Annotated in this window: 55 protein-coding genes (2 of these 55 cut by a window edge); 36 read left to right on the top strand and 19 right to left on the bottom strand. The window is 43.5% G+C overall.

Features of this window, described 5'->3' with window-relative positions:
* Positions 1–438: the 3' portion of a DUF2243 domain-containing protein gene (locus IR135_RS08220; protein WP_135098453.1), read on the top strand. 24 nt of this gene lie to the left of the window's left edge; only the last 438 of its 462 coding nucleotides appear in the window; the start codon falls outside the window, past its left edge; the stop codon is at positions 436–438.
* A gap of 11 nt (positions 439–449) precedes the next feature.
* Positions 450–1,226 (top strand): cytochrome c oxidase assembly protein, encoded by a 777-nt coding sequence (locus IR135_RS08215; protein WP_318272326.1) that lies wholly within the window; start codon positions 450–452, stop codon positions 1,224–1,226.
* Between the two features lie 42 nt (positions 1,227–1,268).
* Here the strand turns inward: IR135_RS08215 and ybaK are convergent, their stop codons facing one another.
* The gene (ybaK, locus tag IR135_RS08210; protein WP_135098449.1) at positions 1,269–1,742 is read right to left on the bottom strand and encodes a Cys-tRNA(Pro) deacylase; all 474 of its coding nucleotides are present in this window, start codon (positions 1,740–1,742) and stop codon (positions 1,269–1,271) included.
* 100 nt (positions 1,743–1,842) lie between these two features.
* On the opposite strand from ybaK, the gene IR135_RS08205 reads away from it, so the two are divergent.
* The 8 genes from IR135_RS08205 to IR135_RS08170 all read left to right on the top strand — a co-directional run bounded on the left by IR135_RS08205 (position 1,843) and on the right by IR135_RS08170 (position 10,488).
* Positions 1,843–2,481, top strand: coding sequence for an NAD(P)-dependent oxidoreductase (locus IR135_RS08205; RefSeq protein WP_135098447.1), 639 nt, complete (start codon positions 1,843–1,845; stop codon positions 2,479–2,481).
* Positions 2,482–2,553: 72 nt separating this feature from the next.
* Complete coding sequence (aldA, locus tag IR135_RS08200; RefSeq protein WP_135098445.1) at positions 2,554–3,999, top strand: aldehyde dehydrogenase; 1,446 nt, start codon at positions 2,554–2,556, stop codon at positions 3,997–3,999.
* A gap of 112 nt (positions 4,000–4,111) precedes the next feature.
* Entirely contained in the window at positions 4,112–4,513 is a 402-nt protein-coding gene (locus IR135_RS08195) for a hypothetical protein (RefSeq protein ID WP_135098443.1), read from the top strand.
* 172 nt (positions 4,514–4,685) lie between these two features.
* Complete coding sequence (locus tag IR135_RS08190) at positions 4,686–5,435, top strand: DeoR/GlpR family DNA-binding transcription regulator (protein ID WP_167753397.1); 750 nt, start codon at positions 4,686–4,688, stop codon at positions 5,433–5,435.
* A gap of 12 nt (positions 5,436–5,447) precedes the next feature.
* A complete protein-coding gene (locus IR135_RS11670) occupies positions 5,448–6,731 on the top strand; it encodes a four-carbon acid sugar kinase family protein (RefSeq protein WP_135098439.1) in 1,284 nt (427 codons plus the stop codon).
* A 12-nt stretch (positions 6,732–6,743) separates the two neighbouring features.
* Positions 6,744–7,742 (top strand): 4-hydroxythreonine-4-phosphate dehydrogenase PdxA, encoded by a 999-nt coding sequence (gene pdxA, locus IR135_RS08180; protein WP_115885903.1) that lies wholly within the window; start codon positions 6,744–6,746, stop codon positions 7,740–7,742.
* Positions 7,743–7,812: 70 nt separating this feature from the next.
* Entirely contained in the window at positions 7,813–9,210 is a 1,398-nt protein-coding gene (locus IR135_RS08175) for a GntP family permease (protein WP_135098437.1), read from the top strand.
* 279 nt (positions 9,211–9,489) lie between these two features.
* Complete coding sequence (locus IR135_RS08170; RefSeq protein WP_167753396.1) at positions 9,490–10,488, top strand: CHAP domain-containing protein; 999 nt, start codon at positions 9,490–9,492, stop codon at positions 10,486–10,488.
* Positions 10,489–10,566: 78 nt separating this feature from the next.
* Here IR135_RS08170 and IR135_RS08165 read toward each other — a convergent pair whose 3' ends face one another.
* The 4 genes from IR135_RS08165 to IR135_RS08150 all read right to left on the bottom strand — a co-directional run bounded on the left by IR135_RS08165 (position 10,567) and on the right by IR135_RS08150 (position 15,844).
* On the bottom strand, positions 10,567–12,006 hold the full coding sequence (locus IR135_RS08165; RefSeq protein ID WP_135098433.1) for a carbon starvation protein A: 1,440 nt from the start codon (positions 12,004–12,006) through the stop codon (positions 10,567–10,569).
* 207 nt (positions 12,007–12,213) lie between these two features.
* Positions 12,214–13,524: an LLM class flavin-dependent oxidoreductase gene (locus IR135_RS08160; RefSeq protein ID WP_135098432.1), complete on the bottom strand. Its 1,311-nt coding sequence runs from the start codon at positions 13,522–13,524 to the stop codon at positions 12,214–12,216.
* On the bottom strand, positions 13,521–14,522 hold the full coding sequence (locus IR135_RS08155; RefSeq protein WP_135098430.1) for an MsnO8 family LLM class oxidoreductase: 1,002 nt from the start codon (positions 14,520–14,522) through the stop codon (positions 13,521–13,523). Before IR135_RS08155 ends, IR135_RS08160 begins: the two co-directional genes overlap by 4 nt.
* Positions 14,523–14,860: 338 nt before the next feature.
* A complete protein-coding gene (locus IR135_RS08150) occupies positions 14,861–15,844 on the bottom strand; it encodes a rhodanese-related sulfurtransferase (protein ID WP_135098428.1) in 984 nt (327 codons plus the stop codon).
* 170 nt (positions 15,845–16,014) lie between these two features.
* On the opposite strand from IR135_RS08150, the gene IR135_RS08145 reads away from it, so the two are divergent.
* Complete coding sequence (locus tag IR135_RS08145) at positions 16,015–16,653, top strand: DsbA family oxidoreductase (RefSeq protein ID WP_135098426.1); 639 nt, start codon at positions 16,015–16,017, stop codon at positions 16,651–16,653.
* A gap of 58 nt (positions 16,654–16,711) precedes the next feature.
* Here IR135_RS08145 and IR135_RS08140 read toward each other — a convergent pair whose 3' ends face one another.
* Positions 16,712–16,993: a hypothetical protein gene (locus tag IR135_RS08140; RefSeq protein ID WP_135098424.1), complete on the bottom strand. Its 282-nt coding sequence runs from the start codon at positions 16,991–16,993 to the stop codon at positions 16,712–16,714.
* 112 nt (positions 16,994–17,105) lie between these two features.
* On the opposite strand from IR135_RS08140, the gene IR135_RS08135 reads away from it, so the two are divergent.
* The 6 genes from IR135_RS08135 to IR135_RS08110 all read left to right on the top strand — a co-directional run bounded on the left by IR135_RS08135 (position 17,106) and on the right by IR135_RS08110 (position 22,624).
* Positions 17,106–17,609, top strand: coding sequence for a GNAT family N-acetyltransferase (locus tag IR135_RS08135; RefSeq protein WP_135098422.1), 504 nt, complete (start codon positions 17,106–17,108; stop codon positions 17,607–17,609).
* A gap of 68 nt (positions 17,610–17,677) precedes the next feature.
* A complete protein-coding gene (locus tag IR135_RS08130) occupies positions 17,678–18,868 on the top strand; it encodes a dicarboxylate/amino acid:cation symporter (RefSeq protein WP_135098420.1) in 1,191 nt (396 codons plus the stop codon).
* A 106-nt stretch (positions 18,869–18,974) separates the two neighbouring features.
* Positions 18,975–20,126 (top strand): MFS transporter, encoded by a 1,152-nt coding sequence (locus IR135_RS08125; RefSeq protein WP_318272325.1) that lies wholly within the window; start codon positions 18,975–18,977, stop codon positions 20,124–20,126.
* A 10-nt stretch (positions 20,127–20,136) separates the two neighbouring features.
* On the top strand, positions 20,137–21,051 hold the full coding sequence (locus tag IR135_RS08120) for a hypothetical protein (protein ID WP_135098418.1): 915 nt from the start codon (positions 20,137–20,139) through the stop codon (positions 21,049–21,051).
* Positions 21,052–21,098: 47 nt separating this feature from the next.
* Positions 21,099–21,818, top strand: a complete 720-nt coding sequence (locus IR135_RS08115; protein WP_135098416.1) for a YebC/PmpR family DNA-binding transcriptional regulator — start codon at positions 21,099–21,101, stop codon at positions 21,816–21,818.
* A gap of 32 nt (positions 21,819–21,850) precedes the next feature.
* Positions 21,851–22,624, top strand: a complete 774-nt coding sequence (locus tag IR135_RS08110; protein ID WP_135098510.1) for an SDR family NAD(P)-dependent oxidoreductase — start codon at positions 21,851–21,853, stop codon at positions 22,622–22,624.
* Positions 22,625–22,807: 183 nt separating this feature from the next.
* On the opposite strand, the gene IR135_RS08105 is transcribed toward IR135_RS08110, so the two are convergent.
* From IR135_RS08105 to argF, 5 genes are read right to left on the bottom strand one after another with little or no spacing between them, the layout of a single operon-like run.
* On the bottom strand, positions 22,808–24,016 hold the full coding sequence (locus tag IR135_RS08105; RefSeq protein WP_135098414.1) for an aspartate aminotransferase family protein: 1,209 nt from the start codon (positions 24,014–24,016) through the stop codon (positions 22,808–22,810).
* Positions 24,013–24,918: an acetylglutamate kinase gene (gene argB / locus IR135_RS08100; protein WP_209307408.1), complete on the bottom strand. Its 906-nt coding sequence runs from the start codon at positions 24,916–24,918 to the stop codon at positions 24,013–24,015. The genes IR135_RS08105 and argB overlap by 4 nt, the downstream gene beginning before the upstream one ends.
* 10 nt (positions 24,919–24,928) lie before the next feature.
* The gene (gene argJ, locus IR135_RS08095; RefSeq protein WP_135098410.1) at positions 24,929–26,149 is read right to left on the bottom strand and encodes a bifunctional glutamate N-acetyltransferase/amino-acid acetyltransferase ArgJ; all 1,221 of its coding nucleotides are present in this window, start codon (positions 26,147–26,149) and stop codon (positions 24,929–24,931) included.
* Between the two features lie 14 nt (positions 26,150–26,163).
* The gene (gene argC, locus IR135_RS08090) at positions 26,164–27,204 is read right to left on the bottom strand and encodes an N-acetyl-gamma-glutamyl-phosphate reductase (RefSeq protein ID WP_135098408.1); all 1,041 of its coding nucleotides are present in this window, start codon (positions 27,202–27,204) and stop codon (positions 26,164–26,166) included.
* A gap of 22 nt (positions 27,205–27,226) precedes the next feature.
* Positions 27,227–28,234, bottom strand: a complete 1,008-nt coding sequence (argF, locus tag IR135_RS08085) for an ornithine carbamoyltransferase (protein ID WP_135098406.1) — start codon at positions 28,232–28,234, stop codon at positions 27,227–27,229.
* Between the two features lie 244 nt (positions 28,235–28,478).
* On the opposite strand from argF, the gene IR135_RS08080 reads away from it, so the two are divergent.
* The 7 genes from IR135_RS08080 to IR135_RS08050 all read left to right on the top strand — a co-directional run bounded on the left by IR135_RS08080 (position 28,479) and on the right by IR135_RS08050 (position 34,930).
* Complete coding sequence (locus IR135_RS08080; RefSeq protein ID WP_135098404.1) at positions 28,479–28,859, top strand: GntR family transcriptional regulator; 381 nt, start codon at positions 28,479–28,481, stop codon at positions 28,857–28,859.
* Entirely contained in the window at positions 28,856–29,761 is a 906-nt protein-coding gene (locus IR135_RS08075) for an ABC transporter ATP-binding protein (protein ID WP_135098402.1), read from the top strand. The genes IR135_RS08080 and IR135_RS08075 overlap by 4 nt, the downstream gene beginning before the upstream one ends.
* Positions 29,733–31,688, top strand: a complete 1,956-nt coding sequence (locus IR135_RS08070) for an ABC transporter permease (protein ID WP_135098401.1) — start codon at positions 29,733–29,735, stop codon at positions 31,686–31,688. Before IR135_RS08075 ends, IR135_RS08070 begins: the two co-directional genes overlap by 29 nt.
* Before the next feature lie 97 nt (positions 31,689–31,785).
* Positions 31,786–32,322, top strand: coding sequence for a DUF402 domain-containing protein (locus tag IR135_RS08065; protein ID WP_135098399.1), 537 nt, complete (start codon positions 31,786–31,788; stop codon positions 32,320–32,322).
* A gap of 44 nt (positions 32,323–32,366) precedes the next feature.
* Complete coding sequence (locus IR135_RS08060) at positions 32,367–33,227, top strand: LysR family transcriptional regulator (RefSeq protein ID WP_135098397.1); 861 nt, start codon at positions 32,367–32,369, stop codon at positions 33,225–33,227.
* A 15-nt stretch (positions 33,228–33,242) separates the two neighbouring features.
* A complete protein-coding gene (locus IR135_RS08055) occupies positions 33,243–34,448 on the top strand; it encodes an MFS transporter (protein ID WP_135098395.1) in 1,206 nt (401 codons plus the stop codon).
* Positions 34,448–34,930: a DUF456 domain-containing protein gene (locus IR135_RS08050; protein WP_135098393.1), complete on the top strand. Its 483-nt coding sequence runs from the start codon at positions 34,448–34,450 to the stop codon at positions 34,928–34,930. The genes IR135_RS08055 and IR135_RS08050 overlap by 1 nt, the downstream gene beginning before the upstream one ends.
* A 169-nt stretch (positions 34,931–35,099) precedes the next feature.
* On the opposite strand, the gene IR135_RS08045 is transcribed toward IR135_RS08050, so the two are convergent.
* The 5 genes from IR135_RS08045 to IR135_RS08025 form a co-directional block, all read right to left on the bottom strand.
* Positions 35,100–35,450: a hypothetical protein gene (locus tag IR135_RS08045; RefSeq protein ID WP_135098391.1), complete on the bottom strand. Its 351-nt coding sequence runs from the start codon at positions 35,448–35,450 to the stop codon at positions 35,100–35,102.
* Between the two features lie 177 nt (positions 35,451–35,627).
* Positions 35,628–36,734 carry an ABC transporter ATP-binding protein gene (locus tag IR135_RS08040; RefSeq protein ID WP_135098389.1) on the bottom strand — a complete coding sequence of 369 codons (1,107 nt, stop codon included), beginning with the start codon at positions 36,732–36,734 and terminating at the stop codon, positions 35,628–35,630.
* On the bottom strand, positions 36,724–37,731 hold the full coding sequence (locus tag IR135_RS08035; protein WP_135098387.1) for an ABC transporter ATP-binding protein: 1,008 nt from the start codon (positions 37,729–37,731) through the stop codon (positions 36,724–36,726). Before IR135_RS08035 ends, IR135_RS08040 begins: the two co-directional genes overlap by 11 nt.
* Before the next feature lie 15 nt (positions 37,732–37,746).
* Positions 37,747–38,667 (bottom strand): ABC transporter permease, encoded by a 921-nt coding sequence (locus IR135_RS08030; protein WP_135098385.1) that lies wholly within the window; start codon positions 38,665–38,667, stop codon positions 37,747–37,749.
* A 12-nt stretch (positions 38,668–38,679) separates the two neighbouring features.
* Positions 38,680–39,588 carry an ABC transporter permease gene (locus tag IR135_RS08025; RefSeq protein WP_135098382.1) on the bottom strand — a complete coding sequence of 303 codons (909 nt, stop codon included), beginning with the start codon at positions 39,586–39,588 and terminating at the stop codon, positions 38,680–38,682.
* A 304-nt stretch (positions 39,589–39,892) separates the two neighbouring features.
* Here IR135_RS08025 and IR135_RS08020 point away from each other — a divergent pair, with 304 nt between their 5' ends.
* From IR135_RS08020 to IR135_RS07970, 11 genes are all read left to right on the top strand, one after another.
* Positions 39,893–41,575, top strand: coding sequence for a glutathione ABC transporter substrate-binding protein (locus tag IR135_RS08020; RefSeq protein ID WP_228063463.1), 1,683 nt, complete (start codon positions 39,893–39,895; stop codon positions 41,573–41,575).
* A gap of 45 nt (positions 41,576–41,620) precedes the next feature.
* Positions 41,621–43,300 (top strand): ABC transporter substrate-binding protein, encoded by a 1,680-nt coding sequence (locus tag IR135_RS08015; protein ID WP_135098380.1) that lies wholly within the window; start codon positions 41,621–41,623, stop codon positions 43,298–43,300.
* A gap of 173 nt (positions 43,301–43,473) precedes the next feature.
* Positions 43,474–44,748: an alcohol acetyltransferase gene (locus IR135_RS08010; RefSeq protein WP_135098378.1), complete on the top strand. Its 1,275-nt coding sequence runs from the start codon at positions 43,474–43,476 to the stop codon at positions 44,746–44,748.
* Positions 44,749–44,750: 2 nt separating this feature from the next.
* Positions 44,751–45,416, top strand: coding sequence for a DUF6320 domain-containing protein (locus tag IR135_RS08005; protein ID WP_135098376.1), 666 nt, complete (start codon positions 44,751–44,753; stop codon positions 45,414–45,416).
* Between the two features lie 28 nt (positions 45,417–45,444).
* A complete protein-coding gene (locus IR135_RS08000) occupies positions 45,445–46,416 on the top strand; it encodes an alpha/beta hydrolase (protein WP_135098374.1) in 972 nt (323 codons plus the stop codon).
* 277 nt (positions 46,417–46,693) lie between these two features.
* Positions 46,694–48,367 carry a glutathione ABC transporter substrate-binding protein gene (locus IR135_RS07995; protein WP_135098372.1) on the top strand — a complete coding sequence of 558 codons (1,674 nt, stop codon included), beginning with the start codon at positions 46,694–46,696 and terminating at the stop codon, positions 48,365–48,367.
* Between the two features lie 177 nt (positions 48,368–48,544).
* A complete protein-coding gene (locus IR135_RS07990; protein ID WP_135098370.1) occupies positions 48,545–50,224 on the top strand; it encodes a glutathione ABC transporter substrate-binding protein in 1,680 nt (559 codons plus the stop codon).
* A gap of 294 nt (positions 50,225–50,518) precedes the next feature.
* On the top strand, positions 50,519–52,201 hold the full coding sequence (locus tag IR135_RS07985) for a glutathione ABC transporter substrate-binding protein (protein ID WP_135098368.1): 1,683 nt from the start codon (positions 50,519–50,521) through the stop codon (positions 52,199–52,201).
* Between the two features lie 104 nt (positions 52,202–52,305).
* On the top strand, positions 52,306–52,566 hold the full coding sequence (locus IR135_RS07980; RefSeq protein WP_115885866.1) for a hypothetical protein: 261 nt from the start codon (positions 52,306–52,308) through the stop codon (positions 52,564–52,566).
* A gap of 12 nt (positions 52,567–52,578) precedes the next feature.
* Entirely contained in the window at positions 52,579–52,914 is a 336-nt protein-coding gene (locus tag IR135_RS07975) for a hypothetical protein (protein WP_135098366.1), read from the top strand.
* Between the two features lie 19 nt (positions 52,915–52,933).
* A complete protein-coding gene (locus IR135_RS07970; protein ID WP_115885864.1) occupies positions 52,934–53,497 on the top strand; it encodes a GNAT family N-acetyltransferase in 564 nt (187 codons plus the stop codon).
* A gap of 28 nt (positions 53,498–53,525) precedes the next feature.
* Here the strand turns inward: IR135_RS07970 and IR135_RS07965 are convergent, their stop codons facing one another.
* The gene (locus IR135_RS07965; RefSeq protein ID WP_135098364.1) at positions 53,526–54,107 is read right to left on the bottom strand and encodes a TIGR00730 family Rossman fold protein; all 582 of its coding nucleotides are present in this window, start codon (positions 54,105–54,107) and stop codon (positions 53,526–53,528) included.
* A gap of 25 nt (positions 54,108–54,132) precedes the next feature.
* Positions 54,133–55,092 carry a hypothetical protein gene (locus IR135_RS07960; RefSeq protein ID WP_135098362.1) on the bottom strand — a complete coding sequence of 320 codons (960 nt, stop codon included), beginning with the start codon at positions 55,090–55,092 and terminating at the stop codon, positions 54,133–54,135.
* A 137-nt stretch (positions 55,093–55,229) separates the two neighbouring features.
* Here IR135_RS07960 and IR135_RS07955 point away from each other — a divergent pair, with 137 nt between their 5' ends.
* A complete protein-coding gene (locus IR135_RS07955) occupies positions 55,230–55,913 on the top strand; it encodes a hemerythrin domain-containing protein (RefSeq protein WP_167753394.1) in 684 nt (227 codons plus the stop codon).
* Positions 55,914–56,135: 222 nt separating this feature from the next.
* Here IR135_RS07955 and pnpS read toward each other — a convergent pair whose 3' ends face one another.
* Positions 56,136–57,671 carry the 3' portion of a two-component system histidine kinase PnpS gene (gene pnpS, locus IR135_RS07950; RefSeq protein ID WP_135098358.1) on the bottom strand. Its footprint extends 240 nt past the window's final position, so only the last 1,536 of its 1,776 coding nucleotides appear in the window; its start codon lies off the right edge, out of view; the stop codon is at positions 56,136–56,138.

Raw genomic sequence — 57,671 nt, 5'->3', positions numbered from 1 at the left:
CATCGGAGTAAAAACATATGGTCAGGTATTTTTTTAGGAATCGGCTTAATGGCGCTCGTCGATGAAATTATTTTTCACCAGCTTCTTCAGTGGCATCACTTTTACGATCATTCGACGACATTTATCGGTATTTTGTCTGACGGCCTGCTCAATTCATTCGCCTTATTTGCCCTCGTGATCGGCTTCTTTATGTTTGCGGATTCACGCCGGAAAAAAGAAATGCACAAACGGCGGTGGATAGGAGGAATATTTACCGGACTCGGTATTTTCCAGCTGTTCGACGGCATTATAAACCACAAACTGCTCCGTATTCACCAGGTACGCTATGACGTTAATATACTGCCGTATGATTTAGCCTGGAATATCGCAGGTGCAATTTTCTTAATTACAGGGATTGTAATAATTTACAAGTCAAAACGCGAAAGCGCAGGTAATTAAGGATGCATCACATGAATATGACGCATTTTTTAATTCTTGAAATTATCGTCGCCGCGCTCGCGGTGGCTGCCTTAGTACTTTACCCTGCAGCCATGTATGCTTCCGGAAAAGAACATCAAAAATGGAAATGGAGCAGGTATATCCTGTTTGCAGCAGGTGTGATTCTTTCAGCTGCTGCGCTGACAGGTCCGCTGGCGCGTTTGTCCCATATGGATTTCACTGTCCATATGCTGGGGCATCTGCTGCTCGGTATGCTTGGACCGCTTCTTATACTGCATGGTAAACCGATGACTCTCTTGATGAGAACTCTGAAAGTAGCCAATGCAAGAAAACTGAGTAAAATTCTGAATTTGAAGTATGTTCAATTTATCAGCAATCCAATTGTCGCTTCTATATTAAATATCGGCGGCTTATTTCTTATTTATAAAACAGGATTATTTGAAATTATGCACTCATCTGTACTCTTGTTTGCGCTTATTCATCTTCATGTTTTTCTCGCGGGCTATCTTTTTACGATGTCGATAATTTATATCGATATTGTTACTCACCGTTACACATTTTTATACCGTGCTGCAGTCCTGATTGCGGCCCTTGGTTTTCATAAAATACTATCCAAGATGATATACGCTTCACCTCCGGCTGGCATAGCACGAGAGGATGGTGAAGCAGGTGCAATGCTGATGTACTACGGCGGCGACATCGTTGACCTCGCACTGATAATTATCTTATGCTGGCAGTGGTATAAGGCTGCAGGAAGAGAGCATACTCGTTCATTAAAATTTTCTTAGATAACAAAGAGCTCTGACCTTCTTTTTGGTCAGAGCTCAATTTTATTCTGTAATATCAGCAAAATTACCTGCGGTGACTTGCAGTAAATCATCAGGAGCAAGTTCCATCTGCATGCCGCGCTTTCCAGCAGAGACGACAACTGTCTCCATCATTTCTGCTTGTGCTCCGATATAAGTCGGAAACAGTTTTTTCATGCCGACAGGCGAACAGCCGCCGCGGATATAGCCTGTCGTTCTCTCAAGATCTTTCATATGAAGCATATCGACTTTTTTGTTGCCGCTCGCTTTGGCAAATTTCTTTAAATCGAGCTCGGTTGAAGAAGGAATACAGCCGACAAGCACTCCTGTATTATTGCCGACAGCAACAAGGGTTTTATAAATTTTGTCGAACGGCACCCCCGCGTTCTCCTCATCTGTATGATCTTCATTCCAGGGATATTCATGCACTTCGTAGCTGATTTTGTTATTCTCAAGTACGCGCATGGCATTTGTTTTTTGGATTTTCTTTTTCTTCATATAGCTGCTCTCCTAATCAGTAAAAAGTATAGTTTCAAAAAGTAAGTGCAGGGTATACATAGATAGTATTTAAAATCATAACATAACCGGAGGGTTTTTAATGAAAATAGGAATCGTAGGCGCAACGGGTAAGGCCGGCAGTTTAATATTAGATGAAGCGGTCAGAAGAGGACATGAGGTCACTGCGATTGTCAGAAATGCTTCGAAGTTAAATAATGATAATGTGAAAGTAATAGAGAAAGATGTACATGATACATGGACAGAAGATTTTAAAGGACTGGATGTCGTCGTAAACGCCTTCGGTGCTCCGCTTGGTGAGAAAGATGCACACGTTGAAGCGGGCCGGGTGCTGATTAATGCGCTTTCCGGCACTGGCATCCGTCTGATTGTTGTCGGCGGTGCCGGCAGTTTGTATGTCGATGACAGCAGAACGATGAAAGTTATCGATACACCGAACTTCCCGGATATCTTTAAACCGACTGCGGGCGGACAGAGTGAAAACCTGGAAGAACTAGAGCAGACAACAAACCTAAAATGGACCTTTATCAGTCCGTCAGCAGAATTTGATGCCGAAGGAAAACGGACGGGAGCATATGAAACAGGTGCAGACGTGCTGCTTGTGAACAAGTCGGAAGAGAGCTACATCAGCTACGCTGACTTTGCAATCGCAGTCATCGATGAAGCTGAAAATGCGGAACATGTAAATGAACGTTTTACAGTCGTTGCCGAGAAAGAATAACTAGAGATCAGTAAAGTTTTACCGGAAATATAAAGGGAAGATTATGAGTAACATAATTTAGGAGGAGATTTTTTGATTCAGCATCAGTTATATATCGATGGCGCCTATACGGACTCGACAGGAAAAGACTGGATTGACGTGATTAATCCGGCGACTGAAGCGGTAATTTCACGAACTCCGAAAGCGACGAATGCAGATGTAGACAAGGCGGTGCAGGCTGCAGCAAAAGCTCAGAAAGCGTGGGAACTCACGCCTAATATAGAACGCGGGAAAATCGTCCGTAAACTCGGGGATGTCCTCGCAGCAAGACGTGAGACTTTTATCGATCTGCTCCAGGAAGAACAGGGGAAAGATTACGAGCTTGCTGGCGGTGAAGTCGATCTTGCGATTGATTATTTCCACTATATGTCGGAATGGGCGAGACGCATTGAAGGTGATGTGGTGCCGAGCGACCGAGCCAATGAGAATATTTTAATTTACAAAAAGCCAATCGGTGTTGTGGCAGGGATTAATCCCTGGAACTTCCCGGTATTTATACTGGCAAGAAAAGTGGCGACTGCCCTCGTTACCGGCAATACAATCGTGCTTAAGCCGAGTCAGCATACACCAAACACGACGATGGAATTCACAAAAATTGTCGATGAGATGAAAGAAATCCCGGCAGGCGTCTATAACGTGGTAACCGGTGCGGGTTCTGAAATCGGCAACGCGCTCGCAAAACATAAAAATGTAGATATGATTACGATGACCGGCAGTATTACTGCGGGAACTAAAGTGATGGAAGCGGCAGCCCAGAATATTACAAAAGTGAACCTGGAGCTCGGCGGCAAAGCACCAGTTATCGTGTCGCAGCATGCAGACATTGATCTTACAGTGAATGCTCTCGTGACCTCGAGACTCGCTAATAACGGCCAGGCTTGTACAAACGCTGAACGTGTTTATGTACATTCCAGTGTCGCAGAAGAATTAACTGATAAGCTTGCTGCAGCTTTTAAAGAGAAAAAACTCGGCAATCCCCGGGAAGATAAAGACGTTGAAGTCGGGCCGCTGATTAATGAAGACCGTTTGAACACAGTCGCTGACATGGTGGATGAAGCAGTGGCTGACGGTGCGAAAGCAGTTACCGGCGGGAAGAAAGCGGATATGGAGAAAGGTTTCTTCTATGAACCAACCATTTTAACGAATGTAACGCATGATTCTAAAATTATGCGCGATGAAATATTCGGGCCCGTTTTGCCGATTGCGACTTTTGAAACAATCGATGAAGCAATCGACATGGCAAACGACACAATTTACGGACTGTCATCATCACTTTACACTGATGATATGAACGAAACGATGAAAGTCATCAACGAGATGAAGTTCGGTGAAACGTATGTGAACAGGGAAAACTTTGAAGCAGTCCAGGGTTACCATGCAGGCATGAGACAGTCAGGGCTCGGCGGCACCGACGGTAAACACGGTGTTGAAGATTTCTTAGTTACACAGGTTGTGTACATGCAGTATAAAAATGAATAGATAGAATGAGGAAGATGCCATTATTTTTTTAGAAATAATGGCATTTTTTTGGCGTAATCCGGCAGCTTGTTTAGTATAATGCTAAGCAGGAAGATATATGAGGAGCTTTAGTATGTTTTTAAAATCAGAAGAAGATAACAGGCGGCCGGACAGAAAGAAATATCACTTTGATCCGGTAAGAGTACTCATGGGAATGGCAGTTGGATTTATTATTCCGGAAATCGCGCAGTTTTTATCAGAAAAAGTAATTAGTAACGATACACTTGAAAATATCGCTGGAGTATCGAGCATCGGACTTGCAGTAATATTCGGGATTATAATGCTGTTTGTAACGTTCCGGGTGGAAATGATATATGACGATGATAAAGCTCAAAGCGGTAAGATTCACGGTGAGCAGAATGAAGTGACCGACTTGCTGAGTGAATATCATGAAGCGAAAGAAGCGGGTGACACCGAGCGCATGAAAAGTACTGCAGCACGGCTGAAAGAACACGGAGTGCTTATCAAGAAATAGAATATTATGAAGCGAAAAGTAAAATCCGGAGAGACGGGTTTTACTTTTTTGTTGTGCCAATTACTGTTTAATGTTAAAAAGTAACAAAATAAAATTAAAGGTGTTAAATTATCACATTATTTTCTTTACAATGTGAAAAACAAACAATATAATGAATCTCAAGGTGATGGATATGAAGAGTAAAAGACAGCAGTATATTGTCAACCGGGTAGCTGAGGACAGCAATGTAACGATAGAGCTGCTCGCAGCCGAGCTTAATGTTTCCGAGATGACTGTACGCCGTGATTTAAAGGAACTTGAATCAAATGAACAAATTATCAGAACGTCCACTTCGATCTTGCTGAGGGATTCCTTCTTAAATGAAGTGCCGTTCGTAAAGAAGCAGCTTGTGAATATAGAAGAGAAACGGCTGATCGCGAAAAAGGCAATGCAGTTCATTAAACCGGATGAAACAATACTGCTCGATGCCGGTACAACGACTCTTGAAATTTGCAAACTGTTAAAAAATGCAGATTTTACAGTACGTATCGTTACGAATGATATTAAAGCGGCAGCTGAGTTAATCGACAGTCAGCATGAAGTGATTATATTGGGCGGAACTGTCCAGCAGAATGTCGGTTCAATGTACGGTGCCCAGACGATTGATATGCTGAACAACATTAAAGTGAATGTTTCTTTTGTCGGCACCCAGGCCATGATGGTGGATGAAGGTATTTTTGCACCGACGATTGAAAAGGCAAAGGTAAAACGTTTAATGATGAAGTGCGGCCAGACAGCTTATCTTGTCGTGGATTCCAGTAAGCTCAGCCATACTGCATTTTCAAAGATTTGCGACTTAAAGGATTTTACAGGAATTATTACAGATGATCATATCGGACCAAATGAACTTGACCGGATTGCTGAACATACAGCTGTAATATAAGGAGGGTGAATCGTGAAAGTAGGAATTATTGCGGACGATTTAACCGGTGCAAATGCCACCGGTGTCCGGCTCAGTAAAAATGGTTTTCATCCGGCAACGTATTTTCATTACAACGATTTAATGCAAGATGATGAAACCGATGCAATCATAGTAGATACAGACAGCCGTTACGCTTCAAAAAAAGTGCTCGACTACAGAGTCGGCGGCTCTCTTCGTAAGCTGAAAGACTGGGGCGCAGACATACTGTGCAAACGCATTGACTCTACGCTCCGCGGCAACGTCGGTATTGAAATAGATATGATTCTCGATACAGTCGGACCGGATTCAGTCGGAGTAGTTGTGCCGTCGTTTCCGGATTCGGGAAGGGTGACAGTCGGTGGCTATCTTTTGGTCGATAACCTGCCGCTCCATAAAACAGATGCAGCAAACGACCCGATTACTCCAATTACAACATCATATGTCCCAGAAATTATTTCTTCTCAGACCAGTAGTAAAGTCGGGGTCCTGACCATTAATGATATGACGGATGACCGCGATATATTTATCCGCAGCTTTAAAAAACTGGTAGATGACGGCAATAAGATCATCGTTCTCGATGCAGTGACGAATAACGATATTGAGTTTATTGCAGAAACACTTTGCGGTTATACGGATAAAAAAATTGTACCGATTGATCCGGGACCGTTTACGTCGCTCTATGCTAAATACCGGGCGGATCAGGTCGGAGACGACCGCAAAATTATCGTTACAGTCGGCAGTGCAACGAAAGTGTCGGAAAGACAGCTCGTGTATTTAATCGACAGACTGAAATTAACACCGGTTATTCCCGATATTAACAAACTTGCAACCTTTGATAAAAACTGGCATGACGAAGTCGAGAAAAGCGTGAAGCTGGCCAAGGAACGCATGGAGGAAAACGAAGTCGTTGTTATTACTACCAATGAAGAAAACCTCGTTATTATCGACATTAAAAAAATTGCGGCATCACACGGTGTTACGCCAGATCGTGTGGCTAAACGCATTACCGACGGTCTGGCGACAATTACGAAACGGCTGCTCGACGAAGCGGACCACGAAATTAAAGGCTGTTACGTCAGCGGCGGTGATGTAACAGCATCACTTGCGAGTATTACGCTTGCGAGCGGAATTAAATTGATCGATGAAGTTGGTCCGCTGATTGCATACGGCCATCTGCTCGGCGGAAAATATGAAGGTCTGCCTCTGGTAACTAAAGGCGGCATGATCGGCAGCAGGCACACACTCTATGAAGCGGTGCAGTATTTAAAATCAAAATAGGAGGAATTATATATGACAAAAGCAATTATTGCAGTACCAATGGGAGATCCGGCAGGGATTGGTCCGGAAATTACAGTGAAATCATTTTTAAACAGCGAGGTGCTTGAAGCGGCAAATTCAATCGTTGTCGGCGATAAAAAAATTATCGATAAGGCACTGGAAATTACAGGCACTGATTTGCCGGTAAACGTAATTAAAGAAGTCGAAGAAGCGGACTTTTCAGGCAAGGCAATCAATCTAATCGATTTAAATAATGTCGATACAGAAACTTTCCAATTTGGAGAAGTTCAAAAACAATGCGGTAAAGCTGCCTTTGAATACATCGAATATGCAATTAAACTCGCTATGGACGGAAAAGTTGATGCACTGGCAACAACACCGATTAACAAAGAATCGCTGAAAGCGGCTGAAGTGCCGTTTATCGGACACACTGAAATGCTTGAAGAGCTGACGAATTCGCACGATCCATTAACGATGTTCCAGGTGAAAAGCCTGCGCATATTCTTCCTGACGCGCCACTTGTCCGTAAAAGATGCGATTGACCAGATGACAGCTGAACGTGTGCACGATTACATTAAACGTTCGTATGACGCTTTAATTAAACTTGGTGTTGAAGCACCAAAACTTGCAGTGGCAGGATTAAACCCTCACAGCGGAGAAGGCGGACTATTCGGCAACGAAGAAATCGATGAAATTACTCCGGGAATCAAACGTGCACAGGCAGACGGCTACGAAGTCGCAGGACCGGTTCCTGCAGACTCTGTATTCTTCCAAGCACTTAACGGACGTTATGATGCAGTCATTTCTCTCTACCACGATCAGGGGCACATCGCAGCGAAAATGACGGATTTCCACAAAACAATTTCGATTACAAACGGCTTGCCTTTCCTGAGAAGCTCAGTAGATCACGGTACAGCATTCGATATCGCAGGACAAAATATTGCATCCAGCGAAAGCATGGAAGAATGTATTAAACTCGCAGGAGAATATGCATTAACTTTCAGAAAATAATTCCAGGGCGGTTTATCCGCCCCTTTAATTTACATAAAATGAAAACGCTTTTTGATGGAGGGGAAATTATATGACAGATGTTTCATCGACACAAATGATAGTCGGTCTGGTTATCGGCATCGCACTGCTTATCTTTTTAGTGCTTAAGACTCGCATACATGTATTCCTTGCTTTACTTATCGCGGCAGTAATGACCGGTATTATCGGGGGGATGTCACCTGAAGATACTATCGGAACAATTTCTTCCGGCTTTGGTTCAACTCTGGCTTCAATCGGTATTATTATTGGACTTGGAATTATGATGGGTAAAATTATGGAAATTTCAGGTGCTGCAGAAAAACTGGCATATACGATGATTAAGTTTATTGGACGGAAAAAAGAAGAATGGGCAATTGCGGTCAGCGGTTACATCGTTGCAATTCCAATCTTTGTAGATTCAGCCTTCGTAATTCTGCATCCGCTGGTTAAAGCCTTGTCACGTCAAACAGGTAAATCTGTTATTACACTTGGTGTGGCACTGGCAGTCGGTCTTGCTGCGACACATCATGCAGTGCCGCCGACACCAGGACCTCTAGGTGTAGCAGGAATATTCGGTGCTGACGTCGGTAAGATGGTTATAATCGGTCTAATTGTTTCTGTGCCTGTTGTTATTTCAGGTGTTTTATATGCACAGTGGATTGGCCGGAAAATTTACCAGCTGCCAGAAGCAGAAGGCGAAGGTTATTACCGTCCTTCTGCTAAAGAAGCATTCGCAGAATTTGAAGATGCAGTATCAGTACGTGAAAAGGAACTGCCTTCCTTTATCTTATCTGCTCTGCCAATCGCTATTCCGCTCATTTTAATTTTTAGTAATACAGGAATTAATGCTTTGCAGGACGGCGGGATAATTAATATTTCTGAAACATTACTATCATACATTACATTTTTCGGAAATCCGATTGTCGCTGTGGCTCTCGGTCTGATTTATTCTCTCTTATTCCTGACCAAAGGATATTCGAAGGGTGCTACCCTCGATGAATTGGAAACAGGAATTAAAACATCAGGTATTATACTGCTCGTTACCGGTGCAGGGGGAGCGCTCGGAGAAGTGCTGCGCGTGAGCGGTACGGGTGAAGTTATTGCGGAATATGTCGCGACGTGGAGTGTGCCGGCGATACTGATTCCGTTCTTTATCGCAACCTTTGTGCGTCTGGTGCAGGGAAGCGGCACTGTAGCAATGATTACAGCGGCTTCAATCGCTGCACCAATCGTTTCCAACATGGGGCTTGATCCTGTGCTCGCAGCCCAGGCAGCAGCATTCGGAGCAATGTGTTTCTCATACTTTAACGACAGCCTGTTCTGGGTAGTCAACAGAATGCTCGGTATAACTAAAGTTAAAGAACAGATTATGGTCTGGTCAATTCCGACGACCATCGGCTGGTTTGTCGCCGGTGTGACACTGGTTTTACTTGATTTAGTGTTCTTTTAAAACATTACAGTTATATTACGAAAGTTTGATAACTTTGAATTTAAAATATACGATAAAACACCCGCAGCCTTTGCATATCAAGGCTTGCGGGTGTTTTACGTAAAATTAACAATTATGAAGCCGCTTACTTTATATAACTCTAATCTCATAAATTTTTCTATTAGATTACAAGTCAATTACAAACGCCAAATCCCTTGAGCCATATGCTATAGTAATACTCGTGGAATGACTCGGGACAGAGTTCAATAACATTATTCCCAAACTATGGAGGATTTAAACATGAAAAAAACAATTATCTCTGCAGCATCGCTTACAGCTTTATCAGCAGTAGCTGCAGCTAATATATCAGCATCAGAAATTACAGTAGAATCAGGGGACACTCTTTGGAGCATCTCTTCAGGTACAGCACAATCAGTTAATGAAATTAAATCATTAAACAACTTAACTTCAGACCTTATTTTCCCTGGAGATGTTCTTAAAGTAGACGCTGAAGCACCAAGTGCAGCACCTGCAGAAGAAGTTGAAGTTGAAGCGGAAGAAACTGCTACTACATATACAATTGAAGCTGGCGACACTTTATTCGCAATTGCTAATCAGTTCAATGTAACAGTCGACAACCTTAAAGCTTGGAACAACTTATCTTCAGATTTAATTATTGCAGGCAAAACTATTTCAGTTGCTGAATCAGCAGCACCTGCAGCAATGACAGTAGAAGAAGCACCTGCAGAGGAAACTGCAGCTCCGGCTGAAGAAGTTTCAGCACCAGCAGTAGAGGAAGTTGAAGCAGCAGAAGCGGCTCCAGCTGAATCAGCACCAGCTCCAGCAGCAGAAGAAGTGCAAACAGAAGAAGTTTCAGCGCCAGCAGTAGAGGAAGTTGAACAGCCGCAGGCAGCAACTCCAGCAGCATCAGCACCTGTAACAAGTGCAAGCAACGGTGCAAACTACTATGACTGGGGTACATGTGCATGGTATGTATTTGAACAGCGCTCACAGCGCGGTCTTAGCGTGGGCAACATGTGGGGCGACGCTAAAAACTGGGCAGCCGGCGCTCAAGCTGCAGGTTACTCAGTAAGCAATTCACCTTCTGTAGGTGCAATTATGCAGGCACCAGCTTATACTAATGGTGCGTACGGACTTGGTCACGTTGCAATCGTTGAAAGCGTCAACTCTGACGGATCAATCGTTGTTTCTGAAATGCAGTTTAATGGCGGACTTGGAAGTGTGAGCACGAGAACACTAAGTGCTTCTCAAGCAGCAAGCCACAACTTCATTAACTAATTTAGAATAAATACAAGAGCGGGACCAGAATCTTAAAGAATTCTGGTCCCGCTATTTTTATGCAGTGGATGAGAAGGATCAATGCTCATATAGAGCATCTTTAACTTCTGCAGTACGCTGCTTCATAATTGCTTTGATATAAAGGAAACCTGTGACAGCTACGGGGATTAAACCGCCGATAACAGAGATTCCGTAATCGAGATTTAAAGTCTCCGGTGCATAAAGGAAGTAAGTTCCGACAACACCGGTCATAAACAAGGCTGGGATACCTGCAATATAATGTAACTTTCCTTCTTTTAAGAGATAAACAGTGGCAACCCACAACATTGTCGCTGCGACTGTCTGGTTTGTAAAACCGAGATATCTCCAAAGGAAGGTATAATCGATTGTTGATAGCAGGAAGGCCGGAATACCAACACAAATTGTCATCCAGATCATTTTTGGTGCTTTACGGCTCTTTCTTAGACCTGCTACGGCTTCAGTCAGCATCATGCGCGATGAACGAAGTGCAGTATCTCCTGTTGTAATCGGTAAGATAATCGCACCTAAAAATGCAAGAATCGCACCGGCAGAACCGAGCATCTCAATAGAGATTGTATCAATTACACCGGCAGGTCCGCCTGCAGCAAGTGCATCAGCCAGTCCGCCTGTGCCGTGGAAGAAAGTCATACCCGCAGTCGCCCAGATTAATGCAATAACACCTTCAGCAATCATGGCGCCGAAAAATACTTTTCTGCCATCTGATTCTTTCTTAACTGTACGCGCAATAATCGGACTTTGAGTTGAATGGAAACCGCTGATTGCGCCGCATGAAATTGTTACCATGATTAATGGCCAAACAGGCAGTCCTGCAGGGTGCTGGTTTTCAAAAGTCAGGTTTGGAATTGGGGTGCTTGAAAACATTAGACCAATCATTACTGAAACTGCCATAATAATCAACACAGCACCGAAAAATGGATAAATACGGCCGATGATTTTATTAATCGGCAATACTGCGGCCATAACAAAGTATGCAAAAATAATAACTAAAGCAGCAAAGAATGGAATGGCACCATTGGTTTTTAAGGAAATCAATTCTGCGGGACCTGCTGTAAACGCTGCAGTCACAAGAATCATTAAGGCTAGTGACACGATGTAGATAAAAGCTTTAACACCTTTTCCTAAGTATCTTTCTACCAGCGCGGGAAACTGCGAACCGTTATGTCTCAGACTGAGCATACCGGCAAAATAATCGTGAACAGCACCGGCAAAAATACAGCCGACAACTATCCAGATTAAGGCGGGCGGTCCGTAAACGGCACCTGCAACCGCACCGAATACAGGACCGAGTCCTGCGATATTTAATAACTGAATCAGCCAGCCTTTAATCGGGTGCATCGGCATGTAGTCGACACCGTCGTTAGTTTCATAGGCCGGAGTGGGATTTTTATCATTGATTACAAATATCTTTTCAACAATTTTCCCGTAAATCATATATCCTGCAATTAATAAAAATAAAGCTGTAAAAAAAGTAAGCATGGCAGTCCTCCTGCAACTGTATTTATAAAAATTTAATGCTAAGTGTAGCAAGACTGGTAACATTCGTCAATGAAATTTCAGATAATTTAGACTTAATAGAAAATTAAAGCGTTTACATCCTGATTCATTAAGATTTGAACATCTATAAACCGCAATCAAAAAGCAAAAAGCATCTGTTCCGAATGGAAGCAGATGCTTGCACATAATTTATTTTGAATATCTGTTTTCTTTAAACGGCAGGCCGAGTTCATCCCGCAAAGTTTTGCCGCTGTATGATGTATCGTAATATCCTTTAGCAGTTAAAATCGGAATCACTTTTTCGATAAAATCGTGGAAGAAGTCTCCGAGTACATGCGGAGTCAGAACAAATCCGTCAGCGCCTTTGTTATCAACCCATTCAATAATCTGGTCAGCGACCTCTTCATATGTCCCCATAAATGGACTTTCACGTGTTGTTTCTTCCATGGCCACCTGACGCAGAGTTAGTTTGTTTTCCTTAGCGCGTTTTTTAATTTCGTCAGTTGTCGACTGGAAACTGTTCTTACCGATATCTCCAAGTTCAGGAAACGGTGCATCGACGTCGTACTGGCTGAAATCGTGATGATCGAAGTAACGGCCGAGATAAGCGAGAGCTTCTTCAATCGTTACCAGATTCTTAATGTATTCGTAACGTTCGCGGACCTCATCCTGGTCTTTGCCGACAATCGGCTGCAGGGTCGGGAATACTTTAATTTCGTCAGGGCTGCGGCCGTTATCCGCTGCCTGCTGGCGCAGGTCTGCATAACTTTTTTGCGCTTTTTCCAGAGTGCTCGCATTGGTGAAGACAGCATCGGCATTTCGTGCTGCGAATGCTGATCCTTTTTTAGAAGCACCTGCCTGAAAAATTATCGGCTGGCCCTGAGGAGAGCGTTCGATATTGAGCGGTCCCTGGATCTTAAAGAATTCACCTTCGTAATTCAGCTGATGCATTTTCTCTTTATCGAAGTACTGCCCGCTCTTTTTGTCGCGCACAAAAGCATCATCTTCAAAGGAATCCCACAAGCCTTGAACGACTGCGAGGTGTTCATCTGCGATATCGTAGCGGAGACTGTGCTCCGGATGTTTGTCTTTGCTGAAGTTTTTCGCACTGCCTTCAAGCGGAGATGTAACGACGTTCCAGCCCGCGCGGCCGCCGCTCATTATATCAACTGATGCGAGCTGGCGTGCAATTGTAAACGGTTCGCTGTAGGACGTCGATACCGTTGCAACCAGACCGATATGAGATGTAATCGGAGCAAGAGCTCCGAGCAGCGTTAACGGTTCGAAGCGGCTTAAAAAGTGCGGAATTGATTTATCGTTTATATACAGGCCGTCAGCTACAAAGATGAAAGAAAAACCTGCATCTTCAGCCTTTAAAGTAATATTTTTGTAATGCTCGAAATTGACGCTCGCATCACTTGGAACATCTTCGCTTCTCCATGCATTCATGTGCCCGCCGGGGCCGTGCAGCATAACTCCGAATTGTACTTTCTTACTCATAATATCCCAGCCTTTTCTTTGTGTATGGTATGAATCGGTGCAAGTGTTTCAATTGTAAGGTTGCGGAGGGCAGCATCTGCTGTCGGCAGATGGAACATGAACTCATCGATTGGACAGCTGTTGCTGAGTTCATTTAATTTCGATAAAATCTCGTCCTTTGTGCCGAGTATCATATCCAGCTGACTCTTCTCTACTTCAATTTTTTCATCGGTATTTTTAATATAGTCATTGACCTGTTTTTCTGTAGTGACACGCAGTGTTCTGCCATCTTTGAATTTAAGAGAGTAGACTGAATTTTCTTCTTTCGCAGCTTTCTTTTCTTTTTCAGTTTCAGTTAAGAGCACTGATAAGGCAGCAATGAATTTCCCACCAGGATACAATTCTTTGTAAGCTGAGGCGACTTCTTTCAGCAAGTTTTCATCATTTTTAATAAAATGAGCAAAGATATAATTCACTTCATTGTCAGCAGCAAATTTTGCAGATGATAAACTGCCGCCGAGCAAAAATAAATCAGGTTTCGAAGATTCAGTGTCTACGGATATTTTAAGTACTTTGTGATTATCATGGGTACCGTCCACGAAAGATTTCAAACTCAGGAATCGGTCATTAAAGGAGTCAATGTCGGACCGAAGCTCGTGCTGCAGCGCAGCAGTTGCGAGCGGTGTTCCGCCGGGAGCCTTGCCGACACCGAGATTGACGCGTCCGGGAGCGAGATGGCTGATCAGCTGGAACTGCTCGGCTACGTGAAAAGGATTGTGATGGGACAGCATGACACCGCCTGCTCCGACATTTATATTTTTTGTCTGGTTAAGAAGATGTGTTACTAAAACTTCAGGTGATGTACCGATGACATTTTCCATATTGTGATGTTCCGATACGAAGTAACGTTTGTAGCCAAGGCGATCAGCCAGCTTCGCAAGCTCTGTCGTATGGCCGAGAGACTGTTCGACAGAATGTCCGTTAAGTACAGGGCTTTGATTTAAAATATTAAACTCCATGAAATTCTCCTTCCAATAAATAAATTCCTAATATGTAATATGGTTTTCCTAGTCAATAACTATGAATTGAAATTAATGATATCACGTATTTAGAATAATTCAATAATTTAAACAGCATTTATCAAATAAAACTTACTTTTCTACTAGGAATTAAGGAAGGAGGGTGGTTCATTGACCGAGTAAGCTGTTTATCCGGCAGAAGAAGCAGGCTCATTGGCCGGCTAAAGTGTCTGCCCGGCAGAAGAGGCAAGCTCATTGACCGGCAAGCGGCCGGACTTGTCAAAAACATCACAAAAAAGCCAGCCGCGGACTTCCACGGCTGGCTGGATAAATATATATTAACCTTTATGACTCAAAACAGGTTCTGTTTTAGCAAAATCTGTCTGTTTTAATTCTTCTATACGCTCTTTAACGAAGTCGCTGGTCATGTTGTGTTCAACGATATATCTGTTGCGCGGGTGTTCTGCACATTCGATGGAACATCCGCCGAGGTGATAGTGCTGGTTTTCTTCAGACGCTAAAATTTGAGCATTGCAGACAGGGTTCGCACAGTTGATATAACGTTCGCACGGTTCGCCGTCAAAGTGATCGCGGCCGACAACTACGTGTTCAACCTGATTAATCGGGACTGTCAGTCTTTCATCAAAGACGTACATCTGTCCGTCCCACAGCTGACCTTTAGCGACAGGGTCTTTCGAATATGTTGCAACGCCGCCGTGCAGCTGTGCTACATTATCAAAGCCTTCATTTTTCAGCCATCCTGAGAATTTCTCACAGCGGATTCCGCCTGTGCAGTACGTGAGAATCTTCTTGCCTTCAAACAGATGCTTGTTGTCGCGCACCCATTGCGGTGTATCTCTGAATGTTTCAACTTCCGGCTTGATTGCGCCGCGGAAGTGGCCGACGTCGTATTCATAAATGTTGCGAACGTCGAGAACTACGGTATCATCGCGCTGCATCTGTTCGTAGAATTCTTGAGGCGATAAGTATTCACCTGTCTGTTCACGCGGGTCGATGTCAGTATCAAGGCTCAGGTTAACAAGCTCAGGACGCGGACGCACGAACATTTTCTTAAATGCATGTTCATCGGCTTCATCAATTTTAAAGACAATATCTTTAAATAAAGGGTGTGCTTTCATATATTCCATATAGCGTTCAGTCTGTTCGTAATCGCCTGAAACCGTTCCGTTGATACCTTCTTCGGCAACAAGAATACGGCCTTTCAGCCCGAGGTCCTTACAGAATCTTAAATGTTCTGCCGCAAATGTTTCCGGATCTTCTACATCCGTGTAGTAATAGTAAAGTAAAACTCGATATTTCATTATATTTTCCACCTATCAAATTTATTTGCAGGATAAATCCTGATAGTTTTACAGACATTATTGTATCAGATTTTGACACTATTTAGTACGAAAAAATACACAACATAGTGACAGTTTTCTAATTCTGCCTGTAAGTGTGTTAAAATTTAATAAAGATAAGGAGTGGTCTGATGGACGTTAAAATTTATACTGATATCGCATGTCCGTTTTGCTATATCGGCAAGAAGAACTTTGAAAAAGCACTGGCTGAATACAAAACAGATGCAAAAATTAATATAGAGTACGCAAGCTATGAACTGGATAACCAGGCGCCGAAAGTACCTGAGAAAAATATGTATGAAGTCCTTGCGGAAAAGCATGAGAAACCGCTGGATGAAGTTAAAGAAATGGTGAATCTTATCGTCGAACAGGGCAAAATTGCCGGTATCGAATTCAATATGGATAAAGTTATCCCGGCGAATACGAGAGATGCGCACAGATTATTAAAACTGGCGTATGAATTCGGACTCGGAGAAGCGGTGCTTGAATCGCTGCACCGAGCATACTTTACAGAAGGTAAGAACGTCAGCGATAAAGATGTTCTCTTAGAAATTGCCAAAATGAACGGCATACCAGAAGTACCCGCACTCGAAGTGATTAACGACCCGAGCTTATTTTTGGAAAATGTTATCGGCGACTTTAATATGGCGAAAGTAAACAAAGTCCGCACGCTGCCGTATTACATATTCGATGAGAAATTTGCAATCAGCGGCGCCCGTGAACCTCGTCATTATACTATTGCTTTAAACAAAACGCTGCAGCCTGAATAACTTTATAGAAAAACTCCGCAGCCTTCTGATTGCGGAGTTTTTTCCATCCCCATGGAAATCAATTTTCTGCGGGTACGTTTCTTCCCGGTTTAATCAGTTTAATTAAATGATACACAGCGCCAGCGATAAGAAGTAGCGGAACGATAATTAAAATCAGGAAGAACAGCGATCCGATAAACTCGCCAAAACCGAATGATGCGAAAAATTCAGATGTTGTAACTTCCAGAAGCGGCGGTAAAAATGCGAAATAATAAATCAGGCCGACAACAGCTAATGTGACTAAGTAAAATATCATATTCGAAATATGATACGGAACAGTGTTTTTATCAAACTTGAACATTATAAAACCCCTTACATTTTTAGTCTTTAAAATAGTATACAACAATGTATAATTATATGCATAGCTTATTGACGGTATTTTAAGAAAATTAATATTAAATGGAGGAAAACGAATGGCTTTACGTTTAGCAGAAAGCGATGATGTACCTTACATAATGGAAATTATCAGAAAAGTAATACCGAGAATGCACGCAGCGGGGAATTATCAGTGGGATGAATACTACCCGACTGATGTGACCTTCAAAAAAGATATAAAAAACGGCACACTCTACGTTTTTGAAGAGGAAGCAGTTCTTAAGGGATGCATCGTTGCCGATGACAATCATGCGTTTGCTTATGACGATATTCCTTGGGAGCTTGCACGCATGGACTGTCTTGCCCTTCACAGGCTCGCTGTTGATCCGCAGTATCAGGGGCAGGGACTTGCACAAAAAATATTAAAAGGCATTGTGGAAATCGGACGGGAAAAAGAATATCTCGGCATACATACCGATACTTCGCAGGAAAATAAACCGATGCAGCAGCTGTTTCAAAAGCTCGGCTTCGATTACAAGGGGCATCTGAATCTCGATGATAATCTGGATAACTGGTATGCGGCCTACGAAAAAATTTTTTAGAAAACGATTGCAATCCGGAGTGTAAAAAGCTATGTTAGTTGAGATGAAAAAATCAAGGGGGATTTAGTGTGAAATTATTAGCAAAATTAATTGCGGGTATCGTTGCCGGTATTCTGGTGGGAGGAATATACTACCTCGTAGGTGACGGAGGCACTGCAGGTTCTATTATGGAAGCTGTTGTCAGGTTATTCGTAACGATGCAATCAGTGCTTGGAGCGTTTATCTTCTTTACAATTCCATTTATTATTCTATTTTTTATTGCATCGGGGATTTCAAAAATCGGTACAGGGTCGGGTAAGGTCGTCGGCGCGACTTTAGGAGTAGCATACATATCAACGCTCGGCGCGGGTCTTTTGGCTTTTGCCGTAGCAAGTTTTATCATGCCGCGTATTACAGGGGATAGTTCAGTGCCGGAAGAGGGTGCTGAAATTGCTCCGTTCTTAGAATTTGATATTCCGCCTGTCATGGATATTTTACCGGCGCTTGTACTGGCTTTTGCCGTCGGTATCGTTATGAACATTCTAAAACTGGACTTAATGATTAAGTTCTTTGATCAGGGGAAAGATATCACAGAATTTATTATTGAAAAAGTGATTATCAGAATTTTACCATTCTACATTGCGGGAGTATTCGCAGGCATGGCAGCGACAGGAACTGTATTTGACACGCTGCTCGTGTTTGGTGTCGTACTGCTTGTAGCAGTTATTCTGCATTGGGTATGGCTGATGCTTCAGTATACAATTGCGGGTTCATTATTAAAGCAGAATCCGTTTAAGATGCTGAAAAATATGCTTCCGGCGTATTTTACAGCACTCGGTACCATGTCGAGTGCTGCAACAATTCCGGTAACACTGGCCAGAACTAAAGAAAATGGTGTTCGCGGGCGTATAGCGGACTTCGTAGTGCCACTTTGTGCGACTATTCATCTGTCCGGCAGTACGATTACAATCGTCAGCTGCTCCATTGCGGTAATGACGATTCTCCCGGCCTATGATATGCCGGGGCTGTGGGAAATGCTTGGTGTAATACTCCTCTTAGGTGTTGTAATGATTGCAGCTCCGGGTGTGCCGGGTGGTGCGATTATGGCAGCGAGCGGTGTGCTGATGTCTAATCTTGGATTTAATGAAGCGGCAGTTGCCTTTATGATTGCCTTATACGTTGCCCAGGACAGCTTTGGTACAGCAACTAACGTTACAGGTGACGGTGCTGTTGCGGCAATCATCGATGCGTATGAACAAAAATTGAACAAAAAAGCTTAAATTTTATACGAAGAAAAGAAAGACAGCCGGGCATGCGTGCCTTGCTGTCTTTTTTTCGTTATAATTGAAAGGATAGAAAATGTGAATTTTAGATAGAGGGAATAATGTGAAGTCAAAAGTTATTTTATATTTGGTTATCGTCATCTGCTTTTTGGATTTATTTATCCAGCTGCCGATTATTACGCCGTTCGCTTTAGAGCTCGGTGCTTCAGAATTTACAGCAGGTATTGTCGTTGCGATGTATTCGCTGTTCAATATGGCAGGAAACATCGCCGGCGGCTTTCTCTCAGATAAGTTCGGACGCAGAAATACGCTGTTATTCGGCATGATTATGCAAGTATTTTTCGTGCTGATTTATACGATGACGCCGTCGATCGCAATACTGCTTGGTGTCAGAGCCATACACGGTTTTTCAAGCGGTCTGCTCACTCCGGCGTCCTTCAGTTTAATCGCTGATATTTCCCGGAAGTCGGCCATTGGCAAATCGATGGCCTTGACCGGTGTTGCCATCGGAACAGCGGCAATAGTCGGACCGGCTGCAGGCGGTATTATTTCAAGTGCTGTCAGCTACGAAATGGTGTACTTCATCTTATCCGGGGTATACGTATTTGGAACGCTTTTAACCTTCTTTGGTATTAAGGAAAGTTCGACAGACGAAAGCAGAACGCGTCACGCGGCAACACCTTTTAAAGAACTGCTGCTCCGGCCGTCCTTAAATGTGGCATACCTCTCATCATTTACCTTGATGATTGCCCAGGGGACACTGGCTTTCGGACTGCCGATAAAAACCGGCATTCTCGGCCTTGAAGCATCGATGACAGGCATGATGCTGAGCGTGTTTGGTGTGACGGCAATTATTGTTTTTGCGACACCGATTAATAAAATATATTCGCGCTATAAAAGTGAAAGTCTCGTTGCCGCCGGCATCCTGATTTTAAGTGCCAGCATGATACTGCTGCACTTCGCTCCGTCGTCAGGTTTTGTCTTTTTAGTCATGGTGATTTACGGATTCGGATTCGGTTTTATCTTCCCGTCGATGAATAAGATTATCGCGGAACATTCTGAAATGAATGAGCGGGGCAAGGCAAACGGAATCTTTTACTCTTATTTTTCACTCGGCTCTGTAGCGGGCTCTGTGCTTGCAGGCTATTTTGCAACGGTGTTTAATCTGCCGTTTCTCGGTATCGGTCTGCTGACGCTTGTCATGCTTGTAATTTTAATGTTTATTCGTTACAGACTGGAAATAAGCCGTCAATAGGAGGATTGTTATGACAAAGAAAAATGTACTGCTTATGGGTGTACATGGCAGAATCGGCGAGCATCTGTATTTAGAGCTCAACGAAGCGGCTAACCTGTTCGCTTTTTCAAGTCCGAAACAGGCGCCGGATTACGAAAATATTACATTTATTAAAAAAGATTTATTTATTTTACCTGAAGTTGAAGAAGCGCTCAGGAATATTGATGTGGTAATTTTTTACGAAGACCCGATTATGCGGCTCAACAGGCTGACGCAGGGGAAATTTTACGATTTATATTTGCTGATTGCGGATAATATCGCACGGGCGGCAAGCACTAATAACGTGGAACAGATAATATATATCGCCGATGAACTGTCAGACGGCAGTATTTTATCGATATTAGGTGCTTACGGTACCAGGGTTCAGAAAACAGAAACGCCTATCCGCCGCTACGGCAAAAACCTGACTTATAAAACGAAGGATTATAACAATGTACGGAGCGTGCAGCGAGCTCCGCTGCCTCCGGGATGGACACTAGAGAATGTGGCATGGTATTACTTCGCCTGGCTCGATGAAATCATTTACGATTTCGTTAATACCCGCATCGAAAATAATACGGTGTATATAAATGTGCTCGATAAGCCGAAACCGGTGCTTGTCTTAAAATTTAATGAGGCCCGTTCTGAAGAGGATATTGTGCTGTTTGAAATTACAGGCGGGAGCCTGAAGAAACGCTCGACAAATAAAGAACAGCGCTTTGAATTCAGAAAGCTGCCAGAGAGAGAAGAGTTCATTATGGCACTGCACGACTTTGAACCATCACTGCCGTGGCCGGTGTTTAAAATGACACAGGCTCCAATCCACTCGCTTGTCAGCAGAATTTATCAGGTTGAAATGATTATTAATAAAGATGTGCCTGAACAGCGGCCGCGCAGAAATAAATAAAGTGATAAAATATAAAAGAAATTATACTGGAATAAGGAAGATGACCGATGGGAAGAAAATGGAATAATATTAAAGAAAAGAAAGCACAGAAAGATCAGAACACAAGCCGGATATATGCAAAGTTCGGGAGAGAAATATATGTAGCAGCGAAAAAAGGAGATCCGGATCCGGAAACCAACCAGGCGCTGAAAGTCGTACTGGAACGTGCTAAAACTTATTCTGTGCCGAAGCATATTATCGATAAAGCGATTGAAAAAGCGAAAGGCGGCGACGACGAAACATTTGACGAACTCCGCTATGAAGGTTTCGGACCCGGTGGTTCGATGATTATTGCCGATGCACTGACTAATAATGTGAACCGCACAGTATCTGATGTCCGTGCAGCCTTCGGTAAAAACGGCGGGAATATGGGTGTCAGCGGGGCAGTCAGCTATATGTTCGACAGCGTTTCTGTCTTTGTTTTTAGCGGATTTGACGATGAGACTGTGCTTATGCATTTAATGGAAGCAGAAGTCGATGTGAAAGATGTTGCGGAAGAAAACGGGATGACCGTCGTCTACGGTGAACCGCAGGCATATAATGATATTAAAGAAGCGCTTGATAAGCTTGGAGTCGAAGACTTCGAAGTGGCGGAACATGCGATGATTGCGCAGAACGAAGTGACTTTAGAAGAAGAAGATCTCGAACAGTTTGAGAAACTGATTGATGCTTTAGAAGACCTGGAAGATGTATCGAACGTGTTTCATAATGTAAACTTAGGTGAGTAAACTTATGAAGGAGTGATACTGTGTCAGAGTTAATGGATTTCGGTTATCAGGGAAAAGCAGCGGTCATTACGGGCTCGAGTAAAGGTATCGGACGTGAAACAGCAGAACAGATGGTAAAGCTCGGGGCTAAAGTGATGCTGGTTGCACGCGGTGAAGAAGCTTTAAAAGAAGCGGCTGAGGAACTTCGTGAATTTGGTGACGTTGACTATATTGCGCAGGATATAACTGAAAGCGGCGCAGGTGAGAAAATTGTTGAAGCAGTCATTGAGAAATACGGACGGCTGGACGTGCTTGTGAATAATGCAGGCAGTTCGTTTGCCAAAAACTTTGAAGATGTTGAACTTGCAGACTGGGAAGAGGATATTGATCTGAAAGTGATGGCAGCAGTAAAAATGGCAAAAGCCGCACTGCCGCATTTGAAAAAACAGGGCGGGGCAATATTAAACTTAACAGCAGTCATGGGGAAAACGCCGCAGCCGAACTCACTGCCGACAACAGTATCGCGGAGTGCAGGACTCGCGCTCACTAAAGCGATGAGCAAAGACCTCGGACAGTACGGCGTTCGTGTAAACGCAGTATGCATCGGTCTGATTCGGAGCGACCAGATCGAAAAACGCTGGCAGAAGCAGTCTCCGGAATTATCATGGGAAGAATTCTCCGCTTCTAAGGCGGACAACATCCCGCTTGGCCGTATTGGAGATACATCGGAAGCCGCGAACGTGATTACCTTCCTTTGTTCTGATTTAGCATCATACGTGAGCGGGACCGCGGTGAATATTGACGGCGGCAGCGGCCACGCTTGGTAAATAAAGTGCATTTGGGTATTTATCGGACACCGTGAAACCGACAGTGTCTGACAAATCCTTTTATCGGACACCGTGGAACTGACAGTGTCTGACAAATCTTTTTATCGGACACCGTGAAACCGACAGTGTCTGACAAACGATAAAAGCCATCGAATCCTTAACGGATTTGATGGCTTTTTCATATTATCCTGCAACTTTTTTAACCGCTGCACCAAATTTCTCCAGAGCTTCATCGATTTCTTCAGCGCTTACATTGAGCGGGGGAAGCAGGCGCACAACATTATTTTTCGCTGTTACTACCAGCATTTTTTCATCATAGCATGCTGATAAAATATCAGCTGCCGGCACAGCTTCATCAAATTGTACACCAATCAGGAGGCCGAGTCCTTTCACTTCAGCAATACTGCCGGTTTCAGCGGATATTTTCTCGAGACCTGCAGTGAGCTCAGCTGAACGCGCTGCAGCATTATCGAGCAAATCCGCTTCAATAATTTCATCAAATATTGCATTGCCGACTGCGGTTGCAAGGGGATTTCCGCCGAGCGTCGTCCCGTGATCACCCGGTTTAAAGTGTGCCGCAACTTTATCGGTCGCAAGAAATGCACCAATCGGAAAGCCGCCGCCGAGCCCTTTGGCAAGTGTCACGACATCTGGTTCCAGGCCGAACTGCTCAAATGAAAAAAGTGTCCCAGTGCGTCCCATGCCGGTCTGAACTTCATCGATAATCAGCAGCACACCGTCCTTCTGAAGCTCATTCAGCGTATCGATGAATGACTCGCTTAAAGTATTAATACCACCTTCGCCCTGAATCGTCTCAAAAATAATCGCACACGTATTATTATCAACAGCAGCCTTCAAACCTTCACTGTCATTTAATTCAACATATTTTGAACCGGACAGGAGCGGCTGAAAGTCTTTGTGCATATCCGTCTGGCCTGTGGCGGACAAGGTTGCCATCGTGCGGCCGTGAAATGAATCCACTAAAGAAATCACTGTTGTACACTCCGGACCATTCACTTCCCTGCCGTACTTCCGTGCCAATTTCAGAGCGCCCTCGTTCGCCTCAGCGCCTGAGTTTGTAAAGAATACTTTCGATAAACTGCCGGCTCCTTTATAATTTACGAGTTTATCAGCAAGTTCAATCGACGGTTTATTCCAGTATACATTGGAAATATGCATCAGCTCTGAAGCTTGCTTCATGACCGCTTCAACAATTTTTTCATGAGCATGGCCCAAAATATTAGTCGCAATGCCTGAAACGAAATCAAGAAACTCTTCGCCGTCGTTATTTTTAATATATGTGCCTTTACCTGAAACAAATATTTTATCGCCGCGGTTATAAGTATTGAATAGTGCCGAATTGCCAAGCTCAATTAAATCTTCTGTCTTCATAAAACTCTTCCTCCTTCATGAGGTATAATCATCGTGCCGATTCCTGCATCAAAGAACAGCTCTAAAAGCAATGAATGCTTAAGACGGCCGTCGACAATATGCGCCTGCCTGACGCCTTTTCTAAGCGCGTGTGAACAGCATTCTACTTTCGGAATCATACCTTCTGAGATCACACCCGATTCTATATGCTTTTCCACCTCTGCCAGTGTGAGTTCTGCGAGCAGCGTCGATTCGTCGTCTTTATCTTTGCATACCCCTTTAGTATCTGTTAAAAGAATAAATTTATCAGCGCCGATTGCACCGGCAATTTCTCCTGCGACATAGTCCGCATTCACGTTATAAGTGTCGCCGTTCATATCCGCAGCCACTGGTGAAATGACAGGGACGAAGTCATTGTCAATCAGCAAGGTCACGAGAGCAGGATCAATCGTTTCAATCTCCCCGACAAGGCCGATATCTACCTGTCTGATTTCCCCCTTATTATTATGCTCTTCAATGTACTTCTTCTTCACTTTAATCAGATTGCCGTCCTTGCCTGAAATACCGACAGCCTTGCCGCCGATTTTATTGTAATGTTTTACAATATCCTTATTCACCTGGCCGGATAACACCATTTCAGCAACATTCATCACCGCATCATCTGTCACGCGGAGTCCCTTTTTAAACTCGGTTTCGATATTTAAATCGGTCAGCATATTATTGATGAACGGTCCGCCGCCGTGAACGATGACAGGCTTGATACCGACCGATTTCATGAGCAGCACATCCTGCATGACCGACTCTTTTAAGCTGTCATTGACCATGGCATTGCCGCCGTATTTCAGCACGATAATATTATCCTGGAAAATATTAATGTAGGGCAGGGCTTCGATGAGCGTATCTATTCTCTCTGTATCATTCATGATTATCATCCTAACTTCTGTAGTCCGCATTTATTTTTACATAATCGAGTGACATATCACACGTCCATACTTGAGCTGAAGATTCACCTGCATTTAAATCGATAAAAATCCCAATATCTGCAGCGCTTAAAATTTCATAAGCGCGGGCTTCATCGAAAGGTACTGCGAGACCCTCATGACAGACGAGAACTTCATCATTGCCTGAAGTGAATTTAATCGTTATTGTAGTCGGATCTAAATAATCAGTTTCACTGTTGCCGATGGCCATAATAACCCGGCCCCAGTTGGCGTCCTGACCGTAAACAGCTGTTTTAACGAGGCTCGATGTGGCGACTGTTTTTGCCACACTGACAGCATCACTTTTGCTATATGCATTAATAACATTTACGGTAACGAACTTCGTCGCACCTTCAGCGTCGCGTGCAATCATCTGCGATAACTTTTGGCACAGCGCAGTCAGCACCGAAGTAAATTCGGCCGCATGACTTTCATCGAGCATAATTTTGTTAGTAGAAGCGAGCAGCACAGTATCATTTGTACTCGTGTCGCCGTCGACTGTCATGACGTTAAAGCTGTCGTCAGCTGCAGATTTCAAAGCGGTGTTTAAGTCAGCTTGCGGCAGTCCGGCATCGGTAACAATGTAGCCGAGCATGGTGCCCATATTCGGATGAATCATACCTGCACCTTTAATCATGGCGCCGAAATGCACAGTGTGATCGTCGATTTCAGCTTCTAATGACAGTTCTTTCGGCACAGTATCCGTCGTCATAATTGCCTCGGCAGCTGAGGTGGAAGTGTCCGTGCCAAGTCCGCCAATCAGCGAATCGAGACCAGTATAGAATGGTTTTAAATTCATCGGCTCACCGATGACACCTGTCGAGCTGACGAGAACTTCATGCGATTCGATATTCAGTTTTTTTGCCAGAGCTGAAGTCATTGACTGAATATCCTCTTCGCCATTCAGTCCATTGCACGCATTAGCATTGCCGCTGTTAACCAAAATAGCTTTAAAATCTGTAAAGTTTTTAAGCATTTTCATATCGTAAAGTACGGAGTGTGCTTTCACTTTATTTCTCGTAAACACTCCTGTTACGGTTGCACCATCCGGAAAATAGATGAGCGCAAGATCCTTATCCTGAGCTTTAAAACCGGTATGTATACCGTTTGTTTCGACGCCTTCAACCGCACAAAGTCCTTTTTGCACCAATCCTTTTTTCTCTGTAATCTGCATATCAAAAACCCTCTCTAAGGCATCATGGCAATGGTAGTCAGTCCTGATTTTTCAGGCAATCCAAACATGATGTTCATATTTTGTACCGCTTGTCCTGCTGCGCCTTTGCCTAAGTTATCGATAACTGATAAAACAAGAAGCCTGCCTGTGCGTTCGTCCAGCTGTACCGACAGCTGACAGCTGTTTGTCCCGGCAACGTGTTTCATCTGAGGCAGTTCTCCTGACTCTAGTACGTGAACGAACGGTTCATTTTCATATGCTGACTTATAGCTGTCAATAACGTCAGCTTCAGTAATGTCGTCTTTAACTGTTGCGTAAATTGTTGAGAAGATACCGCGCTCTGCCGGGAGTAAGTGAGGCGTAAACTGCACCTGTACAGCATTTTTTGATGAGCTGTTCAGTTCCTGCTCAATTTCCGGAATATGGCGGTGGGCGAGTGGGTTGTATGCTTTAAAGTTGCCCATCAGTTCCGTCAGCAGCTTATCAACCGAAGCGCTGCGCCCCGCCCCGCTGACACCCGTTTTACTGTCGATAATAACAGACTGTTCATCAATCAGAGCATCGCTTACTGCAGGAAGGAGACCAAGTAAGGCACTTGTCACGAAGCACCCGGGATTGGCAATGTATTTCGCGTTTTTAATATCATTTCTGTATTTTTCAGGCAGGCCGTAGACAAAATCTTTCAGTAAATTTGGCGCAGCCTGTTCAACGTTATAAGTCTGTTCATAGACATCGATATTTTTCAGACGGAAATCAGCGCCGAGGTCGATAATTTTTACATCATATTCTGAAGCTGCTGCTGAAAGTTCCATCGAATGACCGTGGGGCAGACAGATAAAGACGACATCGCTCTCACCGAATACTGCTTCTTGATTGAGTTCTGAAAACTGCTTGTCGATACTTCCTTTTAAGAAGGGGTAGTAACTGTCAGCCTTTGTACCAGCATGGCTGCGCGATGTTAAATACATGAGTTCAACTTCCGAGTGGGGAATTAAATAACGTAAAAGCTCGCTGCCTGTGTAACCTGTTGCACCGATAATACTGACTTTGATCATAATATGACCTCCTGAATTTTTATCAATTTAAATCCGGTATAAATAAGCTGCCGTTTGTTGCTGCCATAATCGCTTTAATAGAATGCATGCGGTTTTCACCCTGTTCAAACTGTTTCGCGTAATCTGCTTCGAATACTTCAGATGTAACTTCCATTTCTTCAATACCGAACTCTTCAGCAACGTTTTTTCCGTACTCGGTATTTGTATCGTGAAAGGCCGGCAGGCAGTGCATGAAGATAAAGTTCTCGCTGACTTCTGAAAGAAGCGTCTTATTAACTTGATATGGAAGGAGTGTGTTCACTCGTTCTTCAAAGTGTTCTTCTTCACCCATGGATACCCAGACGTCTGTATAAAGCACATTTGCATCTTTAACAGCTGCTTTAATGTCCGATGTAATTTCAACAGCTGAGCCGGATTTTTTGGCGTATTCTTGTGCCAGCGTCACGTAAGCATCTTCCGGGGATAGTGATCCCGGAGCTGCGATTGTGACATCAATGCCGAGAATGGCTGCCGTTACAAGCAGTGAGTTCGCAACATTGTTACGTCCGTCTCCCGAGTAGACAAGCTTAAGGCCATCAAATGTGCCGAACTCTTCTTTAATCGTCATGAAGTCGCCAATCATCTGTGTAGGATGTGAGGCGTCTGTCAGACCGTTCCAGACAGGCACACCAGAGTGTTCAGCAAGTTCTTCAACAACTGCCTGACTCTGTCCTCTGTATTCCAGACCGTCGAACATGCTGCCTAAAATTTTAGCGGTATCTGCTACAGATTCTTTTTTACCGAGCTGGATATCACCGGAACCTAAAAACTCAGGAGATGCTCCAAGGTCATTTGCTGCGACTGTAAAAGCAGCGCGTGTACGTGTTGAAGACTTTTCAAACAGCAGTGCGATATTCTGTCCTTTTAAATACTGGTGAGGTATATTATTTTTCTTTAGTTGTTTTAAATGAATAGCAAAATCAATCAGATATTCGACTTCTTTCTTATTGAAATCACTGATTGTTAAAAAACTTTTTCCTTGAAAATGCATGAAAACACTCCTTTTAGACTTATTATCTAATTATTATTCGTTATATTGTATATTTATAATTATTAGTTGTTGTTTATAATATACAAATTAAATTCATAAATCAAGTGTTTTACCGTATATATTCTCTTTATTTGGTATAAATTTAAGTTATCAAAATGATAACAAATTTATTGACGATGTTCTGTTTCAGCTGTACTATATTAATTAATACAGTTAGTACAGCGAACCGACAGGAGGTGGATACGTGTTTGATATCGATGTAAAAAGCCGCATGCCTATATATGAACAGATTATAGAAAACGTAAAACGTCTGATTATTCAAGGAGTGCTGCTGCCGGAAGAAAAACTGCCGTCAGTACGCAGTCTGGCCCAGGAACTTACGATTAATCCCAACACGATCCAGAAAGCTTACAGAGAATTGGAAAGGGAAGGGTACGTGATTTCCCGTCCCGGAAAAGGGAGTTTTGTGAATGATATGACGGAAACGATGAACAGAGAGCATATTAAAACATTAACGGCAGAAGTGGAACGCCTGATTAAGGAACTGGTATTTCTCGATGTGCCGGGAGTATCTTTAAAAGCAATGATAGATAAAGCAGAACGCGAAAAGGAGGGACAGGAATGAAGCTTTTGGTAAACGGTGCAAAGAAGAGTTTTGGTAAAAATACTGCAGTTGAGAATATAGATTTATCAATTACAGAAGGTACGATTCATGGGCTTTTAGGATCGAACGGAGCAGGCAAAACAACATTGATGAAGGTGCTGTCAGGCATTTATAAAGCGGACAGCGGCACGGTCAGCTACGACGGCCAAAGTATTTATGAGAACCCGGATATTAAAAGTGATGTAATCTTCATGCACGATATTCCTTTCTTTTTTAAAGGTGCGAGTTTAAAGAAGATGGCGAAGTTTTACAAAGCAATGTATAAGAACTGGTCGGATGAGCGTTTTTTACAACTGTCCGGTCACTTCGGTATTGCACCTGATAAACAGCTGAATCAGCTGTCGAAAGGAATGAAGCGGCAGGCCGCCTTTATCCTTGCTTTCTCAGCGAGACCGAAAGTGATGCTGCTGGATGAACCGTTTGACGGACTCGATCCGATTATGCGGAAACAGGTTAAAAATATTCTGATGCAGGACATTGCAAACCACGGGATGACCGTCGTTGCTTCAAGTCATAATTTAAGAGAAATGGAAGACCTGTGCGACTCGGTATCGATTATGCATGACGGAAAAATACTCTTCCACAAAGAACTGACGGATATCAGAGGCACGCACTGCAAGCTGCAGATTGCCTTTAAAGAACTGCCTGAAGATAAGTTTTTCACTGATCTGAATGTCGTTCACCATAAAGTTAAAGGACGTATTATTACGTGTATCGTAAAAGGAGATATATCTAATCTGGAAGAAAAAGTGACGAAATATAATCCGCTGATGTACGACATTCTGCCGCTGACGCTGGAAGAAATATTTACTTATGAAATGGGGGAACTCGGTTATGAAATCTCAAACATCATTGTTGAATAAAACATTACTGTCCCATTTCACGGGTACGATATTCTGGCTGACGATTGTCTTTATGGCCTTGAATATTATTGCTCTGCCTCTGTCGATATGGATTGTGACGTTCGACAGAGATTTTTATCCGGACTATCAGATTCCGGAAAACTTCTTATTTCAAATAGCTTCCGGGCAGCTGATTATCGGTATGATTTTTACAGCGTTTTTAGCAATGTTTTTACTGAACTATTTAAACGATGAGAGTTCATCTGATTTCATGCACAGTCTGCCGGTTAAACGGACAGCTCTTTTGATACATGTCTTATTAACGGGCATAACAGCAATCGTTGTCCCGCTGGTTATCAGTGCGGTAATACTGCTTATTGAGCGGATGATATTCATTCCGGAAATTGCAGTAACAGATATCGCTAAATGGTTAATCTATGCTCTTTTTGCTCACTTTGTTGTTTTTGCGATAGCAATATTTACAGGGTTTTTAGTTAATGGTATCTTCCTGCACATGCAGGTGATTATTCTGGCCTTGTTTCTGCCGCTCGCCGTATGGGCATTAACGTATGCGGCGGCAAATGTATTATATGATGGAATTTCTTCATCATTTATGGAACATTCGGAATTAGTGCTGAACGCAACGTTTCCTTATATTGCAGTCACCCAGCTTTATGACGGAATTAATACGCCACTCAGCCTTTTATGGGCTGCAGCAGCCATCCTGCTGATTGTATTGTCTTTTGTGCTGTATAAATACCACCGCAACGAGAAAGTGACAGCAAGTTTTAACTTTGTATGGCTGAAAGAAATTTTGACAGCAGTGACGACGATTGCCGGTATGCTGGCAGTAGGGGCCTCGGTATCGCTGTTAATACCAGTTTCTCCAGCAGTATCTGTTTTTGGGTTTGCCGTGGGGGCAATTGTTGCCTACTTAATTGTGGAAATGTTCTTCCAGAACAGTGTGAAAATACAGTTCAGCTGGAAGTCGATAGTATTTACGGTGCTTGTTATTATTATTTTTTGGCTCGTGTTTTTAATCGGCTGGACAAAATATGTAAATGATGTGCCGTCCGAAGAAGAAGTAGCAAGTGTTTATATTGCTGACGATTATATGTACTACACGAGCGACTCTCTCGATGAATATTTCGAAGAAGGATTTTTATTTAATGATGACGAGAAAGTGATTGAATCTGCAATCAAAGCACATGAGACTGCGATTGAAGATAAATCTTTCCCGAATATATATACGGGGGATGAAACTGCCCGGCTTGAATTCCAGTACAAGATGGAAGATGGCAGTGTGATGAATCGCACCTTCCAAACCCTTCAGAATGATTCTGAAGCAGTGCAGATTACTAAGCAGCTGAATTCGGCCAAGTATAATATTAATGCGGACTTCCTTGAAAACATTAAACAGCACCCGGAAATGACAGAGCTTTGGCTGTTTAACAATACTCTGAAAGCAGACCGGTCATTAATAGAAGATTATAAGAATCACAGCGCTCAATTAATGGAATATAATCCTTATATCACAAATGAAACGGGCCGTATTGAAGCAAGTGCTAATTATGAAAACAATTACGAGTCGGGCATGAGCTCAATTTATAATGAAGCAGTTCTAAAACGGATTGCAGAATCTGATCTTCTGATGGAAGAAATATTATACCTTAATCAGTCGAGTGAAATGTTCATCGCGGACATACCAGCTGATGAACTTGAAACATTCTTTAATGATTACAAGGAATTGAACATACGGGAACTGGCAGACAAACATGAGCTTGAAAACTTATCTGAAGAGCAGAAAACAGATATTATCAGCCGGGTCAATGATGGTGAACTGGCGCCTGAAGGTAGCAAACTGCTCATATACAGCTATCCGGATTATACAGAATCAGAAGAAGATTATCCGGCAGAAATGGACTTCAGCATTCTGGCTATACAATAAAATATAAGCAAAAGTTATAGAGATAGGTAAAATTGATGCCTATCTCTATACTTTTGTTTTCTTTTTTTTGTATAATTACCAGTAGGAGATGAATGCCATGAAAACTAAGTATCTGGATAAGAAAAAATGGCGTCGGCTGGTGCGCTCAAAATATGATGAAACAATCATTACCTGTCAGGGTGAGAAAATATTGGCAGGTATCATTCATATGCATAAAGTTCGTGAACCGCTCAGTGTTCGCGTGGTCGGAGAAGATACGTTAGTTGTGGCTAACAATTTTAAATGGATGCAGCTCCTGCCTGAAAAACGCAATTACAGCATTACTGTCATGTACGATGAAAAATGGCAGGAAATACAATATTATTTTGATATTAATTATTCTCATACTTTGGAGCTCGGCAAAGCCCGGCGGCAGGATTTATATCTCGACGTTCTGGTGCTGCCGGACGGCCGTTATGAACTCGTAGATGAAGAGGACATCAAACGCGCTTTTAAAAAAGGAGTTATCAGTACAAAAGAAAGAGATTTTGCCTATCGGACTGCGCGCGAGCTGATGGCGGAAATTGACAGGGATTTCAGCCAGTTTAAAAAACTTGCGGCATCGTGTTTAAAAGAACTTAAAAAATTAATGTAGCCATCCGGGGAAATGGGGATGGCTTATTCACTGGAGGTAATGTCGTGAAAGTTGATGATTATCGTTTACTTGCAACATTAAGCGAAGCTAAAACCTTGCGTAAAGCTGCTGAAAAGCTCTACATATCACAGCCGGCAGTCAGTCAGCGTCTGAAGTCCATCGAAGACGAATGGGGTGTGCAGATTTTTATCAGAACTAAAAAAGCGCTCTATACAACCGGCGTTGGAGAAAGAATCATTGCACATGCTAAAAAGGTCGTCGATGAAGAACGTCTCGTTAAAGATTATATTCAGGCGAACGAAGGCGCGGTTGAAGGGAAAATTTCAATCGGTGTATCTTCTTTAATCGGCTATACGATTCTGCCGGATATTCTGGCAAAGTATTTAAGTGATTTCCCGAATGTAAACGTTAAAATTGACGTGGGTTCGACCAAAGAAATTATTGCGAACCAGGGCGACTATCACTTATCAATTGTACGCGGAGCCCGTATTTTAAATAAAGAAAATGAACTGCTCTACAGTGATAAACACTACCTGGTTACTCCGAAAGACGTCGAGCTTGAAGATCTCGCCGTAATAGAATTCCAGGCAGATCCCGACTATATTACGCATATTAAAAATTATTTTGAAGAACGTTTCAATATTAAATATGAACCTCAAATTTTCGTCGATCAGATTACGACCTGCCGCGAATTACTGCGTAAAAAAGTAGGTATTACAGTGCTGCCTGAACTGGTATTAGACGGACTGGACCTCGATAATTATCATATCGAAGAAGTTCTGGTAGACGGCAAACCGCTGACCCGCGACACTTATATTTCTTACGACAAGAGTGTACTCATGCTGCCGCAGGTAGAGTCTTTTATCGACTTAATCAAAAGAGATTCGCATAACAGCGGACACTAAAGCCGGGGGACGAAGATGATCAAAGACTTATTTCAAATACAGAACTACAAATTATTTTTAACGAATATGACTATGCTTGGGATGGCGGTTGCAATCACAGCTCCCTTCCTCGTTATTTTTATGACGGAAACACATGGAATGTCTTCTACCGGTTACGGTATATTTATGGCTTCGGCAGCTGTCGGCAGTTTTTTCGTCAACACGATTATCGGCCGTTACAGCGACAGGCTCAAATTTGACCGCAAATATTTAATCATTGCGGCTCTCTTGATGCAGATTATGGCATTTTTAAGCTTCTTAATTATTCCAAACACCTGGATACTGATTATTTCTTATATTATATTCTTTTCATTGGGTGCTCCTGCGATGCCCCAGCTGTATGCATCCGCCCGCGAATCGATTAACCAGTACCGTTCAAGTATCGCGGTGATGGCAAACACGATTTTGCGTTCGATGTTCAGCTTCGGCTTCCTGTTCGGACCGCTCGTCGGTTCCATCCTGCTTGCCCGCTACGATTTTACAGGCTTGTTTTTCGGGACAGTCATTATGTTCGCTGTCGTCTTTATGTCGAGCTTTCTAATTAAAAATTCCAACCCGCCAGCGGTAGAAAATACGATTGAAATTACCGGCTACGAGGAACCGAAAAGTCCGAATCTGTTAACCAGTCTGACTTTATTTATACCGTTTATTGCTTTTGTCTTTCTTCACGTGGGACAATGGATGTACCTCTTGAATATGCCGCTGTTTGTAACGGGGTATCTAGGGGAAGCGGATAGTGCAGTCGGTATACTCGCAAGTTTATGTGCGGGGCTTGAAGTGCCGCTTATGATATTTATGGGATATGTCGCTTCACGCGTATCATCAAAAACACTTTTAATCATTGCCGGCTTTATCGGCAGCATGTACTTTTTATCGATTGGAATCTTTGAGAGCTACACCATGATGTTAATTGGACAATTGCCGCTCGCTTTATTTTTAGCAATATTACTCGGTCTCGGAATCAGTTATTTCCAGGACCTGCTGCCGCAGTTTCCCGGCTACGCATCAACCTTATTCGCTAACGCTATGATAGTCGGGCAGCTGCTCGGCAACTTGCTCGGCGGTATTGCGAATGACGTGCTCGGTGTGGAAAATTCATTTTACATCAGCGGTACATTTTTATTTATAGCATTTATCCTGTTCTTCTTTACTAAGAAAGAAGTCAGAGAAGGAGAAATTTGATGGACATTATTTTATGGCTCATTGTCATCGTATCATTTGTACTCGGATTTGCCGGAATCATATATCCAGTGCTGCCTTCAGTACTCATGTTCTGGATAGGATTTTTAGTATACAACTTTTTCATCGGCGACGAACTGTCATGGATGTTCTGGGTAATCGCCGGAGCGCTGACACTCGTAGCACTTATCAGTGACGTGGCAGCAAACAGTTACTTCGTGAAAAAATTCGGAGGCAGTAAAAAAGGCGAATGGGCAGCAATTATCGGTGCTGTTGTCGGAATGTTTGTTTACCCGCCGTTCGGTGTGTTGTTCGTACCTTTTGTCTTCGTATTCTTTGTGGAATTCATACAGATAAAAGATATGAGCAAGGCGCTGAAAGCATCAGTAGGCTCGTTTTTAGCCTTTATCTCAAGCGCAATCTTCGACGTGATAATATACATCTTCCTGGTTATATTCTTCCTGTTAGATGTATTTTTATATTAGACTCTATACGATATATGATAAAAATCCGCATCTCGGTTTTGAGGTGCGGATTTTTTGATGACGGGATCTGGGTGCTGTCGGGGCCCTTCATGGATTTGATGACGGGATTCGGTTGTTGTCGGACCCCTTCATGAATTTGATGACGGGATCCGGTTGTTGTCGGTCCCCTTCATGAATTTGATGACGGGATTCGAGTGATATCAGACCAGAAAACTTCATAGATTTTAACAAAGGTTACTTTTTTAATAATTATGATGACCGACAACGTCCAAACTCCGTTAAACGTCGTCGTCAAAGTAAACGACGCCATCCAAACCCCGTTAAACGTCGTCGTCAAAGTAAACGACGCCATCCAAACCCCGTTAAACGTCGTCGTCAAAGTAAACGACACCATCCAACCCCCGTTAAACGTCGTCGTCAAAGTAAACGACACCATCCAACCCCCGTTAAACGTCGTCGTCGAAATAAACGACACCATCCAACCCCCGTTAAACGTCGTCGTCGAAACAAACGACACCATTCAACCCCCGTTAAACGTCGTCGTCAAAATAAACGACACATTCAACCCCCGTTAAACGTCGTCGTCGAAGTAAACGACACCATCCAAACTCCGTTAAACGTCGTCGTCAAAGTAAACGACACCATCCAAACCCTCCCCAACCAAAAAAAGCCCCCGCAATTGCGGGGGACCTTATCATTATTTTTCAGTTTTTGTATATTCTTCGCCTTTATCTGTTGCTGCGTCTTCGCCTTCATCATCGAGTATTTCACGGACGTTGTACATTTCGTACTGCGGTTCGTGTTTTCCTCTTTGGATGTCGAGTGCATAGTGACATGCAACTTTGTGGAAGCCTGCGTATTCAGCATCTTTCTGCTCAAGCTCCGGCACTTCCGTACGGCAGTGATCTGTCGCAAACGGGCATCTCGTATGGAAGCGGCAGCCCGTCGGCGGATCAATTGGTGACGGCACATCGCCGCGCAAGAAAATGCGTTCTGATTTTTTACGCGGGTCCGGTACAGGTATTGCTGACAGCAATGCTTTCGTGTACGGGTGCTGAGGGTTTTCAAAGATAGAATCTGTATCTCCGACCTCAACGATTTTCCCTAAATACATTACGATGATGCGGTCGGCAATATGACGGACAACACCAAGGTCATGTGAGATAAAGAGATAAGTTAATCCGAGATCGCGCTGCAGTCTCTTTAACAGGTTAAGCACCTGAGCCTGGATTGATACGTCCAGCGCAGATACGGCCTCATCACAAATGATTAATTTAGGATTAACTGAGAGCGCACGTGCAATCCCGATACGCTGGCGCTGCCCGCCTGAAAATTCATGAGGGTAGCGGTCGATCTGGTGGCGCTGCAGTCCTACAGTTTCCATCAATTCAATAATACGGTCGTTGCGCTCTTTGCGGGGAACGACTTTTTGAATATCCATGGCTTCCCATAATGTCTGTCTGACAGTTTTACGCGGGTTTAATGACGCGTACGGATCCTGGAAAATAATCTGCATATCTTTTCTCATTTTGCGCATCTCATCTTTAGACATGGCAAGAACGTCCTGGCCTTCGAACTCAACTTTACCGCCAGTAGGTTCATCGAGACGAAGAATGGCACGGCCTGTAGTTGATTTACCACAGCCTGACTCACCAACAACTGCTATCGTTTCACCTTTATCGATTGAAAAAGTAATACCGTCGACAGCTTTAACATGGTTGACTGTACGTCCAAGGAAGCCCCCTTTAATCGGGAAGTGCTGCTCCAGATTTTCAACATTTAATAATGGTTGTTTACTTGGCATTTACCTGTACCTCCTTATCTCCATCCCACTGATCAGTATAAATCCAGCATCTGACTTCGTTGCCGTCTCCCTGATCTTCGAGTTCAGGCAGCGTGTTGCAAATATCCGATGCGAAAGGGCAGCGGGGTGCAAAACGGCAGCCGGACGGCATTTCGTTTGGTGCAGGTACATTACCTTTAATCGGAATCAGCTCATCCTGCGCTTTATCGTGGCGCGGCAGTGAGTTTAAGAGTCCGACAGTGTAAGGGTGTTTCGGATTTTCAAATAATGTATAAACATCAGCAAATTCAACAACCTTTCCGGCATACATTACAGCGACATAATCGCATGTCTCTGCAACAACACCGAGGTCGTGTGTAATCATAACAACACTCATGCCGATCTCTTCCTGAAGTTCTTTAATCAGTTCGAGAATTTGCGCCTGAATTGTTACATCGAGGGCAGTAGTCGGCTCGTCGGCGATAAGCAGTTCAGGCTTGCAGGCCAATGCCATCGCAATCATAACGCGTTGTCTCATACCGCCTGAGAGTTCGAAAGGGTACTGGTCAACGCGTTTTTCCGGTGAAGGAATGCCGACGAGTTCAAGCATTTCAATTGCGCGTTTTGTACCTTCTTTTTTACCGAGACCTTCATGAATTTTATAAGATTCACGAAGCTGCTGGCCGATAGTGAATGTCGGGTTAAGCGACGTCATCGGCTCCTGGAAAATCATTGAGATTTCATTACCGCGGATTTGGCGCATGCGTGAATTTTTAACTTTTGTTAAATCCTCGCCTTTATATTTAATGCTGCCTCCGATAATTTCACCGGGGCTTTCTATTAATCTTAAAACCGAGAGGGCAGAAATACTTTTACCTGACCCGCTCTCTCCAACGATACCTAAAGTTTTACCTTTAGGAACCTGGAATGTCACTCCGTCGACAGCCTTTACTTCGTTGGAATCAACGAAGAAGGAAGTGCGGAGATCTTCTATATCGAGAATCATTTCTTCTGACATGATTTTCACTCCTTCTTAGTTTAAGTCCACCCGTTTGTTCAGCAGTCTGTACGTAATATCAACGACCAGGTTAACGATAACGAACACTACCGCGATAACGAGTATTGCACCCTGAACGACAGGGAAGTCGCGCTGAAGGATTGAATCGATGATTAACCTTCCGAGTCCATTGATTGCGAAAACACTTTCCGTAAGTACAGAACCGGCCAGAAATGAACCGAACTGGATACCGATAACAGTAATTACCGGAATCATCGCGTTTTTAAGCGCGTGGCGTAAAATAACTGTACCTTCTTTAACACCTTTGGCACGTGCGGTACGAATGTAATCCTGATCAATGACATCGAGCATGCTGCTTCGTGTCATACGTGCAATTATGGCAGCACCGGCCGTACCGAGCGTAATAACCGGCAGAACGTTCTGTTCAAGACTGCCCCAGCCTGTAGGTTTAAAGATTTGAAATTCAATTGCAAACCATTGGATTAACATCAGTCCAAGCCAGAAGTTTGGCATTGACAGACCGAACAGTGCAACAACCATCATTGCAACATCTTCAAATGTATATCTTCTTACTGCTGAAATAATTCCGGCTAACAGACCCCAGAAAACACTGAAAATCATAGCCATTACAGATAGTTCAAGTGTAATTGCAAAACGTGCGCTGATATGGTTGAAAACGGGAATGTTGTCACGAATAGAAGAACCGAAGTCCAGCTGTGCCGCGTTCCCTAAAAATCTGAAATATTGCTCGTAAAGCGGGTCGTTTAGCCCGAGCCTTGCCTCAATCGCTTTAACAGTAGCTTCCGGTGCACTTTCTCCGGCCATAATCACAGCAGGGTTACCCGGAGTGAGGTGCATCAGACTGAATACGAGTACCGTAACTCCGAGGAGCACGGGAATAAGCTGCAGCAATCTGCGAATTATAAATTTTGTCATGATATCCTCCTCCTATTTCTTGGCTTTCGGATCCAGAGCATCGCGAAGACCATCTCCGAATAAGTTAAATGCGAGTACTACGATAACGATCATCATACCAGGGAAGAATGTAATGTGTGCTGCCTGGTACATGTAGTTACGTCCGTCGTTAAGCATAGCCCCCCACTCAGGAGTCGGCGGCTGTACACCTAACCCTAGGAAAGACAGACCCGCTGCTGATAAAATCGCAGTTGCGACAAATAGAGTTGTGTTAACGATAATCGGCGACATTATATTCGGCAGAATGTGCTGGAATATAATTTTTCCGTCTTTTGCACCGAGTGCTCTGATTGCGTCGATATACTCGAGTTTCCGCGTTGTCAGCGTAGACCCGCGGACAATACGTGCGAACTGCGGCAGTGCTCCGATTGCAATAGCGACGGTAACGTTGATTGTACTTCCGCCGAGAACACTCACAATCGCAAGTGCAAGCAGGATGCCCGGGAATGCAAGCAGGACATCCATTAAACGCATGATGACAGTATCAAGCCATCCGCCATAATAACCTGCAAGGAGACCGATCGGCACTCCGACTAAGGCAGCCATAAAGGTTGCTGCGAAACCTACACCCAGTGTTATGTACATTCCGTGAAGAATACGATAAAAGATATCGCGGCCCAGGTGATCTGTTCCAAACCAGTACTGCGCTGAAGGACCCAGCAGTTTATCAGTAAGGTTTGTAGCGTTTGAATTCACGCCCAATATATTATAGTTAGCGTCCAGTGCGCCAAAGATTGAAACGAAAAATAAAAATACCAATACGTAAAGACCGACAAGCGCTGCTTTGTTTTTTCGAAGCTTCTTATAGAAGTCTTTGAAATTGTCGAGTCTACGATTGGCAGGTTTTCTTACTGGAACCTGACTTGGTTGTATATTTGACATACAACTTAAACCCCCTCTAAAAACTAAATATTAAGATAAATCTAAATATAACAGACATATTTATTCATAATATATCGTTGTATAGACTATACCAAGAATGAATCCCTTAAGTCTATACTTTTTACTGCCAATATTCTCAAAAATCTACAAATTGAAAGCGTTTCCTTAATGGTATCAACGGTTGCGGCTTTTAGCAATTTTAAAATAGATGTTGCAACTTTTTAATTCCGAGTGCTATAATCTGGATTACAATGCATATAGATTTACTATGAATTGATTATATCACAACAACGGAGGCTGTAAATTGGCAAAGAAATATTATACATATTTATTAATGGCTGCACTTATATTCGTGCTCGCTGCCTGTACGAGCGACTCGGATGTCGAAGTTTCAGATGAAGAAGGAAATACAGAAGAACCGGCGGCAGGCGGAGATCTTGTTGCATCTTACGCCACGGATGTTTCTTCGCTTGACCCGGCAGGGCAAAATGATCTGCCGTCGGATCAGCGCAGAAATGTGATTTACGAAGGACTGCTTTACTTAAATGACGACCTTGAACCGGAACCGCGTCTTGCTGAGACTTACGAACAGACAGATGAGACGACTTGGGAGTTCCATCTGCGGGAAGGAGTTAAGTTTCACGACGGCACTGAATTTACCGCTGAAGCAGTAAAAGCGAATATCGAAAGAATTGTCGATCCTGCAGTCGCATCATCCCGCGCGAATATTTTCGAAATGATAGAAGAAGTCAACGTTATCGATGATTATACAGTTGAAATCATTACGGAGTATCCGTTTGCGGCACTGCCGAATTATCTGGCACACGATGCGGGAGGTATGGTCTCTAAGGCGGTTATCGATGAAGATTATCAGAATGCGATCGATGAAGCAGGACTTGATATGACACTGGATGAGTTTTACAGCCTGCGTGAAAACGGCGGCGAAGCTTATGAAGAAGCAGCAGAAGAAGCGGGCAGTCATACCGGCGCAGTCGTCGAACAAAACCCTGTCGGTACAGGCTATATGAAATTTCAGTCCCGTTCACCTGGTGAAAATGTAGTCGTTGAACACTTCGATGACTATTGGGATACACCGGCAAAACTCGATACGATCACATTTAAAGTCGTTGCAGAAGATGCCTCAAGAATCGCTGAACTTGAAACCGGCCAGTCTCATTTTATTCAGGGATTTGATAATGCTCAGTGGGACCGTATAGAGAACCATCCGGAAATGGAAACACATCCGGTGTACAACCTGTCTAACGAATACGTCGGCATGAACACACAAGAAGGGCCGCTTGAAGATAAACGGGTACGGCAGGCAATCGGCCATATGGTCGACAAAGAAACGATTATGGACGGAATATACTACGGCATCGGCCGCACCATGAAAGGCGCTCTTCAAGAGGAGATTCTCGGGTATAACGAAAATCTTGAAGATCTCCAGTACGATCCGGAACGTGCGAAAGACTTGCTTGAAGAAGCAGGCTACGGTGACGGCTTTGACTTAACGATTATGACAAATGACTCACCGGAGCGTGTCGACCTTGCGATTTACCTGCAGGAAGAACTGAAAGAAGTCGGAATTAATTTAAATATTGAACAGCTTGAATGGGGTGCTTACCTGGAAGCAGTATCAAACGGAGAACACGACTTATTCCTTCTCGGCTGGCCGAATCCTGTCGGCGACCCGGATCAGGGCATCTGGCCGCTGTTCCATTCATCGATGCAGGGAGCAGGCGGCAACCGTACTTTCTTTGACAACGAAGAAGTTGATGAGCTGCTTGAACAGGGACGAAGAGAGCTGGATGATAACAAGCGCGAAGCAATCTATCAGGAAATTGATGAAATACTCGTAGAAGAACAGCCGGCAGTCTTTATCAGGCAGGCCCAGAGTGCGAATGCTGCACGTGCCGAAGTAGAAGGGCTCTATATCAGCCACTTTAATAAACCGGATTTCAGAAATGTCACTATTAATGAGCAGTAGGGTTTTATCATAAAAAAATGACCTTAATCCAGGGGGATGTATAAGATGAAGTATTTCAAACGTTTAACTATCGCTGCAATGGCACTTGGACTTGCAGCTTGTACGAGTGATGCAAATGTGGAAGTTGCAGATGAAGACGGCGAAACGAATACTTCAGGGGGAGATTTCATCGCATCTTATGCAAGTGATACTTCATCACTTGATCCGGCCGGGCAGAATGATTTGCCGTCGGATCAGCGGAGAGATGTGTTATATGAAGGATTATTTGATATAGACGAGAATATGGAACCGGAAATGACACTGGCCGCGGATTTTGAACAGGTGAATGATACAACCTGGGAATTTAAGTTGAGAGATGATGTGAAGTTCCATGACGGCACAGACTTTAATGCGGAAGCTTTTAAAGCGAGTATCGAACGTATTGTTGACCCGGCTGTTGCGTCATCACGGGCGAATATTTTTGAAATGATTGAAGAAATTAATGTGCTTGATGACTATACGGTCGAAGTGGTAACGGAATATCCATTTGCGGCGCTGCCGAATTATCTGGCGCACGATGCCGGCGGTATCGTTTCTAAAGCAGTTATCGATGAAGATTATCAGAACGCAATTGACAATGCCGGGCTCGATATGACGGCAGATGAATATTACGGACTCCGAGCTGAAGGCGGCGAAGAATTCGATAAAGCTGCGAATGCAATCGGCAGTGATACGGGTGCAGTGATTGAACAAAACCCGGTTGGTACAGGATACATGAAGTTTCAGTCTAGAACTCCCGGGGAATCAGTAGTTGTTGAACGCTTTGATGATTACTGGCGTGAACCTGCAAAAATTGATACGCTGACCTTTAAAGTGGTAACCGAAGCGACAGCGCGTATTGCAGAACTTGAAACCGGCCAGTCCCACTTTATCTACGGCATTGAAAATTCCCAGTGGGACCGCCTTGTAAATAATCCGGAAATAGTCACCGAAGACGGTGTATATAATATTTCCAATGAATATGTCGGAATGAATACAGAAAAAGGTGCGCTAGCCGACAAAAAGGTACGCCAGGCGATTGCTCATATGGTGGATAAAGAAGCGATTATGGAAGGTGTCTACTACGGTCAGGGGCGCACGATGAAAGGCGCACTGCAGGAAGAGGTGCTCGGCTACGACGAGGATCTGGAAGATCTTGAACATAACCCGGAGCGTGCAAAAGAGTTAATGAAAGAAGCGGGCTATGAAGACGGCCTGAGCTTAAAAATTATGACGAACGATGTACCTGAACGTATTGATATCGCGGTGCTGCTGCAGGAAGAGCTGAAAGAAATCGGTATTAATCTTGAAGTTGAACAGCTTGAGTGGGGTACTTACCTCGAAGCTATATCGAACGGCGAACATGATTTATTTATCCTAGGCTGGCCGAATGCAGTAGGCGATCCGGACCAGGGGCTGTGGCCGCTGTTCCACTCTTCAATGAAAGGGCCGGGCGGCAACCGTGCCTTCTTTGACAACGAAGAAGTCGATAAACTCCTTGAAGAGGGACGTCAGGAATCAGATTCGGATAAGCGGGCGGAAATTTATAAACAAGTTGACCAGATACTCGTTGAAGAACAGCCGTCTATTTTTATCAGACAGGCGGCAAGTGCTCATGCAGCACGTGCAGAAGTTGGAAATCTCGACACAGGACACCTGGCGAAACCCGATTTCAGAACGGTCACCTTGGAAGAACAAACTGAGTAACAATCACTGGACAGAAGCAGAACTGCTATTACTATAGTAGACTTTGCTTCTGTTTTTCTTTTGAATTTACATTTATCAGAGTAAAAGAAAAAAATAGCTCTTTCTTTCTTTTGGCTCTACAATATATAGTAAGTAAAGAAAAAATGCTCAATATTTTCTTCGGAGGTTGTAACATGGATCAATGGTATAAAATAGATAATACAGGGAAGATATTTCATGCAGTATCGAACGCTTCGAACTCTGCAGTCTTTCGTGTATCGATGACGCTTCACGAAATGGTTGATCCAAAAATTCTGCAGGAAGCACTGGATATTGTTGTGCTGAGGTTCCCTACCTTGACGGTCAGAGTCCGTAAAGGACTGTTCTGGGATTTCCTTGAACAGAATGATCAGGTGCTGCTCGTTAAAGAAGAAACGGATTATCCGTGTGCACCGATAGATAGAAAAGAGAATAATGCATTTTTAATCCGTGTGCTGTACTTTAAAAAACGCATCTCAGTCGAAGTATTCCATTCACTGACAGATGGCGGCGGTGCAGCCGAATTTTTAAAAACATTAGCGTATGAGTATTTACTGCTGAAAGGTGAACCGGTTGAAGCGGACGGCACATATATTATGCTGCCGCACGATGCACCAAAACGAGAAGAAGTGGAAGACAGCTTCGAAAAATATGCAACATCGCGTGCGGTTAAAAATCCGGCATCAAGCGATAAGAAAGCATACCAGCTGAAAGGTACGACATTAAACCCGCCGGGAATTAACGTTATTCAGGGGATAGTCGATGCCAAAGCGCTCAATACATTTGCAAAAGCCGAGGGTACCTCGCTGACAGGTTTTTTAACAAGTTTGCTGATAAAAGTCATTCATATGGAAAAACACCGGGAAAAATCTAAATCTTCACTAATAACAGTAGCGATGCCGGTCAGTCTGCGGCGGCATTTCCCTTCGGTATCTATCCGAAATTTTTTTTCGGTTTCGAATATTGGTGTGAGGATGAGCGATGATGTACCGCTTGAAGAAATTATCGAACAGGTAACACAGCAGCTGATTGCTAAAACTGATAAGAATTTTCTGCAGGAAAGTATTAACCGGTTCGTGGCCTTTCAAAGTCATTTATGGCTAAGAATCGTTCCCGTATTCATTAAATATCCGGTGATGCGTTTTGCATTTAACCAGTTCGGCGAGAGGGCAAAGACATTGACTCTGTCGAACCTCGGCAATATTCAGCTGCCGGAATCGATGCGGCCCTATGCCGATTCGATGGATGTCGTACTTTATCCGACAAATAAAAGTCCGATTAACTGCGGCACGGCAACAGTAAACGATAAATTAACGATTACATTTTCACGTTCAATAGAGGAAAATAAAATTATAAAAACGTTTTTTAAAGAAATTACAAGACTGACAGGACTTGATGTGACAGTATCTTCAAACGGATGGGGTGAGTAGCAATGAACAGATGCACGGAATGCGAAATCGTCACGGCGGAAAATACATGTCCGCTGTGCCATAAGCTGCTGTCTGAAGATAGAAATACTGAAGAAACGAGGGCGTACCCCGTCTACGATCAGCAGGAATATAAAATGCGCGCACGCATATCGAGACTCGCAATTATCGGCGGTATACTTGCAACGCTGATCTGCTTTATAGTGAACTTAATAGTTATGCCGCATTTCCTGTGGGTATTCTATGTGGCGGTCGCAGTCTTTTATCTGCTTGTATCACTGAACCATACGATACTGTCAGCCTCGCATCTCGGCGGTAAGATAACCGCCCAGGTCGTTAGTCTGACAATACTTTTACTCGTAATCGACGGCATGTCGGGTTCAATGCAGTGGTCGGTCAATTACGTCGTGCCGTTTGTGATTATTGCAGGCATCATGCTGATTTCAATTATCATTATAAAGGTCCGTCTGAAATGGACGGGCTACATCAGCTTTCTGCTTCTGATGATTGCGCTCGGTTTTCTGCCGCTTATACTTTACTTTACGGGGGTGGCAGACGTGCTGTGGCCAAGCGTATCCGCAGCATCGTTCGGTGCAGCAACATTTATTGCAATGCTGCTGATTGCCAACCAGTCATTCATGACACAGCTCGGCAGAAGATTCCATTTTTAATATAATAGAAGATAAAGGGACGGGTAAAATGAAAATATTATTTAGAGGTGCGGCAGTTTTGACAGCAGTTTTCGGTGTCATTATGTATATATACCGGGCGCTGTTTGTACATAAGAGAAGTATCGGCAGCGAACTGGCTGAAGATTTAATCAGAGTTGCGAACTTTGATTTAGAAGACGTGAATGAGGAAATGCTCGAACGTAATGCTGAAGAAAACCGGCGGGAGTATGAAATTCCAAAAAGTATCGTTACCTCTCATATTGAAAGCTGTGAAGTGTCGGGCATGAAAGTGTTCAGCATGTCACCAAAGACCCCGAAGAGCAGACAGCGGGTACTGTATTTGCACGGCGGCGGTTATATTCATCAGCCGTCCGTATTCCACTGGCGTTTTTTAAGCAAACTCGTCAGAGAAACAGGCATGGAATTTATCGTGCCGATTTACCCGAAGGCACCGGAACATACTTATATCGAAGCATACGAAGCAGTGCAGGACTTGTATAAACAGCTCGTTCAGGAAAGTGAAAATATAATCATTATGGGAGACTCTGCAGGCGGAGGACTGACACTCGGGCTTGTACAATGGATAAAAAAAGCATCGCTGCCGCTGCCGAAGGCGCAAATCGTCATTTCACCCTGGCTCGATATTACGCTGAGCAATCCTGAAATTGAAAAATTTGAAGCGGTGGAACCGATGTTGAAAACAGATAATTTAAAAGTTATCGGGAAAATCTGGTCGGGTGATGCTGCACCAGACCATTACAAAGTATCGCCGATGTTTGGTGATTTAACTGGTCTGCCGAAATTATACTTGTTTGCAGGAACGCGTGAAATTATTTTGCCAGATGCAAGGAAATACGCTGAACTGCTCGATAAAGCCCGGGCAGATTACGAGTATTACGAATATGCTATGCAGAATCATGTCTTTCCGCTCTATCCGATTAAAGAAGGTATTGAAGCAAGAAGGCAGATTAAGGATATCCTTTTGGAATATGATAATTAAAATCTTCAGGAAGCAGAACAGTGATTCTGCTTCTTTTTTTGCGATTTTTTTGGATAATAGAATAATTCTATAGTCCTGATTAACAACACCGCATCGTATTTACCATCCCAAAGCTACATCTTGAGAATATAAAATCTCGTTCCAATAACCATTAAATAAGTAAGCGTATTCAATAATTAGATTTTTCTGAAATAACAGTTGTATAATTTTAACTTCTAGTGTAAAATTCTGAATATTATAAGAAGTGCTTACAGCTTCTTGAATTGGGGGGAATCAAATGAAAAAATTTAGTTTTATGGCATTGCTCGGCGTATTAATACTTATTCTCGCAGCATGTACTGATGACAGTAATGTGGAAGAGGAAGCAACTGAAGGGGAAGAGACTGCAGCTGCAGAAGGCGGTACTCTGACCTTGGCAATACCAAGTGATGCAGTATCGATGGATCCGCACGGCAGTAACGATGTACCGTCGGAACAAATCCGCGATACAATTTATGAGCCGCTCTTAACACAGGATGAGAATTTTGAAATTGTTCCTGTCTTAGCTGAAGAGTATGAACAGGTTGACGATACAACGTGGCAATTCACACTTCGCGAAGGTGTTACTTTCCATGACGGAAGTGAATTTAATGCAGATGTCGTTAAAGCGAATATTGAACGTGTAAAAGACCCGGCGAAAGCTTCACCGCGTTCATTCCTGCTCGAGATGGTGAGCGAAGTTAACGTTATCGACGATTACACTGTAGAACTTGTGACTGAGTATCCTTTTGCACCGCTTGCGAACAACTTAACTCATGGTGCAGGCAAAATGATCAGTAAAGATTTGATCGATGCAGATTATCAGCAGGCACTCGATGAAGCAGGCAGCGATTTATCTCTTGAAGAGTATTACGACCTGCGCGCTGAAGGCGGAGAAGAGCATGAAGCAGTAGCAAATGAAATCAGCTCTTTTGTCGGCCAGCTTGTTGAATCTGAACCTGTTGGAACAAACTACTTCAAGTTTGATTCGAGAAGCCCTGGAGAACAAACTGCTGTAGTACGCAACGATGATTACTGGGGAGACACAGCACTGCTTGACGGTGTAACATTTAAAGTAGTCTCTGAACCAGGTTCACGTATTGCTGAACTTGAGTCAGGTTCATCAGATGCAATTTTAGCGACACTATCCAGTAATATTGACCGCGTGGAAAATAACGAAGATGTAACACTTCTGCGCAATGATTCAGTATCGATTGACTACATCGGTTTCAATACTGAAAAAGAACCGTTTGACGACCCGAGAGTACGCCAGGCAATTACGCATGCATTTGACAGCGAGGCTGTACTTGATGGAGTGTATAACGGATCAGGTACACCGGCAGAAGCACCGCTTGCACCGGGAGTACTCGGTTATTCTGAAGACCTTGAAGGTCTGGAATATAATATGGACCGTGCCCAGGAACTGCTGGATGAAGCAGGTGTAGAAGACTTAACAATTAACTTAATGGTTAACGATGATAACCCTGAACGTGTAGACGTAGCCCTGTGGCTGCAGGAATCATTAAGCAACCTTGGTATTACAGTGAACGTTGAACAAGTTGAGTGGGGCGCGTACCTTGCAGCGACAGGCGCAGGGGAACACGATATGTTCATCCTTGGCTGGAGCAACTCAACAGGTGATCCGGATAACGGAATCTCACCGCTGTTCCACAGTGATAACATCGGTGACACTGGTAACCGTTCATTCTACAACAACCCTGAACTGGACAGTATTTTAGATGAAGCCCGCCAGTCAACTGAAGAAAGTGAGCGCGAAGAACTGTATATGGAAGCTCAGCAAATTTTAGTAGATGAAGCACCGGCAATCTTTATCCGTCACGGGGAAAACTTAAACGCATACGGCAATCACGTTGAAGGATTCGAAGGCGATGCGTACAACATCTTCAACTTCAGAGGCACTTCAATTCAATAAGTGAAAAACTGGCAAGGTAAACTGCCCGGAGATCTTAAGAATAGGATTTCCGGGCAGTTTTTCGATTCAGCACTCTATTGTAAAAAATTGAAAGTTTTTACGGAATATAAAACTATTAGTACGTATTCGGGGTATAGGTGATATAAAAGTGAATATTAGAAGCAGGGGGCGTTTTTCATGAAGAGGTTTAGTTTTATCTCACTGACAGTATTTTTCCTGTTCATTCTCACAGCATGTATAGATGACAGCAATGTTGATGAAGAAACGGGCAGCTCTGATACTGGCGCTGAAGAACAAGGCGGCGATATGACTATTGCGATTCCATCGGATATCGTGTCGCTCGATCCGCATGGCAGTAACGACGATCCGTCCGAACAGATACGGGATACAATCTACGAGCCGCTTGTTACTCACGATGAGGATTTAAATATCGTGCCGGCTCTCGCAGAAGAGTACGAGCAGATTGATGATACGACGTGGAGTTTTAAATTGCGGGAAGGTGTGAAGTTTCACGACGGCAGCGATTTTAATGCTGATGCAGTGAAAGCGAACATAGAACGTATTCAGGACCCGGCAAGAGCTTCTGCCCGTTCTTCACTCCTTGATATGGTCAGCGAAGTTAATATTATCGATGATTACAATATTGAACTCGTGACAGAATATCCATATGCACCGCTGTTAAATAATTTATCTCATGGTGCCGGTAAAATGATCAGTAAAGAACTGATTGACGCGGATTATGAAAATGCACTGGAACAGGCGGACAGTGATTTATCACTGGAGGAGTATTATGAACTGAGAACTGCGGGCGGAGATGATTATGATGCTGCAGTTGAAGACATCAGCCAGTTTGTCGGGGAAATGGTAGAAACCGGACCTGTCGGCACAAATTACTTTAAGTTTGAATCGAGAAGCCCGGGTGAGGAAACGGCAGTTTCACGCAACGACGATTATTGGAATACGCCGGCACTGCTGGAAAGTATAACGTTTAAAGTTGTAACAGAACCGGGGACTCGCATTGCGGAACTTGAATCAGGGTCGTCGGATGCGATTCTATCCACATTGACAAGCAATACCGACCGTATTGAGGAGACGGACGGCATGACCTTAATGCGGAGCGATGCTGTTAACGTTGACTATATCGGTTTCAATACAAGCAAGGAACCATTTGATGATCCGAAAATCCGTCAGGCAATTTCGCATGCTTTTGACAGCGAAGCGGTGCTCGATGGAGTCTATAATGGTTCCGGTATACCGGCGAACGGTCCGCTTGCACCGGCCCTGCTCGGTTATTCCGAAGAACTTCAAGGTCTTGAATACGATATGGAGCGCGCTGAACAGCTGCTCGCTGAAGCAGGCGCAGAAGATTTAACGATTAATCTGATGGTAAATGATGATAACCCCGAGCGTCTGGATGCCGCTTTGTGGCTGCAGGAATCACTGAATGAAATCGGTGTTACGCTGAATGTTGAACAAGTCGAGTGGGGTGCTTATCTCGATGCGACAGGCAATGCGGAACACGATATGTTTATCCTCGGCTGGGGCAACACGACGGGAGACCCGGATGAAACGATTACGTCACTATATCATACGGAAAACCACGGGAATAACGGGAACCGTTCATTCTACAGCAACTCTGAACTCGATTCACTGCTGGACGATGCACGCCAGGAAACTGATGAAGATACACGCGAAACAATGTATATCGATGCCCAGGAAATAATTATTGAAGAAGCACCTTCCATTTTTATCCGTCACGGAGAATATTTAAATGCATATAACGACAACGTCCATGAATTTAAAGCCAACGGTTTCAACATGCTGGATTTCAGCGAAACTTATATTGATAGTGAATAAAGATAAAATTTCATTATACAGTCATGACAAAGTGAAATGTCATGGCTGTCTTTTTTTAACTGTGTTTAATATACACACACTCATAAAAATTATTGAAAGCGCTTTATTTTGAATAAAGAGCATGCTATAGTGAGGATGGTTGAAATTTGAAGGAATAATTATTACTGATTGCAATGATAATTTTTTCAAAATTCAACCTTGTAAGAAAAATTGTTTTGCGGTAATATTGTAAGAGTGAAATTTTAGGATTCGAAATAATCTTAAAATTTAAAATTAATTAGGGGGAAATACATAATGAAGAGCCTTAAACAACTGCTTACTTTAAGTATTGTACTGATGTTTACATTAGTACTGGCAGCTTGTACAAGCGACAGCGACGTTGAGCCTGAAGCTGAAGACGGCGCATCAGAAGGTACACCGGCCGGCAGCCAGGACCTTGTTATCTCTGAAATGAGTGACATTGTTTCAATGGACCCGCACGGCAATAACGACGTACCATCATCAAACGTGCGTTACAACTTATACGATGGACTGACTGTCCTGAATGCAGATATGGAAGTTGAACCTGGTCTTGCGACTGAGTGGGAACAGGTAGATGACACAACATGGAGCTTTACTCTCCGTGACGATGTAACCTTCCACGATGGCACACCTTTCAACGCGGAAGCTGTTGTTGCCAACTTAGAACGCGTACTTGATCCGGCTATGGCATCACCACGTATGTTCTTATACGAAATGGTTAGCGATGTTGAAGCAGTAGATGAGTACACAGTTGAAATTACAACTGAATATCCGTTCGCTCCATTGCTTGCGCACCTTGCACATGATGGCGGCGGAATGATCAGTAAAGATGTAATCGATACTGATTACCAGGAAGCACTTGACGCTGCAGGTGAAGATATGACTGCAGGAGAATATTATGAATTACGCGATAGCGGTGATGCTGAGGAAGTTCAGGATGCAATTTCTTCTGATCTTGGCGAATACGTCACTGCAAATCCTGTAGGAACAGGCGCTTTTAAATTACAGGAACGCACACCGGGTGAGCAGGTTGTCCTTGAGCGCAATGACGATTACTACGGTGAAGCTGCAACACTCGACACAGTAACATTTAAAGTAGTTCCAGAAACGGCGTCACGTATTGCTGAAATCGAATCGGGCACTTCCCATGTTGCAGGTGCTGTTGAATCGAGCAACGCAGACCGTATTGCTAATGGAGCAGAGACTGAACTTGACGAAACAGAATCAATGTCACTTTCTTATATCGGCTTTAACACTGAAAAAGAACCTTTAGACGATGAAAGAGTACGTCAGGCAATTTCTTATGCTATTGACCGCGAAGAAATTATCAGCGGAGTATACGACGGTGTAGGTATTCCGGCACAAGGGCCGTTAGCTCCGGGTGTCTTCGGCTACGATGAAAATGTTGAAGGTATTTCTTACGATATCGAACGTGCTAAAGAATTGATGGCAGAAGCAGGTTACGAAGACGGGCTTGATCTGTCAATCTGGACTAACGACAGCCCGGAACGTGTAAATACTGCAATCTATCTGCAGGAATCACTGCAGGAAATCGGCATCAACTTAACTGTTGAACAGCTTGAGTGGGGCGCGTACTTGGAAGAAACAGCTGCAGGAAACCACGATATGTTTATCCTCGGCTGGTCAACTGTAACTGGTGATGCGGACTACGGTACTTATCCGTTATTCCACTCATCAATGCATGGTGACCCGGGTAACCGTTCATTCTTATCAGACGATAAAGTAGACGAATTGCTTGAAGCAGGACGTCAGGAAACTGATGAAGAAGCGAGACTTGAAATTTATTCAGAACTTCAAGATTATCTCGTAGATGTAGCGCCAATGGCCTACATTCACCACCAGAACTACTTAACAGGCTTAAATGCCAACGTTCAGAATTTCTGGGTTGATGCACAGGGTATTTATCATGTGGATCAGGTAACAATTGAAGAATAGTAAAGATTGAAGGACCCGGCATTTTTGCCGGGTTTTTTCTATAAATTTAAAAATATACATATGAATGGTATAATATTGGGTAAGATTAACTATAGGTGGATATGATGAAAAAACTGATAATGCTAATATTTGTACTGGGACTTGCGGCCTGCAGCAGCGAATCTACCCAGGCGGAAAAAGATCTGGAAAACGTCAACAATGAAATTGCTGAGCTGGAAGAGGAAATTAATTCCCTGCAGGGTGATAATGAAGCGCTTCAGCAGAATGTGGATGCGAAAGAATCAGAACTGGAGGCACTCGAGCAGGAATTCGAAGAAAACCAGCAGCCTGATGAAGAGGAAGATGAAGAAGAAAACGAAGAGTAAAGGAGTTTTATCATGCATGAAGAGAAGTTTTATTTAATTGAAGGTAAAAAAATGAAGCTCGAAGAGCTGGCAAAAGAAATTGAAGCGGCTACCGGCGGCGAACTGGAAGATGTTCAAGGTTCGATTAACCGTGTTGTCGTGAAAAAACCGGCACCGGAAGAGGGCTTTGAAACTTTTACTATTACGTTTAAAGAAAAGCATACGGTCGACTTCATCGATGCAGTCGTGACAACGGATAACAAGAAGAAAAATCTTGAAGACTACGACTTTGAAAACAGTGAATTTACCGTGCGTTTAATCAGTTACATCCGCCGCGATGTGCCGATTCAAAATGAAGCAGAACTTTAATAGATAGGCCTGAAGTAAAATGAAATATATTAAGACAAAACGTCTGATTTTACGCGACTGGCAGGAAAGTGATTTAAAAACCTTTATTAGAATGAATCAGGATCCGGACGTCAGGCGCTATTTTCCAACGCTGGTAACACCCGAGGAATCTGTTGCATATGCGCGCACCGCTCAAAAGTGCATTATCGACAGAGGCTTCGGTCTGTTTGCTGTTGAACGGAAAGATACGAATGAATTTATCGGTTTTACGGGAATTCACGTACTGGAAGCAGATGACACTCTCGATTTTGATTTCCTGCCCTGTATAGAAATAGGCTGGCGGCTTCAAAAGAAACACTGGAACCAGGGCTTTGCGACAGAAGCCGCCCGCGGAGTATTAAAATTCGTCGAACGCCAGACGGATATTAAGGAAGTTTACGCTTATACAGCAGTGCGGAATATTCCTTCGATTAATATTATGGAAAAAATCGGCATGGAACCGGTGCAGACTTTTGATCATCCGGGTATTATGGACGGGCATTCTTTGAAACGGCACGTGCTGTTTAAAAAATCCACACAAAAAGAGCGCAGATTCAAACTGTAAACTTGAATCCGTGCTCTTTTTTTACTGCTTATTTTAAATCTTCGTAAGTTCTCACTGCTACAGGGACATATGATTCAAAGCCCTCAAGAATATCGTTAAGGTTATCATGGATGAACAGCATATCAAGATAACGCTCTTCTAGAAAACCTTCTTCAATCGATTTGTGGATTACGGTTTTCAGCGCATCAAAATAACCGTCAACGTTCAATATGCCAATCGGCTTTTCATGCAGACCGAGCTGTCCCCAAGTAAAAACTTCAAAGAATTCTTCAAGGGTGCCGGCACCGCCGGGCATCATAATAATTGCATCGCCTTCTGCTTCCAGCTCAAGTTTGCGCTGGTGCATAGACTGCACGATGCGCATATCACTGACGCCGGGGTGAGCGACTTCGCGGTCGACAAGAAACTGCGGAATCACCCCGGTGACTTTGCCGTTTTCAGCGAGCGCGCCGTCTGCGACTGCGCCCATCAGACCAGTTGCGCCGCCTCCGTAAACGACGGTTAAGTTTTTACGGGCAGCATCTTCGCCTAATTTATAGGCAGCTTTTTCATAATTTTTGTTTTTCCCGGTTTTTGCACCGCAGAATACAGTAATTTTTTTAACGTTCATAAAGTATGCTCCTATGATGTTAAACTTATTTATTAAACATTAGCTCTTCGTAATTTTTAATTGTTTCATCTTTAATATAAGGATTACCGTCGCCGATAACGCGTTTTCTCTTGTTCGCATGTTCAAAGTTCATGCGGCGGTGTTTATTGAAGAGACTGTTGCTGTTTCGCAGGTTCTCTTTTTCTTTTTTCTTTTCTGCAGCGTACTTTTCACGTGCCGCACTGCGCGGGTCTAAAATGTTTTTATGCTGCTGGCGAAGCGGTAAATTCTCATCCTGCTGATCGTTTGAGTTTCTTGTGAATTCTGTGTCGTTGAGAACTTTTTCTTCATTAATTTCCTGGATGTTTGTCATTTTCTCACTGCTTTCATTAATTTGAATTGCGTTACCTGTATATGGTACCAGTTCATTCTGAACTTTGTCATCTTCTTCACTGTCTTCAAACATATATTTTTCACCGTAAACCGGTTCTTCATTATCCGGCTCTGTCAGTTTGTCAGTGTTAATATCCGGTGTCGGCGAGTTCTGTGACATCAGTTCATCGGACACTGTCATGCCGTCTTTAATATCATCGGCAGATTTTTCACTGTGTGACTGGAAGATTTTCGGCACAAAAGAAGAACGGTTTTTATCGCTGCTGTCCGCCTTGCGCTTTTCTTTATGAGCTGCCTTGTCTTTCTCAAAACGCTTTTCAAGCGATTCTTCCTGCTCGAGGCTCTTCTGATAATTTTTAACTTCCTTATTATAGCTGCGTTCTTCAAGCGTATCGCTTACTTTCGTACCGATAGTCTGGGCGGTATTTTTCGTCGTTTCGTAAGCACTTGAGGCAGCATCTTTACTGCTGTCTCTAACGCGCGTGTAAACTGAATTCGATACTGCCCCGAGCTTTTGCATATCGGGATGTTTCGCTATCTTTTTACGTTCATTAAATAAGGGAACCGCAATCAATGGTATAATTGTAGCTAACATTTTTAAATTTTTATTCACTGGGACTGACCTCCATATAAATAGCTGTTTAGATTAATTATACAATACCCTCGGCAAGAAAGAATTAAACGGGTACCAAGGTTTAAATAATTTCAATTAATGGTATGAATATAAAGAATAGACGAGGAGGATTCAACATGTCAAATATAAATGAAACGATGAAATTAAAAGATATTCTATTTAAGGTGCCGGCAGCGGCAGGCGTCTTCCGCGAAATCGATATTGATTTTGTTAATCACGGCGACCAGACTTTAAAGAAAGCTCATGAAGCAGGGAATTTTAATCTGGAAAACATTTTATATGAAGTCAACGAATTCGCGAAACAGCGGATTGAGGGAATCGATGTATCCTTTATGGATCAAACGAGCATTATTAAGTATATCGAACGTAAATATTACGACGACCTGCTGGATGAACTGCCGGTTCTAAATGACTACGTCGAAAAACTCGCCAAAAAATATAAAAAAGAAGATGTTGAATACGATAAAGTGGCCGAACTCTTCTATAATATTTACCGGGAAATGACAGTGCATATTGAAACGGAAGAATCCGATGTGTACCCGCTGCTACTGACGTATTATGAACAGAAAAGTTCAGTCGCTTTTGAAGCACTGAAACCGCACATTACAAGATTACTCGATGAACATCGAAATATCGTCAACTGGTTCAAGCAAATCCGTTCGCTGACAAACGGCTACACACCAATCGACAGCAACGAGCCGTTAAACGTCTTCGTACTGAAGAAACTGGAAGAAAATGAGAAGAATATTATGACCCTCCTGCATCTGGAAAACAATCTGCTGTTTACGCCGTTCAGGTAATATAACTTTGTTATGAAAACCCGCTCATGTGAGCGGGTTTTTGGGTTTTATGAGGATATTAGAAGGCTGGCGCGCCACTGTGGCTTTAACAATGACAGAATAACAGGCTTATCCCGTCACTGTGGTTCCCACAATAACCCGGCAGCTGTTTTATTTGACCGCCCCAACAAAAAACCGGACGCATCTCCAGCGCCCGGCTTAATCTTAATCAATCTACCTATACTATTCTTGTGTTTTCGGGAGTTCAACAGTAAAAGTCGAGCCGACTCCTTCTGTGCTTTTCACATAGATTTCACCTTCGTGGGATTCGACCAGGTGTTTGACAATGGCGAGACCGAGTCCCGTGCCGCCTGAATGACGGCTTCGGGCTTTGTCGACGCGATAGAAGCGTTCGAACAGCCGATCGAGGCTTTCTTCCGGTATGCCCATCCCGGTATCGCGCACGTTCAGGACAACTTTCGACGACCGTTCTTCAACATCGATATAAATATGTCCGTTATCAGATGTGTAGTTGACCGCATTTGCAACCAGGTTCAGTACAATCTGTCCGAGCCGGTCTTTATCGGCTTCCACGTACACCGGGGAACTGTCTTCCGGCAGATGCAGCGTAATATTTTTGTCGTGTGCAAATTTTGAAATAGTCCGCGTGGAATTTTTAATCACCGTCTTTATATCCACATTGGTAATTTCGAGCGGCATCGCCTGCTTTTCAATTTTCGACAACTCAAGTAAATCGGTAATCAGACGGTTTAACCGTTCGCTGTCGTCGTATATAATCTGCAGGAACTGTTTAGCCGTCGCTTCATCCGGCACATCGCCGCTGAGCAGTGTTTCGGCAAATCCTTTCACCGAAGTAATCGGCGTTTTCAATTCATGCGACACATTCGCAACGAATTCACTGCGCATTTTCTCAAGGCGTCTGATGTTGGTAATATCATGCAGCACGATAATCGCGCCGCGCTGCTGCCAGCCCTGGCTGTAATACGGCGCGATATGCACATCCAGAATTCGTTCTTCCGGGAAGTAAAGATGCGCTTCATCGTGCCGGCTGACATTATCTTCAATTACCGTCTCAATTAAATGGTCGATACCGAGCGGGCCGAATACGTAATTGTATTCTCTCTGGTAAATTTTTGAAGTATGTTTCGATAAAAAGCGCTCCGTTGCCTGGTTTGTCAGCGCAACTTCACCTTTATCGTCTATTAGCACCACACCGCTGACCAGATTCGACAGAATACTGTTTAATTGCTTTTCACTTTCTTCTATTTCATTAACGTGGGCCTGTAGACTTGCAGCGAGCGCGTTGACAGATGTATTTAAATTACCGATTTCGCCGGAATAATCCGAGTTAATACGCGCACTGTAATCTTTATTCTGCAGCCGCTTTGTTACGTTAATCACTCTGTTGATGGGCTTCGTAATATTGTAGCTCAATAGCGCTGCTGAAATAACGGACACGAGGAGAATAATAAACAGTATTGCACTCAGCGTTGTCCAGATGGCACTGATGGCATTATCAATCGATTCTGTAGAAACAGAAGTTCTGACAGCACCGATAATCTCACCGTTGGCTTCGAAGGGAATTGCCACGTACATCATCGACATATCCTGCGTATCGCTCAACCTGACAGATTCACCGATTTCCTGATTTCTAACGAGTACCGCATCGATTTCCGGCCGGTTAATATGGTTGTCCATCGTTTCAATATCGCTTTCGGTATCCGCAATTACCGTACCGTCTTTAGCGATAATCGTATA

Source organism: Jeotgalicoccus nanhaiensis (assembly GCF_015235105.1).
Classification (GTDB): domain Bacteria; phylum Bacillota; class Bacilli; order Staphylococcales; family Salinicoccaceae; genus Jeotgalicoccus; species Jeotgalicoccus nanhaiensis.
Note: the sequence above shows the minus strand (reverse complement) of the source record. Positions and strands in the feature narration are given on the sequence as shown.

Coding starts and splice junctions, on each gene's coding strand:
- IR135_RS08215 (WP_318272326.1), top strand. CDS start 450: ATGAATATGACGCATTTTTTAATTCTTGAAATTATCGTCGCCGCGCTC.
- ybaK (WP_135098449.1), bottom strand. CDS start 1,742: ATGAAGAAAAAGAAAATCCAAAAAACAAATGCCATGCGCGTACTTGAG.
- IR135_RS08205 (WP_135098447.1), top strand. CDS start 1,843: ATGAAAATAGGAATCGTAGGCGCAACGGGTAAGGCCGGCAGTTTAATA.
- IR135_RS08195 (WP_135098443.1), top strand. CDS start 4,112: ATGTTTTTAAAATCAGAAGAAGATAACAGGCGGCCGGACAGAAAGAAA.
- IR135_RS08190 (WP_167753397.1), top strand. CDS start 4,686: ATGAAGAGTAAAAGACAGCAGTATATTGTCAACCGGGTAGCTGAGGAC.
- pdxA (WP_115885903.1), top strand. CDS start 6,744: ATGACAAAAGCAATTATTGCAGTACCAATGGGAGATCCGGCAGGGATT.
- IR135_RS08175 (WP_135098437.1), top strand. CDS start 7,813: ATGACAGATGTTTCATCGACACAAATGATAGTCGGTCTGGTTATCGGC.
- IR135_RS08170 (WP_167753396.1), top strand. CDS start 9,490: ATGAAAAAAACAATTATCTCTGCAGCATCGCTTACAGCTTTATCAGCA.
- IR135_RS08165 (WP_135098433.1), bottom strand. CDS start 12,006: ATGCTTACTTTTTTTACAGCTTTATTTTTATTAATTGCAGGATATATG.
- IR135_RS08160 (WP_135098432.1), bottom strand. CDS start 13,524: ATGAGTAAGAAAGTACAATTCGGAGTTATGCTGCACGGCCCCGGCGGG.
- IR135_RS08155 (WP_135098430.1), bottom strand. CDS start 14,522: ATGGAGTTTAATATTTTAAATCAAAGCCCTGTACTTAACGGACATTCT.
- IR135_RS08150 (WP_135098428.1), bottom strand. CDS start 15,844: ATGAAATATCGAGTTTTACTTTACTATTACTACACGGATGTAGAAGAT.
- IR135_RS08145 (WP_135098426.1), top strand. CDS start 16,015: ATGGACGTTAAAATTTATACTGATATCGCATGTCCGTTTTGCTATATC.
- IR135_RS08140 (WP_135098424.1), bottom strand. CDS start 16,993: ATGTTCAAGTTTGATAAAAACACTGTTCCGTATCATATTTCGAATATG.
- IR135_RS08135 (WP_135098422.1), top strand. CDS start 17,106: ATGGCTTTACGTTTAGCAGAAAGCGATGATGTACCTTACATAATGGAA.
- IR135_RS08120 (WP_135098418.1), top strand. CDS start 20,137: ATGACAAAGAAAAATGTACTGCTTATGGGTGTACATGGCAGAATCGGC.
- IR135_RS08115 (WP_135098416.1), top strand. CDS start 21,099: ATGGGAAGAAAATGGAATAATATTAAAGAAAAGAAAGCACAGAAAGAT.
- IR135_RS08110 (WP_135098510.1), top strand. CDS start 21,851: ATGGATTTCGGTTATCAGGGAAAAGCAGCGGTCATTACGGGCTCGAGT.
- IR135_RS08105 (WP_135098414.1), bottom strand. CDS start 24,016: ATGAAGACAGAAGATTTAATTGAGCTTGGCAATTCGGCACTATTCAAT.
- argB (WP_209307408.1), bottom strand. CDS start 24,918: ATGAATGATACAGAGAGAATAGATACGCTCATCGAAGCCCTGCCCTAC.
- argJ (WP_135098410.1), bottom strand. CDS start 26,149: ATGCAGATTACAGAGAAAAAAGGATTGGTGCAAAAAGGACTTTGTGCG.
- argC (WP_135098408.1), bottom strand. CDS start 27,204: ATGATCAAAGTCAGTATTATCGGTGCAACAGGTTACACAGGCAGCGAG.
- argF (WP_135098406.1), bottom strand. CDS start 28,234: ATGCATTTTCAAGGAAAAAGTTTTTTAACAATCAGTGATTTCAATAAG.
- IR135_RS08075 (WP_135098402.1), top strand. CDS start 28,856: ATGAAGCTTTTGGTAAACGGTGCAAAGAAGAGTTTTGGTAAAAATACT.
- IR135_RS08070 (WP_135098401.1), top strand. CDS start 29,733: ATGAAATCTCAAACATCATTGTTGAATAAAACATTACTGTCCCATTTC.
- IR135_RS08065 (WP_135098399.1), top strand. CDS start 31,786: ATGAAAACTAAGTATCTGGATAAGAAAAAATGGCGTCGGCTGGTGCGC.
- IR135_RS08055 (WP_135098395.1), top strand. CDS start 33,243: ATGATCAAAGACTTATTTCAAATACAGAACTACAAATTATTTTTAACG.
- IR135_RS08050 (WP_135098393.1), top strand. CDS start 34,448: ATGGACATTATTTTATGGCTCATTGTCATCGTATCATTTGTACTCGGA.
- IR135_RS08045 (WP_135098391.1), bottom strand. CDS start 35,450: ATGGTGTCGTTTGTTTCGACGACGACGTTTAACGGGGGTTGGATGGTG.
- IR135_RS08040 (WP_135098389.1), bottom strand. CDS start 36,734: ATGCCAAGTAAACAACCATTATTAAATGTTGAAAATCTGGAGCAGCAC.
- IR135_RS08035 (WP_135098387.1), bottom strand. CDS start 37,731: ATGTCAGAAGAAATGATTCTCGATATAGAAGATCTCCGCACTTCCTTC.
- IR135_RS08030 (WP_135098385.1), bottom strand. CDS start 38,667: ATGACAAAATTTATAATTCGCAGATTGCTGCAGCTTATTCCCGTGCTC.
- IR135_RS08025 (WP_135098382.1), bottom strand. CDS start 39,588: ATGTCAAATATACAACCAAGTCAGGTTCCAGTAAGAAAACCTGCCAAT.
- IR135_RS08015 (WP_135098380.1), top strand. CDS start 41,621: ATGAAGTATTTCAAACGTTTAACTATCGCTGCAATGGCACTTGGACTT.
- IR135_RS08010 (WP_135098378.1), top strand. CDS start 43,474: ATGGATCAATGGTATAAAATAGATAATACAGGGAAGATATTTCATGCA.
- IR135_RS08005 (WP_135098376.1), top strand. CDS start 44,751: ATGAACAGATGCACGGAATGCGAAATCGTCACGGCGGAAAATACATGT.
- IR135_RS08000 (WP_135098374.1), top strand. CDS start 45,445: ATGAAAATATTATTTAGAGGTGCGGCAGTTTTGACAGCAGTTTTCGGT.
- IR135_RS07995 (WP_135098372.1), top strand. CDS start 46,694: ATGAAAAAATTTAGTTTTATGGCATTGCTCGGCGTATTAATACTTATT.
- IR135_RS07990 (WP_135098370.1), top strand. CDS start 48,545: ATGAAGAGGTTTAGTTTTATCTCACTGACAGTATTTTTCCTGTTCATT.
- IR135_RS07985 (WP_135098368.1), top strand. CDS start 50,519: ATGAAGAGCCTTAAACAACTGCTTACTTTAAGTATTGTACTGATGTTT.
- IR135_RS07980 (WP_115885866.1), top strand. CDS start 52,306: ATGAAAAAACTGATAATGCTAATATTTGTACTGGGACTTGCGGCCTGC.
- IR135_RS07975 (WP_135098366.1), top strand. CDS start 52,579: ATGCATGAAGAGAAGTTTTATTTAATTGAAGGTAAAAAAATGAAGCTC.
- IR135_RS07970 (WP_115885864.1), top strand. CDS start 52,934: ATGAAATATATTAAGACAAAACGTCTGATTTTACGCGACTGGCAGGAA.
- IR135_RS07965 (WP_135098364.1), bottom strand. CDS start 54,107: ATGAACGTTAAAAAAATTACTGTATTCTGCGGTGCAAAAACCGGGAAA.
- IR135_RS07955 (WP_167753394.1), top strand. CDS start 55,230: ATGTCAAATATAAATGAAACGATGAAATTAAAAGATATTCTATTTAAG.